The sequence below is a fragment of the Nisaea nitritireducens genome (genome assembly GCF_014904795.1).
Taxonomy (GTDB): domain Bacteria; phylum Pseudomonadota; class Alphaproteobacteria; order Thalassobaculales; family Thalassobaculaceae; genus Nisaea; species Nisaea nitritireducens.
In genome coordinates, this window is the sequence record NZ_JACZFS010000009.1 from 1 (window position 1) to 56488 (window position 56488).

Annotated in this window: 56 protein-coding genes (1 of these 56 cut by a window edge); 41 read left to right on the forward strand and 15 right to left on the reverse strand. The window is 59.9% G+C overall.

Annotated elements, in window-relative coordinates; translation table 11 throughout:
• Positions 1–143 precede the first annotated feature (143 nt).
• Genes IG629_RS01550 through IG629_RS01585 form a run of 8 tightly spaced genes read left to right on the forward strand, consistent with a single transcriptional unit; the run spans position 144 to position 6800 of the window.
• Positions 144–1292: a M14 family metallopeptidase gene (locus IG629_RS01550; protein ID WP_193170235.1), complete on the forward strand. Its 1149-nt coding sequence runs from the start codon at positions 144–146 to the stop codon at positions 1290–1292.
• Between the two features lie 3 nt (positions 1293–1295).
• Positions 1296–1652, forward strand: coding sequence for an arsenate reductase (locus IG629_RS01555; RefSeq protein WP_193170236.1), 357 nt, complete (start codon positions 1296–1298; stop codon positions 1650–1652).
• 6 nt (positions 1653–1658) lie between these two features.
• The gene (locus tag IG629_RS01560; RefSeq protein ID WP_193170237.1) at positions 1659–2777 is read left to right on the forward strand and encodes an NAD(P)/FAD-dependent oxidoreductase; all 1119 of its coding nucleotides are present in this window, start codon (positions 1659–1661) and stop codon (positions 2775–2777) included.
• Positions 2758–3078, forward strand: coding sequence for a (2Fe-2S)-binding protein (locus IG629_RS01565; protein ID WP_193170238.1), 321 nt, complete (start codon positions 2758–2760; stop codon positions 3076–3078). The genes IG629_RS01560 and IG629_RS01565 overlap by 20 nt, the downstream gene beginning before the upstream one ends.
• Complete coding sequence (locus IG629_RS01570; RefSeq protein ID WP_193170239.1) at positions 3075–4478, forward strand: FAD-dependent oxidoreductase; 1404 nt, start codon at positions 3075–3077, stop codon at positions 4476–4478. Before IG629_RS01565 ends, IG629_RS01570 begins: the two co-directional genes overlap by 4 nt.
• Before the next feature lie 14 nt (positions 4479–4492).
• Entirely contained in the window at positions 4493–5077 is a 585-nt protein-coding gene (locus IG629_RS01575; protein WP_193170240.1) for a peroxidase-related enzyme, read from the forward strand.
• 15 nt (positions 5078–5092) lie between these two features.
• The gene (locus IG629_RS01580; RefSeq protein ID WP_193170241.1) at positions 5093–5899 is read left to right on the forward strand and encodes an alpha/beta fold hydrolase; all 807 of its coding nucleotides are present in this window, start codon (positions 5093–5095) and stop codon (positions 5897–5899) included.
• 52 nt (positions 5900–5951) lie between these two features.
• Positions 5952–6800 (forward strand): DUF1194 domain-containing protein, encoded by an 849-nt coding sequence (locus tag IG629_RS01585; protein ID WP_193170242.1) that lies wholly within the window; start codon positions 5952–5954, stop codon positions 6798–6800.
• On the opposite strand, the gene IG629_RS01590 is transcribed toward IG629_RS01585, so the two are convergent.
• Positions 6797–8524 carry a hypothetical protein gene (locus IG629_RS01590; protein ID WP_193170243.1) on the reverse strand — a complete coding sequence of 576 codons (1728 nt, stop codon included), beginning with the start codon at positions 8522–8524 and terminating at the stop codon, positions 6797–6799. The two genes, IG629_RS01585 and IG629_RS01590, sit on opposite strands and share 4 nt — an antisense overlap.
• A gap of 131 nt (positions 8525–8655) precedes the next feature.
• The gene (locus IG629_RS01595; RefSeq protein ID WP_226886376.1) at positions 8656–9537 is read right to left on the reverse strand and encodes a DMT family transporter; all 882 of its coding nucleotides are present in this window, start codon (positions 9535–9537) and stop codon (positions 8656–8658) included.
• 241 nt (positions 9538–9778) lie between these two features.
• On the opposite strand from IG629_RS01595, the gene IG629_RS01600 reads away from it, so the two are divergent.
• The 10 genes from IG629_RS01600 to IG629_RS01645 all read left to right on the forward strand — a co-directional run bounded on the left by IG629_RS01600 (position 9779) and on the right by IG629_RS01645 (position 23541).
• Complete coding sequence (locus IG629_RS01600; protein WP_193170244.1) at positions 9779–10246, forward strand: SUF system Fe-S cluster assembly regulator; 468 nt, start codon at positions 9779–9781, stop codon at positions 10244–10246.
• Between the two features lie 55 nt (positions 10247–10301).
• Positions 10302–11759: a Fe-S cluster assembly protein SufB gene (gene sufB / locus IG629_RS01605; RefSeq protein WP_193170245.1), complete on the forward strand. Its 1458-nt coding sequence runs from the start codon at positions 10302–10304 to the stop codon at positions 11757–11759.
• Positions 11760–11796: 37 nt separating this feature from the next.
• Positions 11797–12558, forward strand: coding sequence for a Fe-S cluster assembly ATPase SufC (sufC, locus tag IG629_RS01610; protein WP_449867036.1), 762 nt, complete (start codon positions 11797–11799; stop codon positions 12556–12558).
• Between the two features lie 20 nt (positions 12559–12578).
• Entirely contained in the window at positions 12579–13910 is a 1332-nt protein-coding gene (gene sufD, locus IG629_RS01615; RefSeq protein WP_193170246.1) for a Fe-S cluster assembly protein SufD, read from the forward strand.
• Entirely contained in the window at positions 13907–15136 is a 1230-nt protein-coding gene (locus IG629_RS01620; RefSeq protein ID WP_193170247.1) for a cysteine desulfurase, read from the forward strand. Before sufD ends, IG629_RS01620 begins: the two co-directional genes overlap by 4 nt.
• The gene (locus tag IG629_RS01625; protein ID WP_028464566.1) at positions 15136–15537 is read left to right on the forward strand and encodes an SUF system Fe-S cluster assembly protein; all 402 of its coding nucleotides are present in this window, start codon (positions 15136–15138) and stop codon (positions 15535–15537) included. The genes IG629_RS01620 and IG629_RS01625 overlap by 1 nt, the downstream gene beginning before the upstream one ends.
• A gap of 59 nt (positions 15538–15596) precedes the next feature.
• Entirely contained in the window at positions 15597–15950 is a 354-nt protein-coding gene (locus tag IG629_RS01630) for a HesB/IscA family protein (RefSeq protein WP_028464567.1), read from the forward strand.
• 122 nt (positions 15951–16072) lie between these two features.
• Complete coding sequence (ppc, locus tag IG629_RS01635; RefSeq protein ID WP_193170248.1) at positions 16073–18883, forward strand: phosphoenolpyruvate carboxylase; 2811 nt, start codon at positions 16073–16075, stop codon at positions 18881–18883.
• A gap of 222 nt (positions 18884–19105) precedes the next feature.
• Positions 19106–20956, forward strand: coding sequence for an ABCB family ABC transporter ATP-binding protein/permease (locus IG629_RS01640; RefSeq protein ID WP_193170249.1), 1851 nt, complete (start codon positions 19106–19108; stop codon positions 20954–20956).
• Between the two features lie 209 nt (positions 20957–21165).
• A complete protein-coding gene (locus IG629_RS01645; protein WP_193170250.1) occupies positions 21166–23541 on the forward strand; it encodes a transketolase-like TK C-terminal-containing protein in 2376 nt (791 codons plus the stop codon).
• A 3-nt stretch (positions 23542–23544) separates the two neighbouring features.
• On the opposite strand, the gene IG629_RS01650 is transcribed toward IG629_RS01645, so the two are convergent.
• The gene (locus IG629_RS01650; protein WP_193170251.1) at positions 23545–24711 is read right to left on the reverse strand and encodes an NAD(P)/FAD-dependent oxidoreductase; all 1167 of its coding nucleotides are present in this window, start codon (positions 24709–24711) and stop codon (positions 23545–23547) included.
• A 132-nt stretch (positions 24712–24843) separates the two neighbouring features.
• Positions 24844–25008, reverse strand: a complete 165-nt coding sequence (locus tag IG629_RS01655; RefSeq protein WP_193170252.1) for a hypothetical protein — start codon at positions 25006–25008, stop codon at positions 24844–24846.
• 180 nt (positions 25009–25188) lie between these two features.
• Here IG629_RS01655 and ald point away from each other — a divergent pair, with 180 nt between their 5' ends.
• Complete coding sequence (gene ald, locus IG629_RS01660) at positions 25189–26307, forward strand: alanine dehydrogenase (RefSeq protein WP_193170253.1); 1119 nt, start codon at positions 25189–25191, stop codon at positions 26305–26307.
• 13 nt (positions 26308–26320) lie between these two features.
• Here ald and IG629_RS01665 read toward each other — a convergent pair whose 3' ends face one another.
• A complete protein-coding gene (locus IG629_RS01665; protein ID WP_226886377.1) occupies positions 26321–27598 on the reverse strand; it encodes an NAD(P)/FAD-dependent oxidoreductase in 1278 nt (425 codons plus the stop codon).
• 93 nt (positions 27599–27691) lie between these two features.
• Between IG629_RS01665 and IG629_RS01670 the strand changes: the two genes are divergently transcribed.
• The 3 genes from IG629_RS01670 (at position 27692) to IG629_RS01680 (ending at position 30261) form a co-directional block, all read left to right on the forward strand.
• Complete coding sequence (locus tag IG629_RS01670; RefSeq protein ID WP_193170254.1) at positions 27692–29035, forward strand: glutamine synthetase family protein; 1344 nt, start codon at positions 27692–27694, stop codon at positions 29033–29035.
• Positions 29028–29987: an alpha/beta fold hydrolase gene (locus tag IG629_RS01675; protein ID WP_193170255.1), complete on the forward strand. Its 960-nt coding sequence runs from the start codon at positions 29028–29030 to the stop codon at positions 29985–29987. Before IG629_RS01670 ends, IG629_RS01675 begins: the two co-directional genes overlap by 8 nt.
• A 91-nt stretch (positions 29988–30078) precedes the next feature.
• A complete protein-coding gene (locus tag IG629_RS01680) occupies positions 30079–30261 on the forward strand; it encodes a hypothetical protein (RefSeq protein WP_193170256.1) in 183 nt (60 codons plus the stop codon).
• 34 nt (positions 30262–30295) lie between these two features.
• Here the strand turns inward: IG629_RS01680 and IG629_RS01685 are convergent, their stop codons facing one another.
• Positions 30296–31405, reverse strand: coding sequence for an AbrB family transcriptional regulator (locus IG629_RS01685; RefSeq protein ID WP_226886378.1), 1110 nt, complete (start codon positions 31403–31405; stop codon positions 30296–30298).
• Positions 31406–31485: 80 nt separating this feature from the next.
• Positions 31486–32460 carry a M14 family metallopeptidase gene (locus IG629_RS01690; protein WP_193170257.1) on the reverse strand — a complete coding sequence of 325 codons (975 nt, stop codon included), beginning with the start codon at positions 32458–32460 and terminating at the stop codon, positions 31486–31488.
• Positions 32461–32680: 220 nt separating this feature from the next.
• Here IG629_RS01690 and IG629_RS01695 point away from each other — a divergent pair, with 220 nt between their 5' ends.
• The 6 genes from IG629_RS01695 to IG629_RS01720 all read left to right on the forward strand — a co-directional run bounded on the left by IG629_RS01695 (position 32681) and on the right by IG629_RS01720 (position 38541).
• Positions 32681–34288, forward strand: a complete 1608-nt coding sequence (locus tag IG629_RS01695) for an ABC transporter substrate-binding protein (RefSeq protein WP_193170258.1) — start codon at positions 32681–32683, stop codon at positions 34286–34288.
• A gap of 73 nt (positions 34289–34361) precedes the next feature.
• Positions 34362–35339 (forward strand): ABC transporter permease, encoded by a 978-nt coding sequence (locus IG629_RS01700; RefSeq protein ID WP_193170259.1) that lies wholly within the window; start codon positions 34362–34364, stop codon positions 35337–35339.
• Entirely contained in the window at positions 35336–36271 is a 936-nt protein-coding gene (locus tag IG629_RS01705) for an ABC transporter permease (protein ID WP_193170260.1), read from the forward strand. Before IG629_RS01700 ends, IG629_RS01705 begins: the two co-directional genes overlap by 4 nt.
• Before the next feature lie 11 nt (positions 36272–36282).
• On the forward strand, positions 36283–37263 hold the full coding sequence (locus tag IG629_RS01710) for an ABC transporter ATP-binding protein (protein WP_193170261.1): 981 nt from the start codon (positions 36283–36285) through the stop codon (positions 37261–37263).
• Positions 37264–37279: 16 nt separating this feature from the next.
• Positions 37280–38299: an ABC transporter ATP-binding protein gene (locus tag IG629_RS01715; protein WP_226886379.1), complete on the forward strand. Its 1020-nt coding sequence runs from the start codon at positions 37280–37282 to the stop codon at positions 38297–38299.
• 23 nt (positions 38300–38322) lie between these two features.
• Positions 38323–38541, forward strand: a complete 219-nt coding sequence (locus tag IG629_RS01720) for an N-formylglutamate amidohydrolase (protein ID WP_319025000.1) — start codon at positions 38323–38325, stop codon at positions 38539–38541.
• An 89-nt stretch (positions 38542–38630) separates the two neighbouring features.
• Here the strand turns inward: IG629_RS01720 and IG629_RS01725 are convergent, their stop codons facing one another.
• From IG629_RS01725 to IG629_RS01735, 3 genes are all read right to left on the reverse strand, one after another.
• Positions 38631–38813: a hypothetical protein gene (locus tag IG629_RS01725; protein ID WP_193170264.1), complete on the reverse strand. Its 183-nt coding sequence runs from the start codon at positions 38811–38813 to the stop codon at positions 38631–38633.
• A gap of 188 nt (positions 38814–39001) precedes the next feature.
• A complete protein-coding gene (locus IG629_RS01730) occupies positions 39002–39967 on the reverse strand; it encodes an arginase family protein (RefSeq protein WP_193170265.1) in 966 nt (321 codons plus the stop codon).
• Between the two features lie 41 nt (positions 39968–40008).
• A complete protein-coding gene (locus IG629_RS01735) occupies positions 40009–40767 on the reverse strand; it encodes an NAD kinase (protein ID WP_193170266.1) in 759 nt (252 codons plus the stop codon).
• A 155-nt stretch (positions 40768–40922) separates the two neighbouring features.
• On the opposite strand from IG629_RS01735, the gene IG629_RS01740 reads away from it, so the two are divergent.
• Complete coding sequence (locus tag IG629_RS01740; RefSeq protein ID WP_193170267.1) at positions 40923–41426, forward strand: molybdopterin-guanine dinucleotide biosynthesis protein A; 504 nt, start codon at positions 40923–40925, stop codon at positions 41424–41426.
• Positions 41427–41464: 38 nt separating this feature from the next.
• Here the strand turns inward: IG629_RS01740 and moaA are convergent, their stop codons facing one another.
• On the reverse strand, positions 41465–42457 hold the full coding sequence (moaA, locus tag IG629_RS01745; protein WP_193170268.1) for a GTP 3',8-cyclase MoaA: 993 nt from the start codon (positions 42455–42457) through the stop codon (positions 41465–41467).
• A 169-nt stretch (positions 42458–42626) separates the two neighbouring features.
• Between moaA and fdhD the strand changes: the two genes are divergently transcribed.
• The 3 genes from fdhD (at position 42627) to IG629_RS01760 (ending at position 44581) form a co-directional block, all read left to right on the forward strand.
• Positions 42627–43520, forward strand: a complete 894-nt coding sequence (gene fdhD, locus IG629_RS01750) for a formate dehydrogenase accessory sulfurtransferase FdhD (protein ID WP_193170269.1) — start codon at positions 42627–42629, stop codon at positions 43518–43520.
• Positions 43510–44139, forward strand: coding sequence for a molybdenum cofactor guanylyltransferase MobA (gene mobA / locus IG629_RS01755; RefSeq protein ID WP_193170270.1), 630 nt, complete (start codon positions 43510–43512; stop codon positions 44137–44139). The genes fdhD and mobA overlap by 11 nt, the downstream gene beginning before the upstream one ends.
• 193 nt (positions 44140–44332) lie before the next feature.
• The gene (locus IG629_RS01760) at positions 44333–44581 is read left to right on the forward strand and encodes a hypothetical protein (RefSeq protein ID WP_193170271.1); all 249 of its coding nucleotides are present in this window, start codon (positions 44333–44335) and stop codon (positions 44579–44581) included.
• A gap of 34 nt (positions 44582–44615) precedes the next feature.
• Here the strand turns inward: IG629_RS01760 and IG629_RS01765 are convergent, their stop codons facing one another.
• The gene (locus IG629_RS01765) at positions 44616–45320 is read right to left on the reverse strand and encodes a Rossmann-like domain-containing protein (RefSeq protein WP_193170272.1); all 705 of its coding nucleotides are present in this window, start codon (positions 45318–45320) and stop codon (positions 44616–44618) included.
• A gap of 407 nt (positions 45321–45727) precedes the next feature.
• On the reverse strand, positions 45728–45931 hold the full coding sequence (locus tag IG629_RS01770) for a DUF3553 domain-containing protein (protein WP_193170273.1): 204 nt from the start codon (positions 45929–45931) through the stop codon (positions 45728–45730).
• Between the two features lie 192 nt (positions 45932–46123).
• Here IG629_RS01770 and IG629_RS01775 point away from each other — a divergent pair, with 192 nt between their 5' ends.
• The 6 genes from IG629_RS01775 (at position 46124) to IG629_RS01800 (ending at position 52598) form a co-directional block, all read left to right on the forward strand.
• The gene (locus IG629_RS01775; protein ID WP_193170274.1) at positions 46124–46765 is read left to right on the forward strand and encodes a histidine phosphotransferase family protein; all 642 of its coding nucleotides are present in this window, start codon (positions 46124–46126) and stop codon (positions 46763–46765) included.
• Between the two features lie 183 nt (positions 46766–46948).
• Positions 46949–49663 carry a hybrid sensor histidine kinase/response regulator gene (locus IG629_RS01780; protein WP_193170275.1) on the forward strand — a complete coding sequence of 905 codons (2715 nt, stop codon included), beginning with the start codon at positions 46949–46951 and terminating at the stop codon, positions 49661–49663.
• 7 nt (positions 49664–49670) lie between these two features.
• Positions 49671–50162 carry a chemotaxis protein CheW gene (locus IG629_RS01785; protein ID WP_193170549.1) on the forward strand — a complete coding sequence of 164 codons (492 nt, stop codon included), beginning with the start codon at positions 49671–49673 and terminating at the stop codon, positions 50160–50162.
• Between the two features lie 57 nt (positions 50163–50219).
• Entirely contained in the window at positions 50220–50585 is a 366-nt protein-coding gene (locus tag IG629_RS01790) for a response regulator (protein ID WP_193170276.1), read from the forward strand.
• Positions 50586–51755 (forward strand): protein-glutamate methylesterase/protein-glutamine glutaminase, encoded by a 1170-nt coding sequence (locus IG629_RS01795; RefSeq protein WP_226886380.1) that lies wholly within the window; start codon positions 50586–50588, stop codon positions 51753–51755. It begins immediately after the preceding gene.
• A gap of 6 nt (positions 51756–51761) precedes the next feature.
• Positions 51762–52598: a CheR family methyltransferase gene (locus tag IG629_RS01800; protein WP_193170277.1), complete on the forward strand. Its 837-nt coding sequence runs from the start codon at positions 51762–51764 to the stop codon at positions 52596–52598.
• 116 nt (positions 52599–52714) lie between these two features.
• On the opposite strand, the gene ctrA is transcribed toward IG629_RS01800, so the two are convergent.
• Entirely contained in the window at positions 52715–53443 is a 729-nt protein-coding gene (gene ctrA / locus IG629_RS01805) for a response regulator transcription factor CtrA (protein ID WP_193170278.1), read from the reverse strand.
• 176 nt (positions 53444–53619) lie between these two features.
• Between ctrA and fliI the strand changes: the two genes are divergently transcribed.
• Both fliI and IG629_RS01815 read left to right on the forward strand, forming a co-directional pair.
• Complete coding sequence (fliI, locus tag IG629_RS01810) at positions 53620–54984, forward strand: flagellar protein export ATPase FliI (protein ID WP_193170279.1); 1365 nt, start codon at positions 53620–53622, stop codon at positions 54982–54984.
• Positions 54981–55397, forward strand: coding sequence for a flagellar FliJ family protein (locus IG629_RS01815; RefSeq protein ID WP_193170280.1), 417 nt, complete (start codon positions 54981–54983; stop codon positions 55395–55397). The genes fliI and IG629_RS01815 overlap by 4 nt, the downstream gene beginning before the upstream one ends.
• Before the next feature lie 29 nt (positions 55398–55426).
• On the opposite strand, the gene IG629_RS01820 is transcribed toward IG629_RS01815, so the two are convergent.
• Complete coding sequence (locus IG629_RS01820; protein ID WP_193170281.1) at positions 55427–56272, reverse strand: hypothetical protein; 846 nt, start codon at positions 56270–56272, stop codon at positions 55427–55429.
• Between the two features lie 31 nt (positions 56273–56303).
• On the opposite strand from IG629_RS01820, the gene IG629_RS01825 reads away from it, so the two are divergent.
• A protein-coding gene (locus tag IG629_RS01825; RefSeq protein WP_193170282.1) for a hypothetical protein crosses the window boundary here: on the forward strand, positions 56304–56488 show its start. 433 nt of this gene lie beyond the right edge of the window; the window shows 185 of its 618 coding nt (coding positions 1–185); its start codon is at positions 56304–56306; the stop codon falls past the right edge of the window.

Here is a 56488-nt window from a genome sequence, read left to right on the forward strand (position 1 = left end):
CAATGTGACGGGATGAGTAGGGCCGTACACTTGGCGTCCCGTTCGCTTTCGTTCCCGCGCCGCACAAATCCGTCTCTCCTATCTGTCTTTCCAAACGCTTATCGCGCGATTACCCTCCAACTCTCATTTCTCCGGGAGATCCCATGCTCCGTATCGATGCTGCGTTCGACAGCGGCAATATCGACGTCGTCTCCATCGACGATCCGAACGACATCCAGCTCCGCATTCCGGCGGATACCGGGTCCGACTTTTACCAGTGGTTCCACTTCCGCCTCGCCGGTGCTGCCGGGCGCGGGGTGAAAATGCGCATCCTGAATGCGAGCGGGTCGAGCTATCCAAAAGGCTGGGAGAATTACCGGGCTTGCGCGTCCTACGACCGGGAGACCTGGTTCCGGGTGCCGACATCCTATGACGGCACCGAGCTGACCATCCGGCATGTGCCGGAGGCGGATTATGTCTGGTACGCCTATTTCGCCCCCTATTCGATGGAGCGGCACGAGGATCTGATCGCCGCCGCCCAGCAATCGACGCGCTGCGCCGCCGAGGTGATCGGCGAGACGCACGATGGGCAGACCATCGACATGCTGACCATCGGCGCGGCGGCGGACGGGCGTAAGCCGCTCTGGGTCTTCGGACGGCAGCATCCGGGCGAGCCGATGGCCGAATGGTACATTGAAGGCTTCATCGAGCGGCTGCTCGATCCGGCCGACGGCGTCAGCCGGGCGCTGCTGGAAAAAGCGGTGGTCTATGCCGTGCCGAACATGAACCCGGACGGTAGCCGGCGCGGCAACCTTCGGACCAACGCGCTGGGTGTGAACCTCAACCGCGAATGGGCATCCCCAAGCGCTGAGAAAAGCCCGGAAGTGCTGGCCGTGCTTGACGCCATGGAGCGGCTTGGCGTCGATCTGTCATTCGATGTGCACGGGGACGAGGCGATCCCGTATAACTTCATCGCCGGAAGCTATGGCGTTCCCGGAATCACGGAGGCGCATGTCGCCATGCTGGACCGGTTCCAGCAGACTTACGCGGCGATGAACCCGGATTTCCAGACCGCGCACGGCTATCCGAAAGCATCACCGGGCAAAGGCAATCTCACCACGTCGACCGGTCATATCGCGAACCGGCTGGGCGCGCTCTCCATGACACTGGAGATGCCGTTCAAGGATGCGGACAATCAGCCGGACCCGGTGCATGGCTGGGACGGGGAGCGTTCAAAGACTCTCGGCCGCAGCCTCGTCGATGTGCTGCTGGCAGTGGTCGACGACCTGCCGCCCCGCATGGAAAGGAACTGAAACGTGACAATCACGGTCTACGGTATCGCCAATTGCGACACGGTGAAGAAGGCCCGAAAATGGCTCGACGCGCGCGGTGTCTCTTACAATTTTCATGACTTCAAGAAGGGCGGCCTGACGCAGGAGCGGGCCGCGGAATGGATCGAGGAACTCGGCGTCGAGAAAGTGGTGAACAAGCGCGGCACGACCTGGCGCAAGCTTGATCCGGCCATCCAGGAAAGCGTCAATGCCGACAGCGCGCCGGCACTGCTGGCCAGCCAGTCTTCGCTGGTCAAGCGCCCGGTCATCGATCTCGGCGAGATCCGCCTGATCGGCTTCGACAAGGCAGTGCAGGCCGACCTCGAAACCCTGCTCGACTGACGCGCGATGGCTCGGAGTTCCGATGTCATTGTTGTCGGCGGCGGGCTGGTGGGGGCAGCCGTTGCCTATGGGCTGGCCCGCGAAGGGGCGTCCGTCACCATCCTTGATGAAGGCGATGTGGCCTTTCGGGCGTCGCGCGGGAACTTCGGACTGGTCTGGGTGCAGGGCAAGGGCGACGGCCTGCCGGATTATGCCGACTGGACCCGGCGCTCGAAGGATCTCTACCAGGGCTTCGCAGACGGTATGCTGGAGCATAACGGCTGTGACATCGAGCTGAAGCAGGAAGGCGGTCTCTCGCTGTGCCTCGGCGAGGATGACTACAGTGAGACCGAGGCCTCCATTCACCGGATGCACAACCAGCCCGGCGTCGGCGAGAACGATCGCCGGATGATCGGTGCGGACGATGTCCGGGAGATGGTGCCGATCATCGGACCGGAGGTGTCAGGGGCCAGCTACAGCCCGCATGACGGACACGTCAATCCGCTCTACCTGCTGCGCAGTCTGCATGCCGCTGCCCAGCAACTCGGCGCGCGTTATGTCAGCGGAGCGAAGACCCTATCCATCGCGAAAGACGGGGATGGTTTTCGGACCGAAACCGAGGCGGGCATTTTCCGGTCGGGCAAGCTGGTGATCGCGGCCGGTATCGCCAACAAGTGGTTGGCGCCGATGGTCGGGCTGGATATTCCGGTGCGGCCTGATCGCGGCCATATCCTGATCACCGAACGAATGCAGCCGGTGCTGCCGACGTTGCTGGTCAATGCCCGGCAGACTGCGGACGGAACAATCAATTTCGGCAACAGCCACGAGGAAGCGGGCTACGATACCTCGATCAATCCGGCAAAACTTGCAGAGATCGCAGGCAGTATCGTGCGCTATTTCCCGATCCTGAAAAACGTCCGGGTGGTCCGGACCTGGAGTGCGCTCCGGGTGATGGCGCCGGACGGCTTTCCAATCTATCGCGAGTCCGAGACGGCGCCGGGCGCCTTCAGCATTTCCTGCCATAGCGGTGTCACGCTGGCGGCAGCACACGCGCTCGATCTTGCGCCAAGCATCCTCAATGGCGGTTTTAATGACAGGTTCGCCGCCTTCTCTCCGGAGCGTTTCCATGTTTCGCCGGCTGCCTGACCCGCGCGCCCGTCCGGTGCATTTTACCTTCGAGGGCGAAGCCTTGACTGCCCATAGCGGCGACAGCGTTGCGGCGGCGCTACTGGGCGCCGGGATCGGCCATTCCCGCACCACGCCGAAATCCGGCACGGCGCGGGCTCCCTATTGCATGATGGGCGTTTGTTTCGAATGCCTCATCGAGATCGACGGTGTGCCTAACCGCCAGGGCTGTCTGGTCGAGGTGCGCGACGGCATGGCGGTGCGCCGCCAGCAGGGCGCGCCGGGTCTGCCGGAAGATCTGGCCGGGGAGGGCGGACAATGACCCGCACCGATCTTGCCATCATCGGTGCCGGCCCCGCTGGTATGTCGGCCGCCTCGACGGCCCGTGAAGCCGGCCTGTCCGTGCTGCTGATCGACGAGCAGCCGGAGCCGGGCGGACAAATCTGGCGGGCGATCGAACGCAACGCATCGACGCGCCCGGAGGCCCTTGCCTTCCTCGGCCCGGATTATGCGGACGGAGCCGCGCGCGCTGACCGTTTCAGGGCTTCGGGGGCCAATTACTGGCCATCGTCGATGGTCTGGCATCTCGATTGCCCCGAGGAGGGCGACAAAACGCTCCTGGTCGCGTGGGACGGGGTGACGCGTCAGGTGCAGGCACGCACCGTGCTGATTGCGACCGGTGCCATGGAGCGGCCGGTACCGGTGCCGGGCTGGACTTTGCCGGGTGTCATGACCATCGGCGCCGCACAGACCGTTCTGAAATCCTCTGGCCTTTATCCCGAAGCGCCGCTGGTGCTGGCCGGTTCGGGGCCGCTGCTGCTGCTGTTCGCCGCGCAGTGTCATGCGGCCGGTATTCCGGTCGCCGCCGTGCTCGACACCACCCCGTCGGGCGCCATGCTGCGCGGTCTGCCGTATCTGCCGAAAGCTCTTTTCGGCTGGCGATCGTTGCTGAAGGGGCGGCGCCTGATGCGTGTGCTGGCGCAGTCCGGAATTCCGGTTTACCGACAGGTAGAGGGCCTTGAGGCACTCGGGGCGGAGCGGGTCGAACATGTCCGCTTCAGGAGTGGGGGGAAGGCCGTCAAGTTGGAGGCCACGACCCTTCTGCTGCATGAGGGGGTGGTGCCGAACCCGCAACTCACCCGTCTGATCGGCTGCGAGCACCGCTGGGACAGGGCGCAGCGCTGCTTCCATCCGGTGCTGAGCGATCGCGGCGAGACCAGCGTGCCTGGGGTTTTCGTTGCCGGTGACGGCGGCGGTATAGGCGGCGCGATCGCGGCGGAGAATGCCGGTCGGATTGCGGCACTGGAGATCGCCGAGGATTTTGGAGCAGTGAACCGACCGTCCGGCGACATTGAGATCGTCAAGGCGCGGGATAACCGCCGGGCCCAAATGGCGGTGCGGCCACTGCTCGACGCGATGTACCCGCCGCCGGCCTGGATCGGAAAGCTCGATGGAGATGTTCCAGTCTGTCGCTGCGAGGAAGTCAGCGCCCGCGCGGTGCGTGGCGCTGCTGCCGACGGGGCGCCCGGACCGAACCAGGCGAAAGCCTTTCTGCGCGCCGGGATGGGACCGTGCCAGGGCCGGATGTGCGGCCTGACCGTTACTGAAATTCTGGCCGACGCGCATGGCAAGGAGCCTGACGCTATCGGTTACTACCGTATCCGTCCGCCCATCAAACCGGTGACCGTCGGCGAACTGGCGGCTCTGGATGGCGCGGACTAACCTGGAGGAAAGACGTGTCTGAAGAAAAAGTGCATGCCCTGGAAGTCGGGCTGCCGGTGCCGAATATCGAGGACCTGTCAGAGGAAACCCGGAAATACTGGGAACTCTGCCTGGAAAAGCTCGGCATGGTGCCGAACGTGATCAAGGCCTACAGTTTTGACGATACCCATCTGCGCGGCTTCACCACGCTCTACAACACGCTGATGCTTGGCCCGTCCGGCCTGAGCAAGCTGGAGCGGGAGATGATCGCGGTTGTCGTTTCGTCCGTGAACCATTGTTATTATTGCCTGGTCGCCCATGGCGCGGCGGTGCGGGATCTGTCCGGCCGCCCGGAGCTGGGAGAAGGCCTCGTCTTCAATCACCGCTACGCAGATCTTGATGAGCGCGAGCGGGCCATGGTGGCTTTTGTCGAGAAGCTGACACGTACGCCCTATGATATGATGGAAGCGGATCGCCAGTCCCTGCGCGATGCAGGCTTTTCGGACCGGGACATCTGGGATATCGCCAATGTCGCCGGGTTCTTCAACATGTCGAACCGGGTCGCGAGTGCTGTGCACCTGATGCCCAATCCCGAATACCATGCTGCCGCCCGCGGCTAACCGGAGGACAGAAACGTGACTACGGAGCCTGAAGCAAAACGCGTTGAAACGGTTGCCGGACGCGTGTCCTACCGTGAAGCCGGAGCCGCTGCTGGGAAGCCGGTGATCCTGGCTCTGCATGGCCTCGGCGGTAATTCGCGGACCTGGAAAGCCCAGTATGCGGACCTGTCCGATGCATTCCATATCATCGGCTGGGATGCGCCCGGTTACGGCGAGACCATGGTGGTTGGCCCTGACCAGACCGCCTTTGCCGTACTGGCCCTGGCGCTGCTCGATCATCTTGGCGTCGATAAGTTCTCCGTGATCGGTCATTCCATGGGAGGGGTGGTCGCCCAGGCGGTTGCCGCCGAAGCGGGCGACAGGGCACGGCATATGGTGTTGTCCTGCACCCATTCCGGCAGTGCGGCCCCGTCGAGCGAGCCGATTTCCGGCAGCTATGCGACACGGATCGCCACGCTGGAGACGGAAGGCAGTGCCAAATATGCGGCGGCCCGCTCCGGCATGATGGTTGCTGACGGTACGCCGGGCGACATTCGGGCTCAGGTTCAGGAGATTGCCGGTGGGGTCACCGCGCCGGGACTGCGGACATGTGCAACCATGCTGCACCATGCTGACACGAGGCCGATTGCACCCAGCATCAAATGCCCGGTCCTGCTGCTCTCCGGTGCCGGAGACAAGGTTGTCTCCGGGCGCCAGTCGGAAGCCCTGGCCGCACTCTATCCGGCGGGACGGCACGTTCGGCTCGACGGTGCCGGACATGCGCCTTACCTGGAGGTGGCAGAAGCTTATAACGCGCTCTTGAGAGACTTCTTCTCATCCTAGGCTTGCCTCCGGGGCGGGATGTGCGCGCTAATACCGGTGGAGGTCACGTGGTATGCCGCGTTCGGGTTTTATCGGTGGTTGGCGAAAGGTTGCGCTCGGAGCATTGCTCTCGGTTGTGCTGTTACCATTGCCTTCTTCTGCCCAAAACCCGCCCCAGCTTGTCGATCTGAAACTTCTGCTGGCCGTCGACGTTTCCGGTTCCATCGATTTCTGGGAGTCCGATCTTCAGCGCGACGGTTATGTGAAGGCGCTTAAGGACGAGACCGTCATCAACACGATCCTGTCCGGCCAGACCGGCAGGATCGCTCTCAGCTACGTCGAATGGGCCGGAGGCGACCATCAACGGGTCGTCGTCGACTGGAGCTTGATAGACAGCCGTGAAGCCGCACATGCGGTAGCGGAGAACCTGAACGTGCGTCCACACATGGCAGGCCGGCGCACCTCTATCGGAAACATGCTGAATTTCGCGACCAAATGGTTTCAGGACCCGCGATTTTTTGCCGAGCGTCAGGTCATCGATATATCGGGCGACGGGCCGAACAACACCGGCGCAAAGGTCGATAAGGCGCGCGATCTGGCGATTGCCAGCGGCATTACAATCAATGCGCTTCCAATCCTCAATGAGCGGCCATCACCATACGGGTTTCCGAAGCTGGTCGACCTGGACGTTTACTATGAGGAATGCGTGATCGGTGGCAGTGGTGCCTTTGTCATTGTCGCCAAGGGGATCCGGTCTTTTGCCGCCGCCGTCAGGCGCAAGATGATCCTGGAGGTCGCCGGACTGACGCCCGAAAGACCTGTGCGGGCGGTGCCGGTGCAAATGGGGGGAAGCTCAAAGCCCTATGAGTGCGATATCGGGGAGCAGCAGCTCCACGAATTCCTCAACAGAGGCGATGACTAGTTGAAGAAGCCGCTTCGGTGCAGTTGCACATGGAAGTCCCGCAGGATTTTTTCTTTCTTCGCTTCGTCCGGAACCTGAGCCACCAGCTCGGTTTCGAAATTCGGGCGGCGCAGGTGCTTGACGATGATTTCCCGCGCGAGTTTTGAGGCCTTGCCGTCGGGGAGCATTTCCGGCTGACACATGCTGACCAGCATGAAGGCGCGGATATGCAGGGGCTTTTCCGGATCGTCCAGCCGGTCGAGGATCTTCCCGTCGACCACATAGCTTGCCAGCAATTCGTCGAGATGCTGCGTCAGTTGCTCCTTGCGGGAGTCCGGCAGGTTTGATTTTTGAATCCGGTAAAAGATGGAGGTGATCTTTTCCATCTTCTTGTTCGGGGCACCGGCACGCACGATCTGGTGGACGGAGCCGGGGGTCATGAACAAGCCGTTCAGATGCTGCTCGATCTCTTCCTTCAACAGGTCCTTGCCGAGATCGCTCTCTATCAGGGAAAGCAGATAGCCCGCCTTGCGGCCCGGGTCGCGGAGGGCCGGCAGCACGCTGGCTGTCGCCGCCTTCAGGCCACCTTCGCCGCCCTTGTTGATGATATGAGACTGCCGGTGTGTGATGGCTTCGGCCATCTCCGGGCCGCCTGTCAGCTCCGTTCCGGGGATCAACCGCTGCAGCATTTCCCGGAAGACTTTTGGCTCCTCGGCACCGTCCTTGGTCAGCGAGCCGCTGCCCTGCAACTGGCGGCATACCCGCTCCATCACGGCGAGCTTGGATTCCGGTAGTTTCGAAGCTTTGAACAAGCCGTTGATCTTGGCTGCGGTTGCTTCGGTTGTGGTCGTGTCTTTGGCCTTTTCCGGGTCGATTGTACGGACGCCGTCGGCAATCTCGATCAGGGAGATTAGCGCGTCCGCAAGGCTATCCTGATCGCCAAGCAGGTCCTGCAGGACCGACGCATTGCTCAGGGCATCGCTGATGAACCAGTCCAGATTGGCAAGCGCCGGATCGGACTTGCAGGCGCCGGCCCAGTCGACGGACATGGCGAACTTGTCCCACCAGTTCCGGACATTGACCAACTCCCGGCTGGCGGCGACCCGGAACAGATATCCCGGCGCCTCACCGTTGGTGTTCTTGTTGATCTGGTGGATCGCCTCGTTGATATCGACTTTTGCAAGGGATGGAAGATCAAGGCTTTCCGCATGCTTGGCCCGTTGATTGAGCCGGTCGGCAAAGCCGAACAATGTATCCCGGCGCTCGCCCATCGTAGGGCCTTCTTCGCTACGGGATTGCATCTGCGCGACCTTGGATACCGCCGAGGGCAGCATGCCCTCGAAATCCATAACCCGCTTCATTTCGCGGGCGTTGTGCATGACCTCGGTGGCAGTCACGGTATTCTTGTCGAGGTAGGCCCGGAACAGCCGGTTTATCGAATTCCGGCCTCCTCCATGGAACAGATCCTCTATGTCCTCGCAAACCGGTGCCAGGCTGCTGGGCTCGCCGACAGCAATGCGGTCGGCGCCGCCGGTGGAACGCATTTTCTCGAACAGGATATCGCCTGGGGCGGGGTTGCCGATATCCTCGGAGGATTCCTTGAGCACGCGCACGCCCATGACGCCGGGCTTGCCGAGAAACTGAACCGCAGCCTTCTGCGCAGTCTCAAGATCGCCAGCGGCGCTTTCGATAGCCCACGATCCCTCCCTGAGCGTCAGGATCTCTAAGGTCTTCTTACGACGCATTCAGCTCGACTATCCCCGTCGATTTTCCAACTATTTTATTGGGAAATTGATGATCGATAAAGGCGTTTCCCGAAACGGGACTAATGATGGTGGCCGGTCCGGCAAATGGTCAGTGGGTCGTCATGTTAAAACTACCCTTTATGCTTGCTCGCTTTTTGCTCGTTCCAGATATTCAGGAGATTGCCGGAAAAGGTAATTGCACCACCGATCAAGACATAGGGATTCCATGGTTCGTGGTAGAGCCAAAATCCGATAACAGCAACCAGCGGCAGCCTCAGGAAATCCAGAGGGCTGACGATTGTTGCGTCCGCATGTGCCATGGCCCGGGCGATGCAGTAATGCGAGGTGATTCCGCCGACGCCGAGCACGGCAATATAAGGGTAAACGTCCACGGACGGCTCGACCCAGAGCATGATGGATGGAACCAGGCCCATCGGGAGCTGGATCAGGTTCATATAGAAAATGATCTTGAAGGCGCTTTCCGTAGAGGTGAGGCCTCGGGTGAAGACGTATGTGCAGGCAAAACAGACGGCGGCACCGATCACCGCGAAAGAAGCTGGCTGTAACAGCTCGGACCCGGGCCGCAGGATCACCAGAATTCCGGCAAACCCGAGGAGCACTGAAATGATCCGTATCCGCGTCAGGCGCTCCTTCAGAAAGATTGCGGCCAGGATGGCGGTCCAGATCGGGGCGCTGAATTCGAGGGAGAAGACAGCGGCCAGCGGTAGCACGCTGACGCCGAAAATCCAGCCGAGTTGCCCGCCGAAATGAACAATATTTCGGCCAAGATGCACTTTCAGGCGAGCTGTCTTCAGGCCGGTGCGGCCGAGTTTCCAGGCGTAAGGGCTGAGCAGGATCAGGCAGATCACTGTCCGCATGAACGTGACCTGAAATACCGAAATTTCCTGGGTCAGCTCGCGCGCGGCCACGGCCATCGAGGTGAAGGAGGCAAGAGCGCCCATCATCCAGAGGACCGCGAGCAGGGGCTGAGAAGGCTGGTTCGTCGTGGACATGGGAGGGCTTCTTCGGGTATTTGATGCAGGTCATATAGTCGGCGGGAGATGCTCGGCGGCAAGTGGTCGGCATCTTGCGACATTTCCCCGTCCGGGTCTTCTCGAATGTATCCCGGCATCAGTGCCGGGCCGGATTTAGAATCTTTCAAAAAAAATTACCGATTTCGGAGTTTCGTGTTGATTTCCCCGCCAACCGGGTTAATTAATTGGTACGAAATTAGTCCGCTTTATGGACGGTGCAATGCTGAAGCTGAACAAGATGACAGATTATGCGGTTGTGGTGCTCGGCCAGATGGCTCGGGACCCTGGTCGCGTGCGAACTGCTGCGGTGCTGTCCGAGACAACGGCGATACCGCTGCCAACCGTATCGAAGCTGCTGAAGATCCTTGCTGGCGTGGGTCTCGTAACCTCGCATCGCGGGGCGAATGGCGGTTATTCGGTGGACCGGACGGCTGAGCAGGTGACTGTCGCGGCCATCGTGCAGGCCATTGATGGTCCGATCGCGCTGACAGCTTGTGTGGATGACAGCGACGGCCAGTGCGAGGTCAGTAACTCCTGCCCAATAAGCGGGAACTGGAACAGGGTGAATCTCGCCGTGAGGCGGGCGCTGGAGGACGTCACTCTGGCTGATCTTCTGGACCCGACGGAAATGTTTCCGTTGCAACCCGCCGCGGCGGGTACGCGTCAGCCGGTGACGGCTGACAGCTGACGGACGAATTCGAGTGCAATTGAACGAGCGATTAAGATAGCGGGATAACACGATCATGGCGGCAACTGTCGAGACAATCGAACAGGTCGAGCAGCTCGGAACCGAGAAATACAAGTACGGTTTCGTCACCGACATCGAGTCCGAGATGGCTCCGAAGGGTCTCAGCGAAGAGGTGATCCGCTTCATTTCGGCGAAGAAGGAAGAGCCGGAATGGATGCTGGAATGGCGCTTGAAGGCCTACGAGCACTTCAAGACAATGGAAGAGCCGGATTGGGCCAAGGTCGAGTACACGCCCATCGACCTGAGTGATATCTACTACTACGCAGCACCGAAGGTTAAAGAGAAGCTGAACAGTCTGGACGAGGTTGATCCGGAGCTTCTGCGCACCTATGAGAAGCTCGGTATTCCGTTGAAAGAGCAGGAAATTCTCGCTGGCGTGGTTGCGGTCGATGCGGTGTTTGATTCCGTTTCCGTCGCTACGACATACCGCAAGAAGCTCGCCGAATACGGCGTCATATTTTGCTCCATTTCGGAAGCTATCAAAGAGCATCCGGAGCTGGTGAAGAAGTATCTCGGCTCGGTCGTGCCGTATTCCGACAACTACTTCGCGACTCTGAACTGCGCGGTCTTCACCGACGGCTCCTTCGTCTACATTCCGAAGGGCGTGCGCTGTCCGATGGAACTCTCCACCTATTTCCGCATCAACGCGGAAAACACCGGACAGTTCGAGCGTACCCTGATCATCGCCGAAGAAGGCTCTTACGTCTCCTATCTGGAAGGCTGTACCGCTCCGCAGCGGGACGAGAACCAGCTTCATGCCGCGGTCGTCGAACTGGTCGCCATGAAGGAAGCGGAGATCAAGTATTCGACGGTGCAGAACTGGTATCCGGGCGACGAGACCGGTGCCGGCGGCATCTACAACTTCGTGACCAAGCGCGGCGCCTGCCGCGGCGACAGCTCGAAGATCTCCTGGACCCAGGTCGAGACCGGCTCCGCTGTCACCTGGAAATATCCGAGCTGCATCCTGCAGGGTGATAATTCGGTCGGCGAGTTCTACTCCGTCGCCATCACCAACAACGCCCAGCAGGCCGATACCGGCACCAAGATGGTGCATATCGGCAAAAATACGAAGTCGACGATCATTTCCAAGGGTATCAGCGCCGGTAAGGCTGACAATACCTATCGCGGCCTGGTGAAGGTGCTGCCGGGGGCCGAAGGCGCCCGCAACTACACTCAGTGCGACAGCCTCTTGATTGGCGATCAGTGCGGCGCACACACGGTGCCCTACATCGAATCCCGCAATCCCTCGGCCCGGATCGAGCATGAGGCGACGACTTCGAAGATCAGCGAGGACCAGCTCTTCTACTGTGCCCAGCGCGGGCTGTCGGAAGAGGACTCGGTCTCGATCATCGTCAACGGGTTCTGCAAGGAAGTCATGAAAGAGCTTCCGATGGAATTCGCCGTTGAAGCACAGAAACTCATCGGTATCAGCCTTGAAGGCAGCGTCGGCTGACGCGCCGGAACACCAAAAAATACGCTCGGAGAGAGATATGGCTCTGTTGGAAATCAAGAATCTGCACGCCTCGCTGGAAGAGGAAGGCAAGGAAATCCTGAAAGGGATCGACCTCGTCATTCAGCCCGGCGAAGTGCATGCGATCATGGGCCCGAACGGGTCCGGTAAAAGCACGCTGTCCTATGTGCTGGCGGGCCGCGACGGCTATGAAGTGACCGAAGGCGAAGTGACTTTCGGCGACAAGGATCTGCTTGAGCTGGAAGCGAACGAACGCGCCAATGAAGGCGTTTTCCTGGCGTTCCAGTATCCGGTGGAAATTCCGGGCGTGCCAGGCATGACGTTCCTGCGTGAGGCGCTGAATTCCAAGCGCAAGTACCACGGCGAAGAGGAGCTGGATGCGATGCAGTTCCTGAAGCTGGTGCGCGAGAAGGCGAAGTCGCTGGAGATGGGCGACGACATGCTGAAACGCGCTGTGAATGTCGGCTTCTCCGGTGGTGAGAAAAAGCGGAACGAGATTCTGCAGATGGCGGTGCTCGAGCCGACCCTCTGCGTGCTCGACGAAACCGATTCCGGCCTCGATATCGATGCGCTGAAGATCGTTGCCGACGGCGTGAACGCGCTGCGCAACGAAAATCGCGGCATGCTGCTGATCACGCACTATCAGCGTCTTCTGGACTACATCCAGCCGGACTTCGTGCATGTCATGGCGGCGGGCAAGATCCAGCGTTCGGGCGGCAAGGAACTTGCCCTCGAGCTCGAGGAAAAGGGCTATGCCGACTTCACCGGCAAGGCTGCCTGAACCGGTTCGGAGAACGAGACATGCCGAACGATATGGCAAATGACAATGCGTTGCTGAAGGCTTTCAGCGCGGCGGCGCCTTTCGATGGAGCGCCCGACTGGTTCGGGGCTGCTACCGCTGCCGGAGCAGAGACGTTCGAGACTCTCGGCCTGCCGACGAACCGGACTGAGGCCTGGAAATATACCAGCCTTCGCGGTCTTGGCAGCCTGTCCTTCGCGGCACCTTCTGCCGATGCGAAAGCAGTCGAGATCCCGCGCGACAGTGTGGCAGAGATCCAGGGGATCGAGATCGTTCTGGTGAACGGGCGGCTGGATGAAAGCCGCTCCGCTCTCGAGAACCTGCCTGTTGGTCTCGCGATCACGCCGCTGCCACAGGCGATCGAGTTTGAGAACGGTGCCGTCAAGCACGCCCTTCAGGACGAAGGCGCGATTGACGGGCTTCCGCTTGCAGCTCTGAATACCGCCGGTATCTCGGGTGGTGTGCTGATCGAGGTTGCCAAGAACGCGGTCATCGCGAAGCCGATCCACATCATCTCTATTGGCACAGCCGGTGACGAGCCGGTGGCCTTCGCGCCGCGCAATGTTGTCTGGGTTGGCGCGAACGCGCAGGCGACTCTGGTGGAAAGCCATGTCGGCGTTGGCGAGGGAAGCTATTTCTCCAACTCCGTGACGCATGTCACGGTGGAGGACGAGGCGGTCTTCCATCACTACAAACTGCAGAACGAGGCTCGCTCCGCCTATCACGTGGCCATGACCCATGTGACGTGTGGCGAGAAGGTTATCTACGACAACTTCGCCCTGTCCTGCGGCGCCAAGCTGGCCCGGAACGAAATCCGCGGCAAGCTGGATGGCTCCGAGATCCTCTATGCGGTGAACGGCGTCTACATGGCGGCAGCGAACCAGCATCTCGACAACACAACCTTCATCGAGCATGCAAAGCCGAACAGCCAGTCACGCGAGATCTACAAGGGCGTTCTGGATGAGAATGGACGCGGTGTTTTCCAGGGCAAGATCCTGGTGCAGCGTCCGGCACAGAAGACTGACGGATACCAGATGAACCGGGCGCTGTTGCTGTCCCGCAAGGCGGAAATCGACAGCAAGCCGGAGCTGGAAATCTATGCCGACGATGTGAAGTGCAGCCACGGCGCGACGGTGGGCGAGCTGGACGACGATCAGCTGTTTTACCTGAAGGCGCGCGGTATTTCGGAGCACGATGCCCGCAACATGCTGATCGAGGCCTATCTCCGCGATGCGCTGGAGGAAATCCGTGTCGACAAGGTTGCGGAAGCCTTCGGTACGAAGATTACCGCTTGGCTGGCCGAACGCGCTTTGAGAGAGGATGCGGCGTCATGAGTGAGGCTGGGTTCGACGTTGACCTGATCCGGCAGGACTTCCCGATCCTGTCCTCCGCGGTGCGCGGCAAGCCGCTGGTGTATCTCGACTCGGCAGCGTCGGCTCAGAAGCCGCGTCAGGTAATTGAAGCCGTGACGCGGATGTATGAGGCGGAATACTCGAACGTCAATCGCGGCCTGCATTATCTGAGTGAGCTCGCCACAGCGCATTACGAAGGCGCGCGGGAGAAGGTTCAGGCCTTCATCAACGCCAAGCACAGCCATGAGGTCATCTATACCCGTGGCACCACCGATGCGCTCAATCTGGTGGCGCAATCCTATGCCCGTGCCTTCCTGGAAGAAGGCGACGAGATCATCATCACGACGATGGAGCATCACTCCAACATCGTGCCGTGGCAGATGATCCGGGACGAGAAGGGGCTGGTGCTGAAGGCCGCAGATGTGGACGAGGAGGGGGCGTTTCATCTCGCCGCTCTGGAAGCTCTGATCACGGACCGGACGAAGATCATCTCGGTGCCGCATGTCTCCAACGTGCTGGGCACGGTTCTGCCGGTGAAGGAAATCGCCGCGCTCGCCCACAAGGCCGGTGCTGTACTGGTCGTGGACGGGGCGCAGGGCGTCACCCACATGCCGGTCGATGTGGTCGATATCGACTGTGATTTCTACGCTTTCTCCGGACACAAGCTCTATGGCCCGACCGGCATTGGTATCCTTTACGGTAAGGAAGCGTTGCTGGAGAAGATGCCGCCGGTCCAGGGCGGCGGCGACATGATCAACACGGTTACGATCGCGAAATCGACCTGGGCGGACCTGCCGCACAAGTTCGAGGCGGGAACGCCGCCGATCGTCCAGGCCTACGGTCTCGGTGTTGCGGTCGACTATGTTAATACCATTGGCATGGCGGCAATCGGTGCGCATGAGGCCGACGTGCTGACGTACGCGACCCAGCGTCTGGCCTCCGTCGAGGGGCTGCGCCTGATCGGCACGGCTCCGGGCAAGGCGAGTGTGTTGTCCTTCGTCATGGATTGCGCTCATCCGCACGATATCTCGACCATCATCGATCAGGCCGGTGTCGCGGTGCGCGCCGGACACCATTGCGCACAGCCGCTGATGGAGCGGTTCGATGTGCCTGCCATGGCCAGGGCCAGTCTCGGCCTTTACAACACCCGTCAGGATATCGACGCGCTCGTCGACAGCCTGGAAAAGGTGAGGGAGATCTTTTCGTGATGCAGCCTGGTCCCGGAATGCATGACTTTCTGGATATCCCGCCGCCGGAAGAAGGCATCGTTGCCGAAGTCGGTGAGCCGCTTGCCGAAGGCGTGCGTGTAGCCACGGAAGATGAGATCATCCTCGCATTGAAAGAAGTCTACGACCCGGAAATCCCGGTCGACATCTACGAGCTGGGATTGATCTACGAGATCGATATCAAGGATAATGGCGATGTCAAAATTCTGATGACGCTAACAGCACCGGCCTGCCCGGTTGCCGGACAGCTTCCTATCGACGTTGGGGAGAAAGCTGCCAGTGTCAAAGGCGTCGGCCGAGTGCAGGTAGAGTTGAGCTGGGAGCCGGCCTGGACACCGGAACGGATGAGCGACGAGGCACGCCTCGCACTCAACATGTTCTAGAATATGATCCAGATCATCACTATATAGAGACGACAGGCTAGACAGAGGAAAGAGACAACATGTTTCAGCCCGGTAAAGCCCCGATCACATTGACGGACGCCGCAGCCGAAAGGGTCAAGTCCCTGATGGCGGCAAAACCCGAGGACGGCGTTCTCGGCCTGCGCGTTGGCGTGAAGGCCAAGGGATGCTCCGGCCTCAGCTATTTCGTCGAGTACGCCAAAGAGCGGAAAAAATTCGAGGACATGGTCGAGGACAAGGGTGTCACCATCTTTGTCGACCCGACATCCGTGATGTTCATCCTCGGCTCCGAGATGGATTTCCAGGAAGACAAATATTATTCGGGTTTCGTCTTCAACAATCCGAACGAAGAAAGCCGTTGCGGCTGTGGCGAGAGCTTCAACGTCGCTTCCTGACTGTTCTTTGCCGGGCGGAAGAGCAACTGCTCCCTTGACCGGTGCCTGATATCAGCCTTCTCTATGACTTGGATGCTGCGCCTGCGAGCAATGATGGGCGCAACATGTGGGTGTGAGGTGCTATGCCTGATGAGACCCGCCTGAATTCAGAGATTGAAGAGGGCAAGGACGCGCCGCTGCGTGAGAATATCCGGCTCCTCGGGCGCCTGCTCGGCGATACCGTCAGGGAGCAGGAAGGCCAAGATGTTTTCGATATCATCGAGAATATCCGGCAGACCTCAATCCGCTTTCACCGAGATGACGAACTGCCGGAGAAACAGGAGCTTGAGAGCATTCTTGAGCGTCTTAACCCAAACCAGTCGGTGCAGGTGATCCGCGCCTTCAGTTACTTCTCTCACCTCGCGAACATTGCCGAGGATCTTCATCACACACGTCGGAACCGGGCACACGATATTGCCGGTTCAGCCGCCCGGCGCGGCACCATTGAAGCCGCGCTCGGCCGTGCCGCCGAAGCCGGCTTTTCGGCCGGCGGCCTTGAGGCCTTTTTCCGGAACGCATTGGTCAGCCCGGTGCTGACGGCGCACCCGACGGAAGTGCGCCGCAAGAGCACGATGCGCCGTGAAATGGCTGTTGCCGATCTCATTGCCAAGCTGGAACGGGGACCGTGGACGGCGGAAGAGGCGGAGGATATCGACGCCAAACTCGGCCGGGCGATCCTCACGCTTTGGCAGACCAACCTGCTGCGGCAGACCCGGCTTGATGTTGCCGATGAGGTCGAGAATGGCCTGACCTATTACGATTACACCTTCTTCCGGGAGCTGCCGCGCCTCTATTGCCGTCTTGAGGATCGTATCTCCGCCATGGACGGGAGCGAACAGCCCGTCGAGCTGGCGTCTTTCCTGCGTATAGGCAGCTGGATTGGCGGGGATCGGGACGGCAACCCGTTCGTGACCGCCGCTGTGGTGGAGCGTACTTTGCAGATGCAGAGCGAGCGCGTGCTCGGCTTCTATCTGTCGGAGCTGGAGAAGCTGGAGGACGAGCTTTCCCTGTCCCTGCGCATCGTCTCTGTGTCGGAGGAGCTTTCGGCGCTGGCGGACAAGGCGGCGGACGTTTCGCAACATACCGTGCTGGAGCCTTATCGCCGGGCACTCTCCGGTATCGGCAGCCGGGTCGCGGCGACGCTGGACGCCGTGAAGGAGCCTTTGCCGGCCGATGTGCTGCCGGCGCATGGAATACCGGCGGTGGAAAGCCGGGCGCGCTCCGCATTTGCCAAATATGAGAGCCCGGATGATCTGCGTGCGGATCTGGACATCGTGCATGCCTCTCTGGTCACGCATGGCTCCCGTCCACTGACCGAAGGACGTCTGCGCCGCTTGCGGCGTGCGGTCGATTGTTTCGGCTTCCATCTTGCCACCCTGGACATGCGGCAAAACTCGGAGGTACATGCCCGCACCGTCGGGGACCTGCTGCAGGCGGTTGGGGCGGTGCCCGACTACACGGCTCTGAAAGAGGATGAGCGGGTTGCTCTGCTGTCATCGGAGCTGGGCAATCTCCGCCCGCTGCTACGCCCGTTCGAGAGCTATTCGGAGGAAACCGAGAAGGAGCTGGCGATCTTCAGGGCCGCTTCGGCGGCGCATCGGCGCTATGGGCCGCGTGCGATCACCACCGCGATCATTTCGAACACCCAGAGCGTCTCGGACCTGCTCGAGCTGGCAATCCTTCTGAAGGAAGTCGGCCTCGTCACGCCGGAAGGCCGGAGTGACGTCAATATCGTCCCGTTGTTCGAGACCATCGAAGATTTGCGCAATTGCGTCGGGATCATGGACCGGCTGCTGTCAATCCCGGCCTATCGCGCTCTGGTGGACGATCTTGGCGGTGTCCAGGAAGTCATGCTCGGCTATTCCGACAGCAACAAGGACGGCGGCTATCTGACGTCCGGCTGGGAGCTCTACAAGGCCGAGATCGCGCTGATCGAACTGTTCCAGCGGCACAATGTCCGGCTGCGCCTGTTTCATGGCCGTGGCGGCACCGTCGGGCGCGGCGGCGGCCCGAGTTTCGAAGCTATCCTGGCCCAGCCGGCCGGTGCGGTCGACGGTCATATCCGTCTGACAGAGCAGGGCGAGATCATCTCCAGCAAGTACACCAACCCGGATCTCGGCCGCCGAAATCTGGAGATCCTTGCCGCGGCCTGTCTTGAGGCCTCGCTGTTGCGACCGGACCGGGACGACGTTCCCACGGAATTTCTGGAGGCTATGGAGGAGCTCTCGGCCAGCGCATTCAAGGCCTATCGTGCGCTGGTCTATGAAACCCCGCGTTTCGACGAGTATTTCTGGGGTTCGACGGTCATCAATGAGATTGCCACCCTCAACATCGGCTCGCGCCCGGCGTCCCGGAAGAAACTCGGAAAGATAGCCGATCTGCGTGCCATTCCCTGGGTCTTCAGCTGGTCGCAATGCCGCCTGATGCTGCCCGGATGGTACGGCTTCGGCAGCGCCTTCCAGTCATGGCTCGAAGCACATCCGGATGATGGGCTGGACCGTCTTCGTGCGATGTATCGGGAGTGGCCGTTCTTCAAGGCGCAGCTTTCAAACATGGCGATGGTTCTGTCCAAGACCAATATCGCGATCGCGTCGCGCTATGCCGATCTGGTTGAAGACGGGGAATTGCGGGATGCGATTTTCCAGCGAATTCGAGATGAAAGGGAAGCCTCCATCGAGGCTCTGCTCCAGATCATGCAGGATGAAACCCTGCTCGATGGGAACCCTCTGTTGTCACGGTCGATCTCGAACCGTTTCCCCTATCTCGATCCGCTGAACCACCTGCAGGTCAATCTGCTCCGCGACTATCGCCGTGATGCGGAGGACCCGAAGGTGCTGCGTGGTATCCAGCTTACGATCAACGGGATCGCAGCAGGGCTCCGCAACAGCGGCTGAGCGGCAAGAGGCTCAACGGAAAATATTTCAGCCTTCTATCCCGGCGGGCGGTTCCGGTTATACTCCTTCGTCAGCCAAAGCTGCGAAGCTTCCAGCCAGTGTGATCAGGCGCAACAGGCACAGCCTGTCGATTTGCCTTGTGTCCGGAGCCAATAGTTCCATATTTATCGAACAAAGAAATAAGCGGGGTGCGCCACCCGGCGCTGCCCGACAGGAAGTTTTATGTCACGTCGACCGACCGCTAATCTGACCGAGTCCGATCCGCCGGCGACTGCCGACCTTGATACGATAAAATCCCTGCTGCCCTATCTCTGGCCGAAAGGTCAGTTTGAGATGCGGGCGCGGGTGGTGGTGGCAATTGCCTGCCTTGTTCTGGCGAAGGCGGCGTCTGTCTATGTCCCGATCCTCTACAAGGAAGCGGTCGACCTGATCTCGGGCGACAAGTTCGATTTCACCGTCCTGTTGTGGATCGTTGTTGCTTACGGCATGACGCGCCTTGGCCAGCAGGCCTTCGCCCAGTTGCGCGAGTTCTTCTTTGCCCGTGTCGCCCAACGGGCGATCCGGGCTGTTGCCATCAAGACGTTTCGGCACTTGCACCGGCTGTCGCTGCGCTTCCATCTGGATCGCCAGACCGGCGGGCTGACCCGGGTGATCGAGCGGGGCACGAAGGCCATCGAGTTCCTGCTCAACTTCATGCTCTTCAACATCCTGCCGACGCTGTTCGAGATCTTCCTGGTCTGCGGCGTGCTCTGGTGGATGTTCGACTTCCGGTATGCGATTGCCACCTTCGGAACAATCTTCTCCTACATCACCTTCACCATGCTGGTGACGGAATGGCGACTGAAGATCCGGCGTCGGATGAATACGATGGATAACCGCGCGAACACCCGCGCGGTCGACAGCCTGCTGAACTATGAGACGGTCAAATATTTCGGCAACGAGACGCATGAGGAGGAGCGCTACGACCGCTCCATGCGGAGCTACGAGGACGCGGCGGTCAAGAGCCGTACCAGCCTGTCACTAGTCAATGTCGGTCAGGGCGGGATCATCGCTGTCGGACTGATGGTCGTCATGGCGCTCGCAGGCGGCGACATCGCTGCCGGTAAGGCGACGGTCGGCGATTTCGTCATGGTGAACACCTATCTGATCCAGCTCTATATGCCGCTGAACTTCCTCGGTTTCGTTTATCGAGAGATCAAGCAGTCCCTGACGGATATGCAGCAAATGTTCCTTCTGCTCGATGAGGAGCAGGAGATCGAGGACGCGGCGGACGCGACTGACCTAACTGTCGAGAAAGGCGCGGTACGGTTCGAGAACGTGAAGTTCGGTTATTCGGCCGAACGCGGCATTCTGAAGGGCATCAGCTTCGATGTGCCGGCAGGCAAGACCGTTGCGTTGGTCGGCCCCAGCGGTGCCGGAAAATCGACCATCTCCCGGCTGCTGTTCCGCTTTTACGATATCGACGATGGCGCGATCCTGATCGACGGTCAGGATATCCGCTCAGTCACACAAGAGAGCCTGAGGCGGGCTATCGGGATCGTTCCGCAGGATACTGTGCTGTTCAACGATACGATCTATTACAACATCGCCTACGGTCGGCCCGATGCAAGCACAGCCGAAATCGAGGAGGCTGCCCGTCTGGCCCGGATTCATGATTTCGTCGTAAGCCTGCCGGACGGGTATGAAAGCACGGTTGGTGAGCGCGGCCTGAAACTGTCGGGTGGTGAAAAGCAACGTGTCGCAATTGCCCGGACATTGCTGAAACAGCCGAAGATCTTCCTGTTCGACGAAGCGACATCGGCGCTCGACAGCCAGACGGAAAAGGCGATCCAGAACAGCCTCTCCGAGGTCAGCCAGGACTATACCACTCTGGTTATCGCACACCGGCTCTCGACCGTGGTCGATGCACACGAAATCATCGTTCTGCGCGACGGCGAGATCGCCGAACGCGGCAATCATGATTCGCTGCTCTCGCAGGGGGGAATCTATGCGGCGATGTGGCGGCAGCAGATGCGGGAGGAGTCCGTGACGGAGCCGGTTGAAGAACTGGACGTGGCCGAGGTCGGCGCCTGAGGCTTCGTCTGACGCTGATTCACCGCCAGCCAGTGTGCTGACCAAGGAAGCCGCGGCAGTGATTATAATGATCAGTGGCTTTGAGCGGGAAGATCCGGTGGCCCGATAATCGGATCAGACAGATCATTGCGAACTTGCGTCCCCCTATCGACGGATTATTACGCGAACCCCATAGTCCTCCCGAAATCATCCGTTTTCAGGAGGCCGAGATGGGCCTGGTAGAGCCGCAAAACAAGATCGAAACCCTGCGTGAGCTGGAGAAGAAAGTTCTCTGGCTTGCCATGTGGATGATCCATAACGCTAACCATGTCCGGCCCTCGCGCGACGGCATCAAGGTCGGTGGGCACCAGGCATCCTGCGCGTCCGTCTCGACCCTGATGACAGCGCTCTATTTTGACGTCCTGAAGCCGCAGGACCGTGTCGCGGTGAAGCCGCATGCGAGCCCGGTCTTCCATGCCATCCAATACATGCTGGGCCGGCAGGACCAGTCTGCGCTGGAGAGCTTCCGGGCGCTTGGCGGCGCGCAGTCTTACCCATCGCGTACCAAGGACCGGGACGAGGTGGATTTCTCTACCGGCTCCGTCGGCCTTGGCGTCGCCATGACGCTCTTTTCCTCGATGGTGCAGGATTACGTGCGGCTGCATCATCTTGTGCAAGATCAGGGTCTGCAGCAGCAGCCGGCCGGCCGCATGATCGCTGTGATGGGCGATGCGGAGCTGGATGAGGGCAATATCTATGAGGCTATGCTGGAGGGCTGGAAGTACGACGTCCGGAACCTCTGGTGGGTGATCGACTACAACCGGCAGAGCCTGGACGGTGTGGTCTCTGACGGGTTGTTCCAGAAGATCCGGCAGTTCTTCGGGACGGTCGACTGGAACGTCAACATGCTGAAATACGGCAAGAAGCTGGAGCGGGTGTTTCTGGAGCCCGGCGGCGAAGTTCTGCGAAACTGGATCGACGATTGCCCGAACGATCTCTACAGCGCACTGACCTTCAAGGGGCAGGCCGGAGGAGGCAGTACCTGGCGCGACCATCTGAAGCGCGACCTGCATGGGGTCAAGGGCATCAAGTCGATCCTCGACGATCATGATGACGAGGCCCTGCATGCGCTGATGACCAACCTCGCCGGGCACGACATGGAAGCGGTTCTGGACGCTTTCCACGGAGTTTCAGACGATAGCCCGCAATGTTTCATCGCCTACACGGTGAAGGGCTTCAACACGCCGCTCGCCGGGCACAAGGACAACCATGCAGGCCTGATGACACCGGACCAGATGGAGCTGTTCCGCTCCCATATTGGCGTGCCGGAAGGGGACGAATGGGACCCGTTCGCCAATCTCGACATGCCGGCGGAAGAAGTGCGGGACTATCTTGCCGGCGTCTCCTTCAACCGTGGCGGATCGCGCATCCATCATGCCGCCAAGGTGGAGCTGCCGGAGAGTATCGTGCCGAAGCGCGCCGCGAAAACATCGACGCAGCAGGCTTTCGGTGCCGTACTGAACGAGCTGGCGCGCGGCAACTCGGCACTTGCCTCCCGCATCGTCACCACCTCACCGGACGTGACGGTCTCGACCAATCTCGGTCCCTGGGTGAACCAGCGCGGGATCTTCAGTCTCGACATGCGAAACGATGTGTTCCGGGACGAGAAGGTGGCTTCGGCGCAGAAATGGTTGCGCCATGGTGGCGGACAGCATTTCGAGCTTGGTATCGCGGAGAGCAATCTCTTCATCATGCTGGCGGCTCTCGGCCTGTCCGGCCCGTTGTTCGGCACGCGGCTGCTGCCGGTCGGCACACTGTACGATCCGTTCATCGCACGCGGCCTCGATTCCCTGAATTACGCCTGCTATCAGGGCGCCCGTTTCATGGTGGTGGCGACTCCATCCGGAATCTCCCTCGCACCGGAGGGCGGCGCGCACCAGTCCGTCTCCACGCCGTTGATCGGTATGGGGCAGTCGGGCCTGCTCAGCTTCGAGCCGGCCTATGCGGACGAGGTGGCGGAGATCATGGCCTGGGGCTTCAACTACATGCAGGCGGATGATGGCGGGGCGGTCTATCTCCGGCTTTCGACACGGCCGCAGGAACAGCCCGAGAGGGAGATGACCGCCGATCTCAGGCACGACATCGTCTCCGGCGGGTACTGGCTGCGCGAGCCGGACCCGCAGGCACCGGCCGTGATCGTCTATACCGGCGCGGTGGTGCCGGAAGTGCTGCAGGCGCGCGAAATGCTGGAGGAAGAGTTGCCGGGGGTCGGTGTGCTCGCGGTCACCAGCGCGGACCGGCTTTATGCAGACTGGCAGGCGCGCGTGCGCCGTCCGGATGCGCCTGTCCCGCATCTGGAAAAGCTGATGGGCGGGCTCGGCCCGGAAACCCGGATCATCACCGTGCAGGACGGCCATCCGGCGAACCTGAGCTGGATCGGGAGCGCGCTTGGCCGCCGGTTGTTCCCCCTCGGTGTCACCACGTTCGGTCAGTCCGGCGATCTGCCGGATCTTTATCAGACCCACGGCATTGACGCAGAAGCGATCATGGATGCGGTGGCGGCGGCCTGTGTCGACAAGGCGCGCGGCACGCCGATGGCTGTTTGAGTCTCAGGAAAACACCGCTTTCAGCTTGTAGCGCGGAACCGGATGATCCCAATCGCTGCCTTCAAGGAGCCGGGCCGCGGCGTAGCCCCAGTCGTCCGATCCCTTGGCTCCCTTGCCGTTACCGCAGATGGCAACGGCAAGCCGGTCGCCGGCGACATAGTCGATATATGGCAGGCCCGAGGTGCTGAAGGTGGTCACGCAGGTATCCGTGTGCCGGTCAGGGCAGTCCTTCAGAACCGGGATAACGCCCTCGAAGACGTCCGTAAGTTCCAGCCGGTTGCGCTCTGAGCCCTTGGATTTGAACCAGTCTGTCAGGTCGTCGACGGTTGCCAGTTGAGCATCGGCTTCCGTTCCGATGCCGATTTTCACATAGAGATGCCCGTCCGGGTACCGGATAGGAGGCAGGATGTAGGAGCCTGCATACCGGTCGATGATGGTGGGCATGCCGTGCAATGCCTCGGCAGCAGGTTCTGTGACCCGGATCAGCAGGACGGTCCGAGCATAGACCGTCGTGGCCAGCGGCCTCGGCAGCAGTTTCATGGCCGTTGTGTAGCCGCCGGTCGCGACCAGGACCCGTTCTGCTGTAAGGGTCTGTCCGTCATCCGTGGTGACGCTGACATGGCTGCTCTGGACATCGATCTTTGTGACGGCGGCGTTGATGGTCTCGGCGCCTTGTTTTTCGGCGATTGTCGTCTGCGCCTTGACCAATGCGCGCGGGCTGATATGGCCGGCGGTCTCCGTCTCCCGGATGCCCGCGCAATCGTCGGGTAGCGAAAGGAAGGGATAGAGCTCGCGCATCTCGTTTGCGCCGATCACGGTGGCGTTCCCGCCATTCTCCCGTGCGAGTGTGACGGCCGGTTTGATAACGGGGTCTTCCGAGCCGACGATTTTGAGAAACCCGGCGGGGGTGAAGAAGGTGATGCCGCTCTCGGCTTCGATTTCCGGATAGCGGCCGATGGAGCGGGCAGCGGTAATCGACCATTCGTGCTCCGGATCGAAAATCCGGGTCAGGCGGCCTTCGTCGTAATGGCTGCCGAATACGCCTGAGTGAGTTTGCCTGTCCGCCGGCTCGTCCGGGCCAATAACGGCGACCCCATCCTGCCAGGAAGAGAGATGTCGCGCGGCTGCGGAGCCGATCAGGCCACGGCCGACGATGATATGGCGGTACATGAGATATTCTCCGGCAAACTCAGAGCCGGAATCCTAGTGCCGATCGTGGATCACTTCCAGTGCCCGTGTCGTACCAGCGTAAACATCCATTGTTCACGAACAAACGGATCGCCGGATCAAATGCGACTCTGGTTAAATCACCAGATGCGGCAGTGCCGCGGTCAGCCAGACCAGAACATTGAAAACAATCGCGCCAAGAACGACGCAAGAGCGTTTCAGATTTCCAGCTTCCATGGCCATGACCTTCTCCCCCGTGTCACTCTGCTGTCCGATACAGACGAACAGGGACACCTTCATGTGAACAGCCTAGGAGCCGTCCGACGTTCTGACAAAAGAAATTCTCGTGATCAATCGTGACCGTATTGTGGCGAGAAAAGACCAGCTATCGTTGAGCGAGTATCCCTAACTTGACAGTGCGGAGCGCGAGTTCGACAGAGTGTTGGGAAACTGCCTCAGATTTCAATCAGGGAGGACACCATGCTGATTGGCGTGCCCAGAGAAATAAAGTCGGACGAAAACCGGGTCGGACTGATCCCGTCCAGCGTCCGGGAGCTGGTTCATCACGGTCATAAGGTTCTTGTCGAGACCCATGCCGGCTATGGCATCGGTCTCGATGACGACCGGTATATCGCCGCCGGTGCCGAGATCGCTGGAACTGCGGAGGAGGTGTTCTCCAAGGCGGACATGATCGTGAAGGTGAAGGAGCCGCAGGCAGCTGAATGCAAGATGCTGCGCGAGGGGCAGATCCTTTTCACCTATCTGCACCTGGCGCCGGATCTGGCCCAGACCAAAGGCCTGATCGACAGCGGTGCGATTGCCATCGCTTATGAGACCGTCACCAATGCCCGCGGCGGCCTGCCTTTGTTGGCGCCGATGAGTGAAGTCGCGGGGCGGATGGCGATACAGGCCGGCGCCCATTGCCTGGAGAAAGCGCAAGGCGGCAGCGGAACCCTGCTTGGCGGTGTGCCGGGTGTTCCGGCGGGGAATGTCGTTGTCATCGGCGGCGGTGTGGTCGGGACCAACGCGGCGCGTATGGCGATGGGGCTGGAAGCCAAGGTGACGGTCATTGATCGCAGCCTTGAGCGGCTTTACGAGCTTGACCTCCAGTTCGGACCGATGCTGAACACGATCTATTCGACGGTGGATGCGATCGAGGAGAATGTGATGGCTGCCGATCTCGTCGTCGGGGCCGTGCTGGTGCCGGGGGCTGCCGCACCGAAACTGGTGACGGATGCGCTGGTTTCCAAGATGCAGCGCGGCTCGGTGCTCGTCGATGTTGCCATCGACCAGGGAGGCTGCTTCGAGACCTCACGCGCGACGACCCATCGGGAGCCGACCTACATGGTTCATGACGTGGTGCATTATTGCGTCGCGAACATGCCCGGAGGCGTTGCGCGGACCTCAACTTTTGCGCTGAACAATGCCACGCTGCCGTTCGTGCTGGCCTTGGCTGACAAGGGACACCGCAAGGCGCTTGCCGATGACCTGCATCTGATGCAGGGGCTGAACGTTCACCGCGGCGAGATCACCTACAAGGCAGTCGCGGACTCGCACGGTATGGCTTTCAAGACGCCGCAGGAAGCGCTGGGACTTTAGGAGGCTGCTCGGTCTATTTCGATAGTCCGAGCACGTCCCGCATCTTGAACCAGGCCATGCCAAGGGCAAGCAGGGCTGTGCGGGCAGGGCCGCCGGGGAAACGCAGGTTGGGCAGCCGGGCAAACATATCGAACCGCTCGGCGTCGCCTGCCACGGCTTCGGCGATCAGTTTGCCAGCGAGCCCGGTAATGGCCAGCCCGTGCCCGGAAAATCCCTGCGCGTAGTAGATATTGCTGCCGATCCGTCCGAAATCAGGCATCCGGCCGGTGGTGATGGCGATTTTTCCGGACCAGGCATGGTCGATCACAACATCGCTCAGTTCCGGATAGACCTTGGCCATCCGCCGGCGCAGGGCGTCTGCCGCATTCGTGATGGGGCGGCCTGAATAACTGGCGAGACCACCGAACAGCAGGCGGTTGTCGACCGTCTTCCGGAAGTAGTTGAGTGCGGTGTTCGAGTCCGCGACGGCCTCTTCGCCGGGCAGGATAAGGGATGCCAGATCCGCGCTCAGCGGGGCGGTGGCGGCAACAGCGCTGAGCACGGGGGCGACGCGGTAACGGATTTCCGGCACGAGTTCGTCGAGATATGCGTTGCCGGCCAGAACCAGCGTCCGCGCCTTGATGCGTCCGGTATCGGTTTCAATTGTGACCGTCGCGCCCTTCTGGATGGCGATAACGCGACTTTCCTCAAAGATCTTGGCCCCGGCATTCTGGGCGGCTTGTGCCAGACCGTAGAGGTAGGCGAGCGGGTTCATATGCCCGCTGCCCTGTTCCAGCAGTGACGCGCTATAGAGCCGCGAGCCGGTTGCTGCTTCCGTCTCGGCACGGTTCAGCATTTTGAGGTCGGTGAAGCCGTAGGTTTTCGACCAGGAGTCGGCCATCTCCTCAAGGCCGCGTTCTTGCCGGCTGTTCAGGGCGGCGTGGATGTAGCCGCGCCGGTAATCTGCCTTGATGGCGTGGCGGGAAATGCGGGTCTGTATGTCCTCGATGGCTTCGTTGGCCATGGCCCAGAAGCGTTGCGCGGCCTCCATTCCGGCGGCGCGTTCGAAGATCTCCATCCCGCTGCTGTAGCCCATGCAGATCTGACCGCCATTGCGGCCCGAGGCGCCGTCGCCGATCCGGCCGGCTTCCAGCAAAACGGTGTCATATCCGCGTTCCGCCATATGCAAGGCCGCGGAGACGCCGGTCAGGCCGCCGCCGATAATGCAAATATCTGCGCTGATTTCGCCGTTGAGCTGCGGACGCCGCTCGTCCTCGGACGTGAATGCATGGTAATAGGTTGCGGTAGTCATTGCGCTAATCCGTTCTCAGATATCGGAGCCCTATCACGCTTGTCGGCCCCGGGCGAGGCGCATGATCATGTCGAAACGGCTCGTGGAGCATTTATGTCGGTCGATCTTAAATCCTGGATCAGTGAAAGACGGATTACGGAAGTCGAATGCATGGTTTCGGACCATGCCGGCATTCCCCGCGGCAAGATCCTGCCCGCGGCGAAATTCCTGGACGGGATAGGAGAACGCGGTCTGCGTCTGCCGGAGGCTATCTTCGGTCAGGATGTGACTGGCAGCTACATCGAGGAAAAAGACCTCGACCCACGACGGAGCGACATTTTTCTGGCACCGCAGGCGGATACGATACGGGTGGTGCCCTGGTACAAGGAACCGACGGCCCAGATCATCAACGACGCCTATTATCAGGATGGTCGTCCGGTCGATATCGCGCCGCGCATGGTGCTGAAAAAGATTCTGCAACTCTATGCCGACAAGGGCTGGCGGCCGGTGGTCGCGCCCGAGCTTGAATTCTTCCTCGTCAAGGTGAACCCGGACCCGGATTATCCGCTCGAGCCGCCGGTTGGTCGTTCAGGGCGTCCGGAGACCGCACGCCAGGCCTTCGGCATCGACGCGGTGAACGAGTTCGATCCGCTTTTCGAGGATATCTACGATTACTGCGAGGCGCAGGAGATCGATGTCGATACGCTGAGCCATGAGGCGGGCGCGGCGCAGATGGAGATCAACTTCAACCACGGCGACGCGCTCGCTCTTGCGGACCAGACCTTCCTGTTCAAACGGACAGTGCGGCAGGCGGCGCTGGATCACGGCGTCTATGCGACCTTCATGGCAAAACCCATGCAGGACGAGCCTGGTAGCGCGATGCATGTGCATCAGAGTCTTTACGGCGTGAGCAGCGGCCGGAATCTCTTCGCGAATGAGGATGGCAGCCATTCAGAGGATTTTCTGCATTTCATCGGCGGTCTGCAGAAATACCTTCCGGCGGCACTGCCGTTTCTTGCTCCGTATGTGAATTCCTACCGCCGCCTGATACCAGACAGCGATGCGCCGATAAACATGCACTGGGGTGTCGATAACCGGACCACCGGTCTGCGGGTGCCGATTTCGCCACCGAACCAGCGACGGGTGGAAAACCGGGTCGCCGGTGCGGACGTCAATCCGTACCTGGCAATGGCAGCGTCCCTGGCCTGCGGTTATCTCGGCCTAGTCGAGAAGATCGAGCCCTCGGCACCGATCGATACCAGCGCCTATTCGCTTGCCGCAAAACTGCCGCGCCATCTGGAAGATGCTCTGTTGCGGTTGAACCGGGCCAAGCCGCTAAAGGAAATCATGGGGCAGCGTTTTGTCGACGTCTTCACGTCTGTGAAGCTGGCGGAATCTGCGGCCTATCAGAAGGTCATCAGCGCCTGGGAACGGGAATATTTGCTCCTTAATGTCTGATGTGAGTGATCTGGGCCCGGTCCCGACCGTCGAAAGCACCGGCGGTTCCGTAGAATTTCCCGAGATGGCGGACGGGGTCCGGATTCGCATCGCCCGGTTCCCTGCTCCGGCGGGGAAATCGGCGGGTACGGTCCTGATGTTGTCGGGATTTACCGAGTTCATCGAGAAGGGGCTGGAAAGCATTGCCGCCCTGCATGAGCGCGGCTACGGCGTCATCACGTTCGACTGGCGCGGGCAGGGGCTTTCAGACCGGTTACTGCCGCACCGCCGCAAGGGCCATATCCCCGACATGCAGCACTTCCTCAATGATCTGGAAGAAGTCTTGCGAATAACCCGGCTCGCGGAAATGCCAGGCCCGCACGTTATCATGGGGCATTCCATGGGCGGACATCTGGCCCTGCGCGCGGCACACGATCACCCGGAACTCTTCGAACGGGCGGTCCTGTGCGCGCCGATGGCCGATATTCTAACCGGGACCTGGCCGCGAGCGGTTGCCTATGGCCTGGCTAAAACGGCGGTTCGTCTCGGACTGGGGGAACGTTTCGTTCCCGGAGCCGGGCCTTATGTGCCTGGTCAGATGCGCTTCGAAAACAATCCGCTGACAACGGATAGAGCCCGCTTCGATCGCATTCATGAACAGATCGAGATCAACCCGGATGTTGCCCTCGGTGGGCCGACGTTCGCCTGGGTCTATTCGGCGTTCCGGTCAATACGGCTGGTCAAGCGTCCATCCTATCTGTCGCACATCCGTATCCCGGTGCTGATCCTGAGCGCCGGGCTGGAGAAGATCGTGAGCAATGCGGGGCAGCGGGAGGTGGCGGCGATGCTGCCGGATGCGCGGCTCGTCAGTTTTGCCGAAGGCGCGCATGAGCTTTTGCTGGAACGCGATGCGGTTCGGCACGCAGTCTGGGCCGAGATCGACAGGTTTCTTGTGGGGGCTGCCACAACCTGAACTCCTTCCCACCATAGCTGTGGTTTTCACTCGCCGGAGAGCATGATTAGATGCTGCCGGGACACAAGAATTCCGGTTCAGAGGAAACGCCATGCTTCTTATCGAGCGTCTTTTTGCCAGTTTCACCATCTGGCTCTGTAACCTTTGCGATGTGACGCAGGCCGATGTCGACCGGCACAAGGAGCAGGAATTCGGGATTAAAGCCGTGCCGCACCATGCCGAGAGCCTGGAAGCGGCAAACGGGACTCAGCTTGTAGTGCGGTTCCGGAAATAAGCTGCGTGACTTCCGAAGACGCTCTCCGCCCAGGTCAGAACCAACGCCGGATCAGCCGGAAGGCGAGCGGTGCCAAGATGACGATGAAGGCGATGCGGAACAGATGATGGGTGGCTACGAACGCCACATCCTGCCCGATGCCAAGCGCCACCATGCTCATCTCCGCGAGCCCGCCAGGAGCATATGCCAGCACCAGCACGTACCAGGGCAGACCGGTGATATCCTGCAGCAGGAAACCGGCGCCAACAGCGGTAACCAGCAGAATGACCGAGGCGCCGAAAGAGGTGCGGATGATCTTCAGCACCTCGCTCACGGCCGTGCCGGCGAAGCGGCAGCCGACGCCGGTTCCAAGCACGACCTGTGCGGCGGCCACGAGCATGCTGGGGGGCGCGCTTTTGCTCAGGCCTGTCAGGTGGACAGCCATGCTCAGTACCATGGCGCCGAGCAGTGGGGCGGCCGGCAGTTTCAGGCGGATGGCGATGATCGGTCCAATAACTGCGCAACCCGCCATGAAGGCCCATTCATGGAGCGGCAGATCAAATCCGGAGCCCGGCGGCAGCATGCCTGGTTGCGGGTGGTAGCCGCCGAACATCCGGAACAGGAACGGGATGATCATCACCACGATCAGGATGCGGGAGGCATGGGTCAGGGCAATGACCCTTTCATCGCCGCCCATCGCCTTGCCGACGATCACCATCTCGTTGAGGCCTCCGGGCGAGGAGGAGAAATAGGCGGTTACGGGGTCGTACCGGGCGAAGCGACGGAGAAAGACCAGAACGAGGAACAGGGCGACGACGCCATAGACCAGCAGGCCGGTCACCGAGATGGCCCACTTTCCGATATGGTCGAGCAGAGCCGGTGAGAAAGCGCTGCCGAGCATGACACCAAGAACGGCAACCATGGCCATGCGCACGAATGAAGGCAGGCCGATATTCAGGCCGGCAATCGAGCACACGGTGGTTGCGACCATCGCCCCCATCATCCAGGGCAGGGGCAGTTTCAGGTAAGCAAAGAGGAACCCGCCCGCAGTTCCGATGGCGAGGGCCAGAAGAGCGCTTGCCAGACCGTTCGGCTTTTTCTCTTTTTGATCGGGGTCGTTGGCTGAATCGGATTCGGAGGCGTCAGGCGCTTTGGGGTCGGTCAATTCATGATTCGCTTCGGCGGTGGCCGAACGCTTTCTTGCATATCGGGGCAGGACTTCAATCTTAGAGCAGTTCGTTGTCTCTATTCAACAAATCGACCGAGCCTGACCGCTGTCAGGCCGGGGCTAAGGCGCCGCGAAGGCATGACGAGGACGCAATTGTCATGCGGCGTTTGTATGGGTTTGTCTCCGTCGAGGCCAATTTCCGTTCCCGCGTCGGGAATGACTTCCATGCCGATATAGTCGTCGTGGAAATGGAAGGACTCCGTCGTGACCGTAATTAGATCTGTGATCTCGATGACGGTTTGCGTCGTCGGGACGGGCATGGAGACATGCCGTTCCAGGGTATCGTCATTGATCATTTCCATGGCGTGCAGGAAGCGGTAGGTGACGTCGATCGCGACCGTCGCTGCGGAGCGAGACCAATGCTGGCCGCATTCGACCAGCAGGGAGCTGCGCGGGTTTTCCGGATCGTCGAAAAAGTCGTAATCGCGCATCCTGCGGCCGGAAGCATGACCCGCATCGAGAACGACAAGGCCCGGCGTACCGACTTTCTGGGCAAGCAACCGGCCTTTGCCGTGCCGTCCGGCCAGAACCAGCGGTTCGGTCGCGTTCTGCATGGAGTGAATATCGAGAAGGAAGTCCGCTTCATCCACGATCGGGCGGATTTCGCGGGCGCGGGCCCTCTCGAGGCTGCGGGTGCCGCCATCCAGGGTATCGAGGTCCCAGACCCGGTTGAAATCCTCGTCGATGAATCTGGAGAAGGCCGGATAGTCGGCCCGGAATTCGGCATTCGCGGCCACGTTGCAGAAGCCGAGCGTGAGCGATCCGACGAGCGGGCGGATATCGTTCCGGAACAGATGATCCAATGCGATTGCGCCACAAAGCTCGTTGCCGTGAACCAGGGCGGTGATCAGAGTTTTCGGGCCGGGGAGCCCGGATTCGAACGTGGTGAAATAAGGTACATTCCGGTTGCCGTCGCGGTAGGCGGAAATGTCCGGTGCCACTAATTCCACGGGATAGTGGTTCAGGCGGGTCGCCGAGGCTACGTCAGACATACGCGACTTCCTTGATCGGTGCGCTCTGAGCTGGCAACCGGATTACCCTATGATGGTAAACCGAAGACTTTCCCGGCGGCAAGTTGCCTGGACCTGGTTTGATGCATCCAGCGCTCTTGCCGCATCTCCCTTTATGAGCCATTCTTCCCGGATCAAATGGCACTCGGCAGGTATCAAGCCGGGGCAAAATCAAATTGTGATTTTTGAACAGGAGGCAGGGATGAAGGCACTGCGCAAGCTAGGCCTTGCGGCCGTGGCGTTGTCCGCGATGACCGCAAATGTGATGGCGGCCGATATCGTTATTGGTATCCGGTCCGAGCCGTCTTCAATGGACCCGTATTTCCACAACCTGACGCCGAACAATGGCATGATCGGGCATGTGTTTACGCGGCTTGTAGGCTTTGACGAACAGCAGCAGCTGTTCCCGAGCATCGCTGAATCGTGGAAAACGATCAACGATACGACCTGGGAAATCAAGCTGCGCAAAGGCTTGAAATTTCATGACGGTTCCGACCTGACGGTCGACGACGTGATTTATTCTTTCGAGCGCGCCGATGGTTATGAAGGCGGCAATTCCAGCTTCCGGACCTATACCAAGGGCAAGAAGCTGGTGAAGGTCGATGACCATACCCTGCACATCGTCACCGAAAAGCCGTACCCGTTGATGCCGAACGATCTGACCACAGTCATGATCATGTCCGCGGACGCTAAAGGCACGGACAGCTCCGGCAAGAACAAGGGCATCTCCGCCAAGGATTTCAACGACGGCACCGCGACCATCGGGTCCGGCCCGTACAAGTTCGTCGAATGGAAGAAGGGTGAGCAGCTCGTCCTTGAGAAGTTCGACGGCTATGTTGGCCCGATCGCCCAGCCCTGGGACAAGGTCACCTTCAAGTTCATCAAGTCCGAGCCGGCCCGCGTTGCGGCCCTGCTTGCTGGTGACGTTGACGCGATCGACAACGTTCCGACGATCGATGTCGAGCGTCTGAAGAAAGACCCGCGAGTCACTCTCAGCTCCGGTATCTCCAACCGGGTGATCTATCTCCACATGGATCAGTTCCGTGAGGACTCGCCGTTTGTGACCGGCAAGGACGGCAGCAAGATCAAGAACCCGCTGCTGGATCCGCGTGTCCGCAAGGCTCTGTCCAAGATGATCAACCGCAAGGCGATCGTTAAGCGGGTGATGGAAGACGTCGCTATTCCGGCCGGTCAGCTGTTGCCGGAAGGTTTCTTCGGTGTGTCTCCGAACCTCAAGGTCGAGGAATATGATCCGGCCGGGGCGAAGAAGCTGCTGGCGGAAGCCGGTTATCCGGATGGCTTTGCTCTGACCGTGCATGGTCCGAACGATCGCTACATCAACGATGCGAAAATTCTGGAAGCGATCGGTCAGCTGTTCACCGGTAACGGTATCCCGACCAAGGTCGTGACCATGACCAAGAACGTCTTCTTCAAGCGGGCCTCCTCGGGCGCTGAAGGCCTGCCGGAGTTCAGCCTTGTGCTGGTTGGCTGGGGTTCGGGCACCGGTGAAGCCTCCTCGCCGCTGAAATCTCTGCTGGCAACGCATGACAAGTCGAAGGGTATGGGCGCCTCCAACCGTGGTCGTCACGCCAACCCGAAGATGGATCAGATGCTGCTTGAGGCGCTGGCAACCGTGGACGATGCCAAGCGTGGTGAGCTTCTCGCCAAGGCAACGGACATCGGCATCGGTGAAGATCAGGGCATCATCCCGTTGCACTATCAGGTCAATACATGGGCCACGAAGAAGGGCCTGAAATATATTCCGCGCACTGACGAGCGTACGCTCGCTACCGATTATGTGATGGAATAAAAGAAACTATTGAATAGCAGCCGGGCCAGGTGGCCCGGCTGCGTTCTTCAACATGCTGGTGTCGGGATAAAGAATGACCGTGTTCGTCATTCGCCGCCTTTTGCAGGCGGCTCTTGTTGTGCTCATTATGTCGCTGCTGGTGTTCGGCGGCGTGTTTCTCGTCGGGGATCCGGTCGAGATGCTGGTCGCGGATGACGCGGATCAGGCAGAGCGCGAAATGATGATCAAGTCCATGGGACTCGATCTGCCGTTCTATCTCCAATATTTGCGGTTCATAGGCAATGCGCTGCAAGGGGACATGGGGAATTCCTTCGTGTTCCAGGAATCCGCGATGCACCTGATCGCAGAGCGCATGCCGGCGACGTTCGAGCTGGCTTTCGCCGCGTTGTTCATTGCGGTGGTCCTGGGTATTCCGCTCGGTATCTATGCCGGCCTGAACGCCAATTCCTGGATTTCCAAGACCATCATGACGAGCTCGATCCTCGGCTTCAGTCTGCCGACCTTCTGGGTCGGTATCATGATGATCCTGTTCTTTGCCGTCATCATGGGCTGGCTGCCGTCCTCCGGACGAGGCGACACCGTGAATGTGTTCGGCATTCCAATAAGTTTGCTCACGCTCGATGGCCTGTCGCACATGCTATTGCCTGCGGTCAATCTGGCGCTCTTCAAATTGTCGATGGTGATCCGCCTGGCCCGTGCCGGAACCCGTGAGGTGGTGCACCAGGATTACATCAAGTTCGCCCGGGCCAAGGGGCTCAGCGATACACGCATTATCGGCGTGCATTTGTTCAAGAACATCATGATCCCCGTGGTGACCGTACTCGGGCTTGAGTTCGGCGGTCTGGTCGCGTTTTCGGTTGTCACCGAAACCGTGTTCGCCTGGCCGGGCATGGGCAAGCTGCTGATCGACTCCATCAACTTCCTCGACCGCCCTGTGATCGTCGCCTACCTGATGTTCGTCGTTGTGCTGTTCGTCTGTATCAACCTTATCGTCGACGTACTCTATTCGGTGCTTGATCCGCGTGTCCGTCTTCAGGAGATGAAGTCATGAGCGCCGTTCAGGAAAATGCAGCTAACGGCGGTGCGGGACAGAGCCAGTCCGCCGTCGAAGTCGAAACACCGTTCCGCCGGTTCGTCGCCGATTATATGGAAAACAAGATCGCCGTTTTCGGCCTGGTCAGCGTTTTTCTTGTTGTTCTGATAGCGTTATTCGGCCCGCTCATTGCGCCGACCGATCCGTATGACCTCGCGTCCGTCACGTTCATGGACAACAAGCTTGCTCCGGGTGAGCAAATGGGCAGTGGGGTTACCGCCCTGCTTGGCACCGACGGTCTCGGCCGGGACATGGTCAGTGCCATGATCTACGGCTTGCGGATCAGTCTCGGTGTCGGTATCGGCAGCGGTATCATCGCGTTGCTGATCGGGGTGACTTTCGGTCTGTGCGCTGCTTATTTCGGCGGCAAGGTCGATACCGTGATCATGCGTATCGTCGATATCCAGCTGAGCTTCCCGGCGATCCTTGTGGCGCTGGTGCTGTTGGCGACCCTGGGCAAGGGCGTGGACAAGATCATCGCCGCGCTTGTCGTCGTGCAGTGGGCCTACTATGCGCGAACCGTGCGCGGCTCCGCTCTGGTGGAGCGACGGCGTGAGTATATCGAGGCGGCAACCTGTCTCGGCCTGTCCAAGCCGCGGGTGATTTTCCGGCATATGCTGCCGAACTGCCTGCCGCCCCTGATCGTCGTTGCCACCATGCAGGTGGCGCATGCGATCTCGCTGGAAGCGACCCTGTCCTTCCTCGGACTCGGGCTGCCGGTGACGGAACCGTCGCTTGGGCTGCTGATCGCAAACGGGTTCGAATACATCATGAGCGGTATGTACTGGATCAGCGTCTATCCCGGGCTGGCCCTGCTGTTCACGATCGTAACAATCAATCTTGTCGGCGATCGTCTGCGCGACGTTCTCAATCCCCGTCTTCAGAAGTAGGTCCAGGTCAGATGAGCGATCAGGCGACCCTCGAGGTCCGTAATCTCCAGACCCATTTTTTCACCAAAGCCGGTGTAGTCAAAGCGGTCGACGACGTCAGTTTCTCCGTTGGCAAGGGCAAGATTCTCGGTCTCGTGGGCGAGTCCGGCTCCGGCAAGACGGTGACTGGGTTTTCAATTCTTGGACTGGTGGACGAGCCGGGCCGCGTGGTCGGGGGGGAAATCCTCTACCGCGGGGAAAATCTCGTCGGTGCCAGCCAGGAGCGGATGCGGCAGTTGCGTGGCAACAACATTGCCATGATCTTCCAGGATCCGATGATGACGCTGAACCCGGTCCTGCGTATCGACACGCAGATGATCGAGGCCATCAAGGCGCACCAGAAGGTGAGCGACGACGAAGCGCGCCAGCGCTGCCGCGATGCCCTCGGCCAGGTTGGCATTCCTGCACCGGAAGAGCGGCTGAAGAGTTATCCGCACCAATTCTCCGGCGGCATGCGTCAGCGCGTTGCGATTGCCATCGCGTTGCTGAACAAGCCGGAACTGATTGTTGCGGACGAGCCGACCACGGCGCTCGATGTGACGATCCAGGGCCAGATCCTTTACGAGGTGCAGAAGCTCTGTGCGGAGACAGGCACGGCGATGATCTGGATTACCCACGATCTTTCCGTCGTTGCTGGGCTCGCGGATGAGGTGGCGGTGATGTATGCCGGCCGTGTGGTCGAATCCGGTGAGGTGGACGGCGTGCTGGACGCGCCACAACACCCTTACACGGCGGGCCTGATTGGGTCCGTACCGAGCCGGAACGCGCGCGGCAAGCGCCTGCAACAAATTCCGGGCATGACGCCGTCACTGCTCAATCTGCCGGTCGGTTGTGCCTTCAAGACACGCTGCAGCTATTCCACTCCGGTTTGCGAGGCCGCGCCGGTTCTGTCCGAGGTTGCCGGGGGCCGACAGGTCCGGTGCCATCATCCGCTCGCGACTGAGGCGGTCTAGACCCATGACAACACAAATGAACAAGCCCGTCGCCGCGACCGATACACCGATCCTCCAGTTGGACGGCATTTCCAAGCGCTTCGTGAAGCATCTCGATCTTGCCGGCAGGATCGGCCAGAAGCTGGGAGCCAATGTGCGCGACGAAACCGTGCACGCGGTGGACAGTGTATCGCTGTCCATTGCCGACGGTGAGGTGGTCGGTCTGGTCGGCGAGTCCGGCTGTGGCAAGTCCACGCTCGGTCGCGTCGTCGCGGGAGTACATGAGCCGAGTGAAGGCCACATGTTCTATCGCGGTCAGGACGTGACGGAGCTGAGAGGGGCCGACGCCCGTGAAGTGCAGCTCAAGATCCAGATGATCTTTCAGGACCCGATGAGTTCACTCAACCCGCGGCTGCGGGTACGCGATATCATTGGCGAGGCGCCGCTTGTGCATGGCATCGTCTCGAAAGCAGAGCTTGAGGAGTACGTCGAGAGCGTGATGCTGCGGGTCGGTCTCGACCCGAGCTATATAAAGCGCTATCCGCACCAGTTCTCTGGCGGCCAGCGGCAGCGCATCGGCATCGCCCGGGCGCTTGCGGTGAAGCCTGATTTCCTGGTCTGCGACGAGTCTGTTGCCGCTCTTGATGTCTCGATCCAGGCGCAGGTGCTGAACCTGTTCATGGATCTGCGCGAGGACCTCAACCTCACCTATCTCTTCATCAGCCACGATCTGGGCGTGGTGGAGCATCTGAGTGACAGGGTCGTCATCATGTATCTCGGCCGCGTGGTCGAGAGCGCGCCGACGGACGAGCTGTTCCGTGAGCCGAACCACCCCTACACGAAAGCCCTTCTCAGTGAAGTGCCTCGGCTGGACACACGGAAGCGCAAGTTCGTTCCGGTCAAGGGCGAGATTCCGTCGCCGATCGATCCGCCGCCGGGATGCCATTTCCACCCGCGTTGCCCGCATGCGATCGAGCGCTGCCGTGTGGAACAACCGGCCTTGCGGGAAATCGCGCCCGGGCGGATATCCGCCTGTCACCTGAATGATGGCCTCTGAGACGCGGAATACGATCCGGGTTCATCGGGCAAGCGCGGCCGGACTTTGTGGTCAGCGCCGTGGCCGATTGGCTCGGGGAAAAGGGCTATGCGGTTTCGGTGAACGATCCTGACAAAGGCGCCGAAATGATCCGCCGATACGGTGCGGCCTCGGATGACCGTGATTCCATACAGGTTGAGTTCAACAGGCGCCTTTGTCCCGATCCGGACCGCATGACGAAGACAGAGTGGGGATGCGTTTGAAAGAAGATCTGGACGCGTTCTCCGCATGGCTCAGCGGGCGCGTACAGGCTGTCCAGGAGGGTGCGGAAGTGTTTGGGGCAATCCGGTAGTTATTTTCCGCCTAGCGCTTTCCGGTGCGCTTCTTCGATCCTCTGAAGATGATCGATGTGCTCATGAGCCTTTTTCGCGGTCCGCAGATACTGCGCAGCGCGCCTTTTGCGTTCCTTGATATAGGCCTTGAGATCGTCTTCGCTGGTCGGCGTAGTTTCGTAACTATCCCAATAGTCGGTCATGACTCTTCCCCAAAAGGTTCATGCCACATTATTTTTAAGTCTAGTCCGTATATCATTCGGACTTATTGGTAACTAATTCGTTAACATACCTCAGATGAATGCAATTCGACAATGAAAGAAACGTGGGGGTGATCTTTCAACTATCTGAAATATCTGTAAATTTTTACGGTAATTGTCGTTAACATCGTCTAAATGGGCACTCCGGCATCCTGTCGTGCAATGATCCCCATGGCTGCTGAAATCAACCCTGCGGTTGCCAGGCCGCCCAACCCATCGATATCCGCTTCGGGAACATACTCGACGAAATCCATCGCAGCGATGCGGCCCTTCCTGGCGGCTCCGGTCATCAGATCCAGCACGTGATGATAGGCGAGGCCGCCGGGAGTCCGTCCTATAACGCCAGGTACGATGGACGGGTCGAGGGCGTCGACATCGATACAGAGGATGATGTTCGCGTCGTCAGGGATGCGTGACAATGCTGGCGCGACACCTGATCGGTGAATGTCGTGCGCCGTGAAGAATTCGGCGCCCCAAGCGACGGCATCGGCATGATCGTCGGAATGGGCGGAGCCGATGCCGCGGGCGCCGACTTGCACGATGCGCTCGATATGGGACATTTCCGAGGCGCGGCGCATCGTCGAAGAGAGGCCGAATTCCTCGTCCATATGGGATTTGCGCCAGTCGATATGTGCATCGATCTGCAGCACACTATAGGACTGCCCGGTGGCTGAGAGCGCTTCCAACATGGGGATCGGCACGGAATCGTCGCCGCCAACCAGGATCGGCACGGCGCCCATGCCGGCGATTTTTGTGATCGCGTCCTGAATGACTATCCGGTTCCGCGCAAAGTCGCGTTCATCGAATGGCAGATCCCCACAATCGACGGCCCGGCGGGTGCCTGCCGGAAAGACCGGTCCGCCCAGATCGAAGTTGTGCCGGTCGATATTTGCGGTCAGCGATGACGTGGCTTTCCGCAGCGCGTCTGGCGCGTTTCGGCAATAGGCACCGACGCTGCCATAGGGCGTAGCACCGGGGGCGCCGATGAAGGCCGAGGATGCGTCAATCCGGTCCAGATCGTCGCATTGCTCCAGCCCGAGAAAGGTAGAAGCGGGCGTCGCACCGAACAGGGCGCCGAGATCGGGTTTTCCGGTCATGTCATTGTTCCGTCAGGCAGGAGGCAGTGGGTGGCCGAGCTTCAGGGAGCGAACTGCTCCTTCAGAACCCGTTCTTCCAGATTGTGCTGGGGATCGTAGAGCAAGGTCAAGGCAACGGTCCGATCCTCCCGGACGCGCACCCGGACGATATCCCGAACCTCGGTCGAGTCCGCTGTCGCGCTGGTCGGACGTTTATCGGGGTCGAGGACCTCGAACTCGATTTTCGCCTCATGTGGCAACAGCGCGCCGCGCCAGCGCCGGGGGCGAAAGGCGCTGATGGGGGTGAGGGCAAGGACACCGGCGCCGAGCGGCACGATCGGGCCGTGGGCGGAGAGATTATAGGCTGTGCTGCCGGCGGGTGTTGCTATGAGCACGCCGTCACAGACCAGCTCTTCCAGCCGAACGATCCCGTCGATAGTGATCCTTATCTTCGCGGCCTGGGCTTTCTGTCTGAGCAGCGATACTTCGTTGATCGCCAGGGCCCGGGTCACGGTTCCGTCCAAGGCTTCGGCATCCATGCGGAGAGGATGCAGCGTGACCTGCTGTGCCGCTGCGATGCGCTGCTCCAGATCCTCTTCCAGATACTCGTTCATCAGGAAGCCGACCGTGCCGCGGTTCATACCGAAGACTTTCAGCGGTCTCTCGAAATTATCCCGCAAGGTTTCCAGCATGAGGCCGTCGCCACCAAGAGCGACAATGACATCGGCATCTCCGGCGGGATGGTTACCGTAACGCTTGGTCAGCGTGGCGAACGCGTCCTGTGCATCTGGTGCTTTAGAGGCGGTGAAGCAGATTTTCATCCGGGCCAATCCGATTGAAAGCCGGTCAAAGCGGCGATAAGCGAGAGGAAAACTCGCTTCGAGCTTTATTCATCCGGCCGGACTATGCATGATCCGACCATGCGCGGCCATGGAAAGATGGGGCGCCGCAAGAAAGAATAATAAGGAAAAATGGCATGAAACGCCGCCGACAAATCCGCCTTATCGCTGCTCTCTGGATCGTCGCGGCGCTGCCTTTTGCAACTCTGCCCGGGCACGGTGCAGGTGCCTCGGAGAGGCACGCTGGATACTATTATCCGGAAAGCGTGACTGAAGAGCATTACATCTCGCACGCACAGAAGATTCCCGCTGCCACGAGGGAAAGCCGTCTGGCCTTTGTCTCGGGCGTGGCCAAGAGCGCCAGCGAGCGTCCTTATCCGCCGCAACGGGCAATGTTTGCCAAGGGGGATGACGCCAACAAGCTCATCATTGTCAGTCTTTACGATGACCACATGACCACGCTCGCGCAGGCGCGGGCCATTCTGGCCATGATGACCGGGGTGGCGCGGACCACCAAGATCCTGCGTGACTTGCAGGTCGAGTCGATCTTTAACTTCCTCGATTTCTGCAAGATGCTCGGATTCACTGAACTGACGATCAGTGACGGACGCACATACGCGCACCGTTTTGTTCTGGAGTGAACAGCTGCAGTGACGGCTTCGTCACGTATTGAGTCAGTTTATCCGCCGGTCACGCTCATATGGCGGCTGACGGCCGGGCCATTGTGCCGCCGGTCGATGATGAAATCGTGGCCCTTCGGCTTGCGGCCGATGGCTTCCTCGATCGCGGCGACCAGGGGCTCGTCACTTTCGCTCGCACGTAGAGGTGCGCGCAGGTCGGCGGCGTCGTCCTGGCCGAGACACATATAGAGCGTGCCGGTGCAGGTCAGGCGGACCCGGTTGCAGCTTTCGCAGAAATTATGGGTCAGCGGGGTGATGAAGCCGAGCCGTCCGCCGGTTTCGCCGACGGTGACATAGCGGGCAGGACCGCCGGTCTTGTAGTCGATATCCGTCAGCGTGAAGCGTTCTGCCAGCTTGGCCCGAACCATGGAGAGCGGGAGGTATTGGTCGACCCGGTCTTCGCCGCCGATATCGCCCATAGGCATGACCTCGATTACCGTCATGTCATAGCCGTTATCGCCGCACCATTGCAGCATGTCGGCAAGCTCGACATCGTTCACGCCCTTTAGAGCGACCGCGTTGATCTTGACCTTCAGGCCGGCGCGCTTTGCTGTCTCGATACCTTCAAGTACCTGATCCAGTCTGCCCCAGCGGGTGATGGCCTTGAATTTATCCGGATCGAGGGTGTCGATTGACACATTCACCCGGCGCACGCCGCAATCGTAAAGCTCATGCGCGAAGCGACCAAGCTGGCTGCCATTCGTGGTGACGGTGACCTCTTCCAGCGCGCCGCTTTCAAGGTGACGCTGCATGTTCCGGAACAGGCTCATGATGTTCCGGCGGACCAGCGGCTCGCCGCCGGTGAAACGCAGCTTGCGCACTCCAAGCCCGACAAATGCCGAGCACATCCGGTCCAGCTCTTCCAGACTGAGAATGTCCGATTTGGGAAGGAAGGTCATGTTTTCGGACATGCAATAGACGCAGCGAAAGTCGCAGCGGTCCGTCACCGAAACCCGAAGATAGCTAATGTCACGCCCAAACGGATCGAGCATTGATCCTCCCCTGAGGTCGCCTGAGTCGTTTCCAGAGACCGATATGTCTCATCAGATATAGCGCTCGGCGTTCCAAGCTTCAATATTGCGCTGAAAATCTCTGGCGTCGACTGCCTGATTTACCGCGATGCGGATTGCTTGAACGCGAGTGTCTGCCCATAGTTAGCTTATGAAAGATGATCTTCCAGAATATCTTGTCGGGCCGCACCCGGATGACCCCCGCCTGACGCGACGTCTCTCCGGCCTTGATCACGAAGGCAAGGAGCAGGAAATCTCCGTCATCATGGAGCGGCCGCTGACGATTTTCCTGAACGGCCAGGAAATCGTGACGGCCATGACCATCGGCGATTTTCCCGATTACCTCGCGGTCGGTTACCTGTTGAACCAGAACATGCTGCGCCAGGACGACCGTATCACCGGGATCGATTACGATGACGATCTGGAGATCGTGGTCGTTCGTACCGAACGCGAAACGAATTACGAAGAGAAACTGCAAAAAAAGATTCGCACGTCAGGCTGTGCCCAAGGCACCGTCTTCGGCGATCTGATGGAAAAGTTCGAGGATATCGCGCTGCCGCGGGATGCCGTGCTCCGCACCTCCTGGATTTATACGCTCTCCAAGCTCATCAACAACACGCCGAGCCTTTATCTCGAGGCCGGGGCGATTCATGGCTGTGTTCTCTGCAAGGAAGACAAGCCGCTGATCTATATGGAGGATGTCGGCCGGCATAATGCCATCGACAAGATTGCAGGCTATATGTTCCTGAACAATATCGAGGCGGGCGACAAGATCTTCTACACGACCGGCCGCCTGACCAGCGAGATGGTGATCAAGACCGTGCAAATGGGAATACCGATCCTGATTTCCCGCTCCGGCTTTACCGCCTGGGGCGTGGACCTGGCCCGTGAAGCGGGCTTGACCCTGATCGGGCGGGCCAAAGGCAAGCGGTTCATTGCGCTCTCCGGAGGCGAACGGCTGATCTACGATGCCGACGTGTCGGCGGTTGCGGAAGAGCCGCGCAGGAGTGGCCGCAAGGCGAGCATGGCGTCCGATGGGAATTGAAACAGAAGAGGTGGTTGGAGTGCTGCTTGCCGGCGGCCAGTCCCGACGCATGGGCGGAGGGGACAAGTCGCTGAGATGTCTCGCGGGGCGCCCGATCCTGGAGCATGTCCTGGAGCGGGTCAGGGGGCAGGTCGGTCGTCTGGTGCTGAATGCAAACGGCGACCCGGAGCGCTTTGCGGCCTATGGTCTGCCGGTTGCTGAGGATATTGTCGAAGGGCAGCCCGGACCGCTTGCCGGCGTTTTGACCGGAATGTCCTGGGCCCAGGAGAATGCTCCTGATGCCCGATGGATACTGACGGTCGCGACGGACGCACCCTTTGTGCCGACGGACTTGGTCGTGCGTCTCCGCGAGGTTATCGAGCGGGACAATGCGGATCTCGGGTGCGCGTCATCCGGGGGGCGTCACCATCCGGTGATCGGTCTTTGGCCGGTTGCCCTTGCCGGAGCGCTGAAGGCCGCGATTGAAACAGACGGTATTCGGAAGGTGGACCGGTGGACGGCCGGATACCGTCTCGCTCTCGTTGATTATCCCGACCGGCCGGTCGATCCGTTTTTCAATGTGAACAGGCCAGAAGATATAAAAGAGGCTGAAATATTATATAAAAAATATTTTACATAATTTGCATGTTTTCGGAATTTAGTAGAACGGCTTCTCTTATTGAGTGCTTCGGCGTAAGGTCCGCTCAATTGAACCATCTTTCACCATGGCGAGCGGTACTGAAGTGACGCGCTTAAATTTAACTGTGTTAACCATAGCTTTGCTTGTGGGGCTGTCCGGCTGTTTCGGTGAAGAAGAAAAGCCGGGTCCGAAGATGGACTTCATCAATATCAGAAACGACTCCTCGACAGAGGTTAGCGTCCGGATCAAGCTTTGGACCAAGGAAGCTCTCGCGGTGCAAGCGGGCGATTCCGACCGTATCGAATTCAAGGCCGGATCGCGGACGGTTCAGGTCGACGCGCGCAGCCGAAAACAGTGGGATGACTGCTGGGTCACCATGCAGGTCGGAGAGACACTTGTAGTCTTCGACGCGACCGAACGGATCGGCTGCAAGGTAGAATAACCGGAACCGGGTGGGATGCATCCGTGCTGCAGAGCTAATCGGCGGACAGCAAAATCTGATCACCAAATTCCTTGAATGCTTTCACACCGCCGCCGCTTGCGATGGCCGACCTGACTGCGTCACGGTCGCCAACTCTGAAGCCGGCCAGTTTTCTGACGCCGTAGGCATGCAGCGCCGGAGTGAGCGGGGTGCCGGGCCCAATCAGTGTCACCGGGACATTTCGTGCAAGCCGTAACAGGCCGGACAGGGTTCCGTTGCACCAGGCCGAAGCGGTAATCAAAAGTTCCCTGGCGCCGGGGATGACATGGGGCGCGGCGTCGGCGGGCAGATCTTCCGGCCCCGGCGACATTTCCAGCACGATAGCGTCTGGCCTCTTGGTTTGCAGCGCGGGGAAGCGTCCAACAATCACTGTCCTCTGGCCCGGGCGGAGATCATCTGAAAGCAGTCCGTCACCAGGAGCGGCATCCGGTGGCGGAACGATGCCCGCATTCACAGCGGCGCAGGCAATTGTTCTTCGAATTCCGGCCGGCTCCCGGAGCCCCTCGGCAACTTCGTTGAGTGGCATTCCGATCATGCTCTGTGGGGTGACGGCCTCTGTTTGATGCGAGGCGTCGCTCAAGGGATGCGCCATTGCGGCAAGTCCCATGGACTCGCTGGTTTCGACAATCGCCCAGAGGCGGCCAAGTGTGACCGACGTCACCGGAAGCGGCGGTGTGGTGCGGATGAGTTCTTCATCCATCCGTTCCGGTCCCCACCAATGCGGCAGGTCTGCCGGGGCCAGGAGCATTGGTCTCAAGCGGAGCCGGTTGCTCACCCTGGTGATGAGGTCCGCTGGCCCATGAAACAGGATGGGGACGGAATGCTTGAGGGCGTTTCCGACAATTTCTTCAAGAGTGGCGGGGACGTTGGATTTTGTCAGGTCGATAAACAGAAGATCGCAGGTGCAAGCGAGATCCTTTGGTGGACAGGGAAAGCGCAGCACGCTCCAGCGACGGTCGGACAGGCGTGCGAGGAAAGCATTGAGCGATGCGCCCCCGAAATCATCTGTTTCCGATACAAGCCAGCCAGGCTGGAGGCAAGGGAGCGGTAAAATCATCGACCGGCGGTCATCATTTCGATTTGAAGACCCTGAGAGCGTGTCTGGGGTCAGCCCATGCGTGCGGCGCGACGCTCTTCGACAATGTCATCGGCGGCGATGAGATCGACTTTGGCGCTGTTGATCAGCTGCTTGCCGCGATGTTCGAAATTCACCGTTATTCGGTCTCCGACCACAGATTGTATTTGCCCAATTCCCCAATCGGGCTCATCGGCCAGCAGCACGAAACTTCCAGGTAGCAGAAAATGGGGCATCGCATCCTCGGTCGTGGTTGCGTTTCAGTGCCATCAAGCCGGTTAAAATCGCTCGATTAATGAATTGTGAAGGAAAGCGGAATCAAACTTCAACAGATTTTCATGCGGGGCTTTTCAAAAGCTGAGAAAAAATCAGTGATCTGTCTTACGCTAGGTTGATGAACCGCTATTCGGATCCGGGATTGATTGTGAATGCCTGAACATATGACATTGATTGATATGCTTTTATCGCGCCTTTTCCATGATCTGATCAGTCCGGTAAGCGCGACGGTCAATGGTGCGGAGCTGATTTCGGATCTTGGCGGAAACGGATCGGAACTTGAACAGGAAGCGCTCGCACTTATCGGAACGAGCGCTCGGCAGGCATCCGAACGGCTTTCTTTCTTCCGAGTCGCTTTTGGCGGGGCCGGTTCAAATACCGATCATTCCCTGGCCGACGGGGCCAAGCTCGCTGCTCCCTATCTGAAAGCACGGAAGATCGATTTCAGTCTCGACTGTCCGGTCGATCCGAAGCTGGTCCGCCCGGCGTCCGGCGGGATCAAAGTCCTTCTCGGCCTGATCTGTTTCATGTGCGAATGCCTGCCGCGTGGCGGCAGCATCTCGCTGGTATCTGCGGGCGAGCAGGGGGGGCATTTCGAACTGATGGCCGAGGGTGTGGGTGCCAATGTGCCTGACGATATAAGAGCGGCTCTCGATCTGGGAATACCGACGAGCGACCTGACCAGCAAATCGGTCGTGGCGCATGTCGCGGCCGTCAACGCGGAACGCTTCGGGTACGGGATTGCAGTCGAGGAAGAAACCGGCCGTGTCAAAGTCGATGTGAATTTCACTTGAAACAGTGTGGAAATACCGTCGCCATGAATTGTTCCCGCGTCGTAAATGGGTTAACGCTTTCTTTAATGGTTTGGCCTAGGCTGCGATTGGATTGAAAAGACTCTAACGACGCGGCGCAGCGATGCTCGCAGGCCATCTTCCAAAGGCGGCCGTCGAAGAACGAGGTAGATTGGGGTAAGACGTATGGATGAGCTACTAAGCGAATTCCTGACGGAGACGTCCGAAAACGTTTCGGAGCTTGACGTAGAACTGGTCCAGCTGGAGCAGAATCCAAACGATCAGGCGCTACTCGGAAATATTTTCCGCCTTGTCCACACAATCAAGGGCACTTGCGGCTTCCTCGGGCTTCCCCGCCTTGAAGCGGTTGCGCACGCATCTGAGAATGTTCTCGGCAAGATCCGCGACGGCAGCCTTGAAGTCTCTGCCGATGCCATCACGCTGATCCTTGAATCCTTCGATCGTATCAAGTGGCTGCTTTCCTCGCTCGAGGAGAATGAGGTTGAGCCCGAAGGAGACGATCAGGACCTGATTGACCGGCTTAATCTTGTTGCCGAGGGCGGTACGCTCGATGGCGGGACCGCACCTGCGGACGTCGCCGAGCCGGAACCGGAGCCTGCAGAAGAGCCTGTTGCTCTCCGTCCGGGTGAGGTCAGCATGGAAGAGCTCGAGCGCGCCTTCATGGAAGCGCCGGGTCCTGACGACATGCCTTCTGACGAGCCGGAAGCCGAGGCTGCTGAAGAGGCGCAGGCCGAAGAGGCTGTTGAACCCGCTCCTGCACCGCCCGAGCCGAAAAAGGAAGTCGCTGTCAGCGCTCCCAAGGATGTGGCGAAGCAGCCAGATCAGGACAAGCAGGTTCGTGAATCCGCAGTTGCCAATCAAACCATTCGTGTGAATGTCGATCTGCTCGAAAACCTGATGACGATGGTCAGCGAGCTGGTGCTGACCCGTAACCAGCTGATGCAGATCTCCCGCAACGAGAAAGACAGCGAGTTCACGGTGCCGTTGCAGCGTCTGAGCCAGGTCACCTCGGAGTTGCAGGAAGGCGTCATGAAAACGCGTATGCAGCCGATCGGGAATGCCTGGTCGAAACTGCCGCGTCTGGTCCGTGACCTCTCGATCGATCTGAGTAAGAAGATCGATCTGCAGATGCTCGGCGCCGACACCGAACTCGACCGCCAGGTCCTTGAGTTGATCAAGGATCCGCTGACCCACATGGTTCGCAACTCGGCCGATCACGGTATCGAGGACGGCCCGTCCCGTCTCGCAGCCGGAAAGTCCGAGACCGGTACAGTCACCCTGAACGCCTATCACGAAGGCGGCCATATCATCATCGAGATCAAGGATGACGGTAAGGGGCTCGACCCGGAGAAGATCAAGGCGAAGGCCGTTGCCAACGGGCTGGTCGCGGAATCCGAAGCGGACTCGCTCTCGGAACAGCAGATCCAGCAGTTCATTTTCCGGGCTGGTTTCTCGACGGCAGCGGAGGTTACTTCCGTTTCCGGACGTGGCGTCGGCATGGACGTTGTGCGGACCAACATCGAGAAGATCGGCGGCACGATCGAGCTGAAGTCGGTTTTCGGCAAGGGTTCGACCTTCATCATCAAGATCCCGCTGACGCTCGCTATCGTCTCCGCGCTGATCGTTGAGGCCGGCGGCGAACGGTTTGCCATTCCGCAGCTCAGCGTCGTGGAACTGGTCCGGGCCTCGAACAACAGCGAACACAAGATCGAAGAAGTTCACGGCACGCCGGTCTTGCGCCTGCGAAACCGTCTGCTTCCGCTCGTTTCTCTCCGGCGCCTGCTGCGTCTGGGCGATGACGAGGAGGAAACGCCGACGGAAACCTTCATCGTGGTCCTGCAGATCGGTACCTATTCGGTCGGCATCATGGTGGACAGGGTGTTCGACACCGAGGAAATCGTGGTCAAGCCGGTGGCACCGATCCTGCGCAACATCACGCTCTTCTCCGGTAACACCATTCTCGGCGACGGCAGCGTGATCATGATCCTCGATCCTAACGGGATCGCGGCTGCCAGCGGAGAGCTCAAGATGGTGGACGAGGAAGGCCAGGATACGGCCCGTCACCTTACGCACCGTTCCGATGTCTCGTCGCTGCTGCTGTTCCGTGCCAGTGGTCATAGCCCCAAGGCTGTGCCGCTCGCGCTGGTCGCCCGCCTGGAAGAAATCGACCTTACCACGGTCGAGTATTCAGAAGGTCGGCCGTTGGTGCAGTATCGTGGTCAGTTGATGCCTCTGGTTGCGATGGACGATGACATCAAGCTTGAGACCGAAGGTCGTCAGCCGGTGCTCGTCTTTACCGACAATGAGCGGTCGATGGGCCTGATCGTCGACCAGATCGTCGACATCGTCGAAGACCGGATCAACATCGAAGTGCGTCCGGATGCCCCGTGGCTGATGGGCAGTGCGGTCATTGCCGGCAAGGCGACCGAAGTGATCGATGCCGGCTTCTATCTGACCCAGGCCTATGGCGACTGGTTCGGCTCCGCCGATGCCGACAGCCAGGAGCCGACCGAGCCGCGGCGGGTTCTGCTGGTTGATGACAGCGCTTTCTTCCGCAACCTCATCAAACCGCTGCTTTCGGTCGCAGGCTACGACGTGACCACTGTGGATCACGCCGAGGCCGCGCTTGAGCTTTGTGAAAGCGGTGCCGAATTCGACGCTATCATCAGCGATATCGAGATGCCTGGGATCGACGGGTTCGAATTGACCCGCCGCCTGCGCGAGATCGCTCGCTGGGAAGATACGCCGATCATCGCCTTGTCGTCCCACACCGGTCCGCGCGATCTGGACCGGGGCCGGGAAGTCGGTTTCACGGATTATATCGCCAAACTCGACCGGGATGCGCTGCTCGAGACACTAGCGCAGACCATTGACGCGTGAGGGAATGATGTCAGATTTACCAGCTACTCAATCCACCGGGCAGAGTATGGTTGCGCTTGGCGAGCTGAAACAGTTCGTGTCGATCATGATCGGCAAGCAGCTCTTCGGCATTCCGGTGCTTCAGGTCCACGATATTCTCGGCCCTCAGCGGATAACACGCATTCCTTTGTCGCCGAAGGAAGTCGCGGGTTCGCTCAATCTGCGCGGACGTATCGTGACGGCGATTAACATTCGCAGCCGGCTCAATATGCCTCCGTATGAAGGAGATCATGAAGGCATGAGCGTCGTCGTTGAGGATCAGGGTGAGCTTTACAGCCTGATGGTCGACTCTGTTGGCGAGGTGCTGTCGCTGGATGAGGCGATGTTCGAGCAGCATCCTGCGACGCTGGACGGGAACATCCGAGAGGTTTCAACGGGCATTTACCGGCTCGATAAAAGCCTGCTGGTTGTATTTGATGTTCGGTCTTTGCTTCGCTTTCAGGGTGAAGAAGCGGCATAGTGTGCATGACCGGCAGTCTGTGTGACAATTGACGCGTGAAAATTCGCGGAGTTTTATATGAAAACCTGCTTGATTGTGGATGACTCCAAAGTCGTTCGAATGGTGGCTCGGAAAATTCTGGAAGAACTGAAGTTCGAGACCACTGAGGCGGAAGACGGTCAGATCGCGCTTGATGCCTGTAAGGCAGAGTTGCCTGACGCCGTCCTTCTTGACTGGAATATGCCGGTCATGAGCGGGATTGAATTTCTGCGAGAGTTGCGAAAGCTGCCGGAAGGTGAGACGCCTCTGGTGATTTTCTGCACCACTGAGAATGATATGGCACATATCCAGGAAGCGCTGTCGGCCGGGGCGAATGAATACATCATGAAGCCTTTCGACAGCGAGATTATCGAAACGAAATTTGCTCAAATCGGATTGCTATAGATGCGTGGACAGACTGCGTCCGCGGATGCCAAACCGCGGTCGACCGATCCATACAGGGTGATGCTTGTTGATGATTCCGCTGTTATCCGCGGACTCTTCACGCGATTCCTCGAGGCCGATCCGGACGTGAAGATCGTGGCCTCGGTGGGTGACGGTCAACGTGCTATCGATACGCTGAAGAATAACGATGTAGAGATTATTGTCCTTGATATCGAGATGCCGCGCATGGATGGCATCACCGCGCTGCCGGAATTGCTGAAGGTGGATCCGGGCGTGCAGATCGTCATGGCCTCTACTCTTACGGCCCGAAATGCCGAGATTTCCCTGCGAGCCCTCTCGCTTGGTGCCCGGGATTATCTCACGAAGCCGAGTTCGACGTCAGAGATGACGGGAGCGGCAGATTTCCCGAGCGATCTGCTGAGCAAGGTCAAGGCCTTCGGGGCCCAACGCAGACGGAAAACCGGCGCTTCGGCGCCTGTGGCCGGTACGGCGGCTAAGACAGCGCCTGCAGCGGCCCGTTCGGCTGCGCGGCCGCCCCTGGCAGCGCGTTCATCCGCAGCTGCACGCAACGATTTTACCTTGCGCAAGCCGACTGGCCGGCGCGCCGATGTCATTGGCATCGGAAGTTCGACTGGTGGGCCGCAGGCCCTGTTTCGTGTGCTTGCGGATCTTACGAAATCCATCAAGCAACCAATTCTTGTGACGCAGCATATGCCGCCGACCTTTACGACGATCCTGGCGGAGCACATCACGAAAACGTCGGGATGGGTTTGTTCCGAGGCGAAAACCGGCGATGTCGTGTCACCGGGGCGGATCTATCTTGCTCCGGGCGGCTATCACATGACGGTGAAAGCCGAAGGCCTTGAGAAGGTAATTGCATTGAACCAGGACCCGCCTGAGAATTTCTGCCGGCCTGCGGTTGATCCCATGATGCGCAGCCTGGTCAAGGCGTATGGACGTGTCCTCGCGGTGATCCTCACCGGCATGGGACATGACGGGCGCGAGGGATGTCGCGCTGTTGTGGAAGCGGGGGGCGATGTTGTTGCGCAGGATGAGCAGAGCAGCGTGGTCTGGGGGATGCCCGGCGCGGTTGCTCAGGCCGGGTTGTGTTGCGAAGTTCTCCCGGTTTCGGAGATTGGCGCCAGCGTTAATCGGCTGGCGAGGGGGTAGACAGGTATGAACAGCTCTGATTTCGAATTCCTGTCCAGCCTGTTGTACAAGCAATCAGGCTTGGTACTGACGCCGGACAAAGGCTATCTGCTTGAGACGAGGCTGCAGCCGGTTGCGCGCAGTCACGGTCTCAACTCCATCGAGCAGATAGTATCGTCGCTCAAATCGAAGCGTGACGAGAAGCTTGTTAACTCGATTACCGATGCAATGACGACGAATGAGTCGTTGTTCTTCAGGGACCGGACGCCGTTCGACCAGTTCAAGACGGTCGTGCTGCCGAGCCTGCTACAATCCAGGGCAGCGAAGAAGACCATCCGGATCTGGAGCGCCGCATGTTCCTCCGGGCAGGAGCCTTATTCGCTGAGCATGGTGCTGGACGAGCTGGCATCGAAGCTGACCGGGTGGCGGGTTGAGATTGTCGCCACGGATATTTCGACGGAGATGGTCGCCCGGGCACGCGCCGGGGTTTATTCCCAGTTCGAAGTGCAGCGCGGTCTTCCGGTCCAGCTTCTGGTGAAGTATTTCCAGCAGGATGGGGATCGCTGGCAGCTCAGCGAGAAGATCCGCCGCATGGTTACCTTCCGCGAGTTCAACCTGCTGCAGGACCCGCGTCCGCTCGGCAATTTCGACATCGTCTTTTGCCGGAACGTCCTGATCTATTTCGATCAGGATACGAAACGCAAAGTGCTTGAAGGGATTTCCCGTCAGATTGCGCCGGACGGATATCTCTATCTTGGCGGCGCCGAGACGGTGATCAGCATCACGGACAAGTTCCAGCCGGTAAAAGGTCAGCGCGGCATGTATCAGCCGACGGCCAAGGAAGGCCAGAAAGAAGCGATCTGACGCCAGGCACACGAAGGCCGTACCCGGAACGGCAAGACAATAGAAAAAGGGCTGAACCAGCAGATGGTTCAGCCCTTTTTCATTGATGATTCAAATGGCGTTACCGCCGGGAAAGCTTATTCGGCGGGTTCCTTGACCTTTTCGGCTTCTTTGCCAGATGCCGTATCGCCATCACCGTCGCGCAGGACATAGCCGCGGCCCCAGACGGTCTCGATGTGATTGTTGCCACCGGTCGCCTTCGAGAGCTTCTTGCGGAGTTTGCAGACGAACACATCGATGATCTTCAGTTCCGGCTCGTCGATCCCGCCATAAAGATGGTTGAGGAACATTTCCTTGGTCAGGGTCGTACCCTTGCGCAGGGAAAGCAACTCGAGGATGGCGAATTCCTTGCCTGTCAGATGCACTGGCTTGCTATCGACTTCTGCGCTGCGGGTGGAAAGGTTCACAGCAATCGGGCCGGTCTCGATCACGGAGTCCGAATGTCCCTTGGAGCGCCGGATGATCGCCTGCATGCGTGCAATCAGCTCGCGGCGGTCGAACGGCTTTGTCAGATAATCGTCCGCGCCAAATCCCAAACCCTTGATCTTGTTGTCCAGCTCGGAAAGGCCGGAGAGGATCAGGATCGGTGTCTCGACTTTCGAGCTCCGCAGGCGGCGCAGAACTTCATAGCCATCGAGATCCGGGAGCATAAGGTCGAGGAGAATGATGTCGTAGTCGTAAAGCCGGCCGATCTCGAGACCGTCCTCTCCATGCTCCGTTACATCAACCACGAAGCCTTCGGCTTTCAGCATGAGCTCGATGCTCTGGGCTGTGGCGAAATCGTCTTCTACCAAGAGTACACGCATTGAACTCTCCCTCTATGACCTTGGAGCAAAAGTTAACGGGGTAAGATAAACAAACCGTTAACCTGCGGCAGCGCCCGGTCGAAAGCGTGCCAGGCGTTCTCATTGGTGTTAAACTCCCAGTGTAGAACAGTTAATGGCAGGCTCAAAGCGTCGGTCGCGTTAAGGAGTATGTACGGGTGGCCACTGCACTCGGAAATCTTGCATCGGAAGTTGATAAGATTGCTGAATTTCGGCTTTACGGCCGTGTAACCGCCGTTCTGGGGATGATGGTCGAAGTCGGTGGTGTGGACAGAGCGCTTTCCATTGGCGATCGCCTGCACCTCCAGGCACGTGGCGGGAAGCGGGTCAGTTGCGAGATTGTCGGCTTCAAGGACGGCCGGGCGCTGGCTATGCCGTTCGGCGCCCTTGACGGGATCGGTATCGGTAGCCGGGCCGAAATCTCTGATGCGGCACCGGTCATCTTTCCGCATGAGGGCTGGCTTGGACGGGTCGTGAATGCGATGGGCGATCCGGTGGACGGCAAGGGGCCGCTCGGAGACGGCCCCCGCGGATGCCCGATCAAGACGCAACCGCCGGCGGCACACACGCGGCAACGGGTCGGCGAGAAACTCGATCTTGGTGTGCGCACCATCAATACCTTCATGTCGGTCTGCAAGGGGCAGCGCATGGGGATTTTCGCCGGCTCGGGCGTGGGTAAATCGATGCTGATGTCGATGATCGCGCGCTTTACGCAGAGCGAGGTCAACGTCATCGGCCTGATTGGCGAGCGTGGCCGCGAGGTGCAGGAATTCATCCAGGATTATCTCGGCGAGGAAGGCCTGGCCCGCAGCGTGGTCGTCGTCGCGACCTCTGATGAGTCCCCGTTGATGCGACGTCAGGCTGCCCACATGACGCTGGCTGTCGCGGAATATTTTCGCGACGAGGGCAAGACCGTCATGTGCATGATGGACAGCGTGACCCGCTTCGCCATGGCGCAGCGTGAAATCGGCCTCGCTACAGGGGAGCCGCCGGCCTCAAAAGGCTATACACCGACGGTGTTTGCCGAGCTGCCGAAATTGCTGGAACGGGCGGGGCCGGGCGCGGGCGAAGGCACCATCACCGGTCTTTTCACCGTTCTCGTCGAGGGCGACGATCACAACGAGCCGATCTCCGATGCGGTGCGTGGGATTATCGACGGTCATATCGTGCTGGAGCGCGGGATCGCGGACCGTGGCCGCTACCCGGCGATCAATGTGCTGCGCAGTGTGTCCCGGACAATGCCGGACTGCAATACGGCGGAAGAGAACGCACTGGTCCGCCGCGCGCGCGCCCTGATGGCGACTTACGACAATATGGCGGACATGATCCGGCTTGGGGCTTATCGCAAGGGCAGCGACCCGGAAGTCGACGAAGCAATCATGTACCACGCCTCGCTGGAGCGGTTCCTGTCCCAGGACAAGAACGAGCCGGCCTCTCTCGATTCCGGTTACGCTCAGCTCGACGCCATTCTGTCCATGGTCGGCGAGAACATGGAGGCTGAGGAAGAGCCGGGTGAGCCGTGAGCCAGTTTGAGCAACTGATCCGGCTCCGGACCTGGGAGCTTGACGAAAAGCGCCGGGCGATGGGTGTGTTACTTCAGGAAGAGGCGGGGCTGCTCGCTGAATCTGAAGCCATGCAGCGTGAACTCGATCGCGAGAAGCAGGCCGCCGCCGGATCGCTGGAAGCCCGCCGAACGCTTGAAGCTTATATGAGCCACTTCAAGTCCCGGGTGCAGGCACAGGACCAGCGGATCGAGGCGAAGCGCCGCGAGATCGATGCCGCCAACGAAGAAGTGCTGGAATCCTATCAGGAGCTTTGCAAGGCGGAGGCTGTTCTGGACGAGCACAAGACCCGCGAAGCGGAGCGGATCGGGCGGCTTGAACAGATGGAGATCGACGAGATCGCTCTCAACATGATGAAGCAGCGCCGCAATTAGACTGCCCGGCTATCAGGTATTAGGGACCATCAGGCATAGACATCCGGGCTCTGGCGCCCGTCCGGCATAAGGTCGGCGATCGGCAGCGGCGGGAACTCCTTCTGGACCTTGAAGCTCACCGCGCCGGACATGCCGGTGCGGCCGGCCGCCGTGTCGAAGATCTCGATGATGTCCGCCCGCATCTCCGGAGGCAGGGCACGCCGCGTCCGGATCATAAGAGACATGGATTGCTTCGCGACCGATCCGTCGATCTGGAAGGCGCCGAGACCGCTGAGCATCAGGTCGACGACAAATCTGGTCTCCCCGTCGCTCCCATTTTCATCGCTTTCTTCGTTTTCCCCATCAGCCTCATCGCCAGCGCGTTCGAAAGAAGGCGGCAGGATGAAAAGCCGCATCTGCTCGAGAGCATCCTGGGTTTGTATCGGCATGAAGAATGCCCGCCACCCGGCGGTTTCAGGCCCGCCTTCGCTTGCCCGGGACATGGACTGGAAATCGCCGGAGAGGGTTGAAAGCAACCGGCCGTGTGATTTCTCGAGAGCCTGACCGGCATCCTTTCCAAGCCAGCCGCCGATGGACCCGCCGCGCACCGCTGCCAGAAAAAACAGCATCGAGGCGGTCAATTGCGGGCCGGGCCGCGCGATCGCGGAGGCAAATTGCGCTGCGCTCTGCGGGGCTGCCATCTCAAGGGCGCGGAGGCTTTCCTCCAGCGCCGGCCATTCCCGGGACAGAATGGAGAGCGGTGTTTGGCTCCCGCCCTCGATCCGGCCGCGCACGTCGCTTTCCGAGCGGCCCAGAATCTCCATGCGGATGGCCGATTGCAGTTGCCCCGCTTCGGTGCGCGCTGCGACATCAAGCAGGCCGACAGACGAGTTCACAATGGCCTGACCGCTTCCTCCGGTAGCGACGATGGTTCCGGATATTACCGTACTGCCGCTGCCAGGCTGCGCCGGTAAAGCATTGCTGGTCTGTGCCCCGACAGACAACACCCGCACGGGAAAGTCCGTGCCGGGAGGGAGCGCGGTCCCCGGCTTTGGTGCCGATGCTCCCGCTGCGGCGGCCCCGCTTGTGGCCGGTGTGTTCACTGTTTGCGT

What these genes read in the sequence shown, in the direction of transcription:
- IG629_RS01550 (WP_193170235.1), top strand. Translation starts at nt 144, where the DNA reads ATGCTCCGTATCGATGCTGCGTTCGACAGCGGCAATATCGACGTCGTC.
- IG629_RS01560 (WP_193170237.1), top strand. Translation starts at nt 1,659, where the DNA reads ATGGCTCGGAGTTCCGATGTCATTGTTGTCGGCGGCGGGCTGGTGGGG.
- IG629_RS01565 (WP_193170238.1), top strand. Translation starts at nt 2,758, where the DNA reads ATGTTTCGCCGGCTGCCTGACCCGCGCGCCCGTCCGGTGCATTTTACC.
- IG629_RS01570 (WP_193170239.1), top strand. Translation starts at nt 3,075, where the DNA reads ATGACCCGCACCGATCTTGCCATCATCGGTGCCGGCCCCGCTGGTATG.
- IG629_RS01585 (WP_193170242.1), top strand. Translation starts at nt 5,952, where the DNA reads ATGCCGCGTTCGGGTTTTATCGGTGGTTGGCGAAAGGTTGCGCTCGGA.
- IG629_RS01590 (WP_193170243.1), bottom strand. Translation starts at nt 8,524, where the DNA reads ATGCGTCGTAAGAAGACCTTAGAGATCCTGACGCTCAGGGAGGGATCG.
- IG629_RS01595 (WP_226886376.1), bottom strand. Translation starts at nt 9,537, where the DNA reads ATGTCCACGACGAACCAGCCTTCTCAGCCCCTGCTCGCGGTCCTCTGG.
- IG629_RS01600 (WP_193170244.1), top strand. Translation starts at nt 9,779, where the DNA reads ATGCTGAAGCTGAACAAGATGACAGATTATGCGGTTGTGGTGCTCGGC.
- sufB (WP_193170245.1), top strand. Translation starts at nt 10,302, where the DNA reads ATGGCGGCAACTGTCGAGACAATCGAACAGGTCGAGCAGCTCGGAACC.
- sufC (WP_449867036.1), top strand. Translation starts at nt 11,797, where the DNA reads ATGGCTCTGTTGGAAATCAAGAATCTGCACGCCTCGCTGGAAGAGGAA.
- sufD (WP_193170246.1), top strand. Translation starts at nt 12,579, where the DNA reads ATGCCGAACGATATGGCAAATGACAATGCGTTGCTGAAGGCTTTCAGC.
- IG629_RS01620 (WP_193170247.1), top strand. Translation starts at nt 13,907, where the DNA reads ATGAGTGAGGCTGGGTTCGACGTTGACCTGATCCGGCAGGACTTCCCG.
- IG629_RS01625 (WP_028464566.1), top strand. Translation starts at nt 15,136, where the DNA reads ATGCAGCCTGGTCCCGGAATGCATGACTTTCTGGATATCCCGCCGCCG.
- IG629_RS01630 (WP_028464567.1), top strand. Translation starts at nt 15,597, where the DNA reads ATGTTTCAGCCCGGTAAAGCCCCGATCACATTGACGGACGCCGCAGCC.
- ppc (WP_193170248.1), top strand. Translation starts at nt 16,073, where the DNA reads ATGCCTGATGAGACCCGCCTGAATTCAGAGATTGAAGAGGGCAAGGAC.
- IG629_RS01640 (WP_193170249.1), top strand. Translation starts at nt 19,106, where the DNA reads ATGTCACGTCGACCGACCGCTAATCTGACCGAGTCCGATCCGCCGGCG.
- IG629_RS01645 (WP_193170250.1), top strand. Translation starts at nt 21,166, where the DNA reads ATGGGCCTGGTAGAGCCGCAAAACAAGATCGAAACCCTGCGTGAGCTG.
- IG629_RS01650 (WP_193170251.1), bottom strand. Translation starts at nt 24,711, where the DNA reads ATGTACCGCCATATCATCGTCGGCCGTGGCCTGATCGGCTCCGCAGCC.
- IG629_RS01655 (WP_193170252.1), bottom strand. Translation starts at nt 25,008, where the DNA reads ATGAAGGTGTCCCTGTTCGTCTGTATCGGACAGCAGAGTGACACGGGG.
- ald (WP_193170253.1), top strand. Translation starts at nt 25,189, where the DNA reads ATGCTGATTGGCGTGCCCAGAGAAATAAAGTCGGACGAAAACCGGGTC.
- IG629_RS01665 (WP_226886377.1), bottom strand. Translation starts at nt 27,598, where the DNA reads ATGACTACCGCAACCTATTACCATGCATTCACGTCCGAGGACGAGCGG.
- IG629_RS01670 (WP_193170254.1), top strand. Translation starts at nt 27,692, where the DNA reads ATGTCGGTCGATCTTAAATCCTGGATCAGTGAAAGACGGATTACGGAA.
- IG629_RS01675 (WP_193170255.1), top strand. Translation starts at nt 29,028, where the DNA reads ATGTCTGATGTGAGTGATCTGGGCCCGGTCCCGACCGTCGAAAGCACC.
- IG629_RS01680 (WP_193170256.1), top strand. Translation starts at nt 30,079, where the DNA reads ATGCTTCTTATCGAGCGTCTTTTTGCCAGTTTCACCATCTGGCTCTGT.
- IG629_RS01690 (WP_193170257.1), bottom strand. Translation starts at nt 32,460, where the DNA reads ATGTCTGACGTAGCCTCGGCGACCCGCCTGAACCACTATCCCGTGGAA.
- IG629_RS01695 (WP_193170258.1), top strand. Translation starts at nt 32,681, where the DNA reads ATGAAGGCACTGCGCAAGCTAGGCCTTGCGGCCGTGGCGTTGTCCGCG.
- IG629_RS01700 (WP_193170259.1), top strand. Translation starts at nt 34,362, where the DNA reads ATGACCGTGTTCGTCATTCGCCGCCTTTTGCAGGCGGCTCTTGTTGTG.
- IG629_RS01705 (WP_193170260.1), top strand. Translation starts at nt 35,336, where the DNA reads ATGAGCGCCGTTCAGGAAAATGCAGCTAACGGCGGTGCGGGACAGAGC.
- IG629_RS01710 (WP_193170261.1), top strand. Translation starts at nt 36,283, where the DNA reads ATGAGCGATCAGGCGACCCTCGAGGTCCGTAATCTCCAGACCCATTTT.
- IG629_RS01715 (WP_226886379.1), top strand. Translation starts at nt 37,280, where the DNA reads ATGAACAAGCCCGTCGCCGCGACCGATACACCGATCCTCCAGTTGGAC.
- IG629_RS01725 (WP_193170264.1), bottom strand. Translation starts at nt 38,813, where the DNA reads ATGACCGACTATTGGGATAGTTACGAAACTACGCCGACCAGCGAAGAC.
- IG629_RS01730 (WP_193170265.1), bottom strand. Translation starts at nt 39,967, where the DNA reads ATGACCGGAAAACCCGATCTCGGCGCCCTGTTCGGTGCGACGCCCGCT.
- IG629_RS01735 (WP_193170266.1), bottom strand. Translation starts at nt 40,767, where the DNA reads ATGAAAATCTGCTTCACCGCCTCTAAAGCACCAGATGCACAGGACGCG.
- IG629_RS01740 (WP_193170267.1), top strand. Translation starts at nt 40,923, where the DNA reads ATGAAACGCCGCCGACAAATCCGCCTTATCGCTGCTCTCTGGATCGTC.
- moaA (WP_193170268.1), bottom strand. Translation starts at nt 42,457, where the DNA reads ATGCTCGATCCGTTTGGGCGTGACATTAGCTATCTTCGGGTTTCGGTG.
- fdhD (WP_193170269.1), top strand. Translation starts at nt 42,627, where the DNA reads ATGAAAGATGATCTTCCAGAATATCTTGTCGGGCCGCACCCGGATGAC.
- mobA (WP_193170270.1), top strand. Translation starts at nt 43,510, where the DNA reads ATGGGAATTGAAACAGAAGAGGTGGTTGGAGTGCTGCTTGCCGGCGGC.
- IG629_RS01760 (WP_193170271.1), top strand. Translation starts at nt 44,333, where the DNA reads ATGGACTTCATCAATATCAGAAACGACTCCTCGACAGAGGTTAGCGTC.
- IG629_RS01765 (WP_193170272.1), bottom strand. Translation starts at nt 45,320, where the DNA reads ATGGATGAAGAACTCATCCGCACCACACCGCCGCTTCCGGTGACGTCG.
- IG629_RS01770 (WP_193170273.1), bottom strand. Translation starts at nt 45,931, where the DNA reads ATGCCCCATTTTCTGCTACCTGGAAGTTTCGTGCTGCTGGCCGATGAG.
- IG629_RS01775 (WP_193170274.1), top strand. Translation starts at nt 46,124, where the DNA reads ATGCCTGAACATATGACATTGATTGATATGCTTTTATCGCGCCTTTTC.
- IG629_RS01780 (WP_193170275.1), top strand. Translation starts at nt 46,949, where the DNA reads ATGGATGAGCTACTAAGCGAATTCCTGACGGAGACGTCCGAAAACGTT.
- IG629_RS01785 (WP_193170549.1), top strand. Translation starts at nt 49,671, where the DNA reads ATGTCAGATTTACCAGCTACTCAATCCACCGGGCAGAGTATGGTTGCG.
- IG629_RS01790 (WP_193170276.1), top strand. Translation starts at nt 50,220, where the DNA reads ATGAAAACCTGCTTGATTGTGGATGACTCCAAAGTCGTTCGAATGGTG.
- IG629_RS01795 (WP_226886380.1), top strand. Translation starts at nt 50,586, where the DNA reads ATGCGTGGACAGACTGCGTCCGCGGATGCCAAACCGCGGTCGACCGAT.
- IG629_RS01800 (WP_193170277.1), top strand. Translation starts at nt 51,762, where the DNA reads ATGAACAGCTCTGATTTCGAATTCCTGTCCAGCCTGTTGTACAAGCAA.
- ctrA (WP_193170278.1), bottom strand. Translation starts at nt 53,443, where the DNA reads ATGCGTGTACTCTTGGTAGAAGACGATTTCGCCACAGCCCAGAGCATC.